Origin of the sequence: Massilia sp. UBA6681 (assembly GCF_002454935.1) — a bacterium.
Taxonomy (GTDB): Bacteria; Pseudomonadota; Gammaproteobacteria; order Burkholderiales; family Burkholderiaceae_D; genus Telluria; species Telluria varians.
Map to the genome: position 1 here is coordinate 114,104 of NZ_DKJX01000027.1, position 54,564 is coordinate 168,667.

At 65.1% G+C, this 54,564-nt stretch carries 50 protein-coding genes and 3 tRNA genes; 33 read left to right on the forward strand and 20 right to left on the reverse strand.

The window, feature by feature from the left end:
* Nucleotides 1–148 precede the first annotated feature (148 nt).
* Together gstA and B2R83_RS03560 are read left to right on the forward strand one after the other, a co-directional pair.
* Nucleotides 149–754, forward strand: coding sequence for a glutathione transferase GstA (gstA, locus tag B2R83_RS03555; RefSeq protein ID WP_292038298.1), 606 nt, complete (start codon nt 149–151; stop codon nt 752–754).
* A 58-nt stretch (nt 755–812) separates the two neighbouring features.
* Nucleotides 813–1,358, forward strand: coding sequence for a DUF1697 domain-containing protein (locus tag B2R83_RS03560; protein ID WP_292038299.1), 546 nt, complete (start codon nt 813–815; stop codon nt 1,356–1,358).
* 49 nt (nt 1,359–1,407) lie between these two features.
* Here B2R83_RS03560 and B2R83_RS03565 read toward each other — a convergent pair whose 3' ends face one another.
* Nucleotides 1,408–1,677, reverse strand: a complete 270-nt coding sequence (locus B2R83_RS03565) for a hypothetical protein (protein ID WP_292038300.1) — start codon at nt 1,675–1,677, stop codon at nt 1,408–1,410.
* A gap of 632 nt (nt 1,678–2,309) precedes the next feature.
* Here B2R83_RS03565 and B2R83_RS03570 point away from each other — a divergent pair.
* Complete coding sequence (locus tag B2R83_RS03570; RefSeq protein ID WP_292038302.1) at nt 2,310–4,280, forward strand: AAA family ATPase; 1,971 nt, start codon at nt 2,310–2,312, stop codon at nt 4,278–4,280.
* A 326-nt stretch (nt 4,281–4,606) separates the two neighbouring features.
* On the opposite strand, the gene ybaL is transcribed toward B2R83_RS03570, so the two are convergent.
* Nucleotides 4,607–6,304 (reverse strand): YbaL family putative K(+) efflux transporter, encoded by a 1,698-nt coding sequence (gene ybaL / locus B2R83_RS03575; RefSeq protein WP_292038303.1) that lies wholly within the window; start codon nt 6,302–6,304, stop codon nt 4,607–4,609.
* A 102-nt stretch (nt 6,305–6,406) separates the two neighbouring features.
* Nucleotides 6,407–7,054 (reverse strand): TetR/AcrR family transcriptional regulator, encoded by a 648-nt coding sequence (locus tag B2R83_RS03580; protein WP_292038304.1) that lies wholly within the window; start codon nt 7,052–7,054, stop codon nt 6,407–6,409.
* Between the two features lie 96 nt (nt 7,055–7,150).
* Here B2R83_RS03580 and B2R83_RS03585 point away from each other — a divergent pair, with 96 nt between their 5' ends.
* The 7 genes from B2R83_RS03585 (at nt 7,151) to B2R83_RS03615 (ending at nt 13,463) form a co-directional block, all read left to right on the forward strand.
* A complete protein-coding gene (locus B2R83_RS03585) occupies nt 7,151–8,332 on the forward strand; it encodes a lipid-transfer protein (RefSeq protein ID WP_292038305.1) in 1,182 nt (393 codons plus the stop codon).
* Between the two features lie 9 nt (nt 8,333–8,341).
* Nucleotides 8,342–9,484 carry an acyl-CoA dehydrogenase family protein gene (locus B2R83_RS03590; RefSeq protein WP_292038306.1) on the forward strand — a complete coding sequence of 381 codons (1,143 nt, stop codon included), beginning with the start codon at nt 8,342–8,344 and terminating at the stop codon, nt 9,482–9,484.
* 14 nt (nt 9,485–9,498) lie between these two features.
* Entirely contained in the window at nt 9,499–10,650 is a 1,152-nt protein-coding gene (locus B2R83_RS03595) for a CaiB/BaiF CoA transferase family protein (protein WP_292038308.1), read from the forward strand.
* A 34-nt stretch (nt 10,651–10,684) separates the two neighbouring features.
* Nucleotides 10,685–11,950, forward strand: coding sequence for a DUF445 domain-containing protein (locus B2R83_RS03600; RefSeq protein WP_292038309.1), 1,266 nt, complete (start codon nt 10,685–10,687; stop codon nt 11,948–11,950).
* Between the two features lie 24 nt (nt 11,951–11,974).
* Entirely contained in the window at nt 11,975–12,289 is a 315-nt protein-coding gene (locus B2R83_RS03605) for a putative signal transducing protein (protein WP_027866689.1), read from the forward strand.
* Between the two features lie 95 nt (nt 12,290–12,384).
* A complete protein-coding gene (locus B2R83_RS03610; protein WP_036215215.1) occupies nt 12,385–12,543 on the forward strand; it encodes a hypothetical protein in 159 nt (52 codons plus the stop codon).
* 113 nt (nt 12,544–12,656) lie between these two features.
* Nucleotides 12,657–13,463 (forward strand): hypothetical protein, encoded by an 807-nt coding sequence (locus B2R83_RS03615; RefSeq protein WP_292038310.1) that lies wholly within the window; start codon nt 12,657–12,659, stop codon nt 13,461–13,463.
* 45 nt (nt 13,464–13,508) lie between these two features.
* Here the strand turns inward: B2R83_RS03615 and B2R83_RS03620 are convergent.
* From B2R83_RS03620 to B2R83_RS03640, 5 genes are all read right to left on the reverse strand, one after another.
* Nucleotides 13,509–13,585: transfer RNA gene (locus B2R83_RS03620), tRNA-Met, on the reverse strand.
* Between the two features lie 73 nt (nt 13,586–13,658).
* Nucleotides 13,659–13,735, reverse strand: a tRNA-Met gene (locus tag B2R83_RS03625).
* 82 nt (nt 13,736–13,817) lie between these two features.
* Nucleotides 13,818–14,768 (reverse strand): tRNA (adenosine(37)-N6)-dimethylallyltransferase MiaA, encoded by a 951-nt coding sequence (gene miaA, locus B2R83_RS03630; protein ID WP_292038311.1) that lies wholly within the window; start codon nt 14,766–14,768, stop codon nt 13,818–13,820.
* A gap of 5 nt (nt 14,769–14,773) precedes the next feature.
* Nucleotides 14,774–16,678 carry a DNA mismatch repair endonuclease MutL gene (mutL, locus tag B2R83_RS03635; RefSeq protein WP_292038312.1) on the reverse strand — a complete coding sequence of 635 codons (1,905 nt, stop codon included), beginning with the start codon at nt 16,676–16,678 and terminating at the stop codon, nt 14,774–14,776.
* Between the two features lie 18 nt (nt 16,679–16,696).
* Nucleotides 16,697–17,626 (reverse strand): peptidylprolyl isomerase, encoded by a 930-nt coding sequence (locus B2R83_RS03640; protein ID WP_292038313.1) that lies wholly within the window; start codon nt 17,624–17,626, stop codon nt 16,697–16,699.
* Nucleotides 17,627–17,762: 136 nt separating this feature from the next.
* Between B2R83_RS03640 and B2R83_RS03645 the strand changes: the two genes are divergently transcribed.
* Together B2R83_RS03645 and B2R83_RS03650 are read left to right on the forward strand one after the other, a co-directional pair.
* Nucleotides 17,763–18,407: a VTT domain-containing protein gene (locus B2R83_RS03645; protein WP_027866695.1), complete on the forward strand. Its 645-nt coding sequence runs from the start codon at nt 17,763–17,765 to the stop codon at nt 18,405–18,407.
* Nucleotides 18,408–18,526: 119 nt separating this feature from the next.
* Nucleotides 18,527–19,594, forward strand: coding sequence for a carbonic anhydrase (locus B2R83_RS03650; RefSeq protein WP_292038314.1), 1,068 nt, complete (start codon nt 18,527–18,529; stop codon nt 19,592–19,594).
* A gap of 136 nt (nt 19,595–19,730) precedes the next feature.
* Here the strand turns inward: B2R83_RS03650 and B2R83_RS03655 are convergent, their stop codons facing one another.
* From B2R83_RS03655 to tsaE, 3 genes are read right to left on the reverse strand one after another with little or no spacing between them, the layout of a single operon-like run.
* Nucleotides 19,731–20,525 carry a D-hexose-6-phosphate mutarotase gene (locus B2R83_RS03655; RefSeq protein ID WP_292038347.1) on the reverse strand — a complete coding sequence of 265 codons (795 nt, stop codon included), beginning with the start codon at nt 20,523–20,525 and terminating at the stop codon, nt 19,731–19,733.
* Between the two features lie 12 nt (nt 20,526–20,537).
* Nucleotides 20,538–21,962, reverse strand: coding sequence for an N-acetylmuramoyl-L-alanine amidase (locus B2R83_RS03660; protein WP_051996935.1), 1,425 nt, complete (start codon nt 21,960–21,962; stop codon nt 20,538–20,540).
* Nucleotides 21,923–22,411, reverse strand: a complete 489-nt coding sequence (gene tsaE / locus B2R83_RS03665; RefSeq protein WP_292038317.1) for a tRNA (adenosine(37)-N6)-threonylcarbamoyltransferase complex ATPase subunit type 1 TsaE — start codon at nt 22,409–22,411, stop codon at nt 21,923–21,925. The genes B2R83_RS03660 and tsaE overlap by 40 nt, the downstream gene beginning before the upstream one ends.
* 52 nt (nt 22,412–22,463) lie before the next feature.
* Here tsaE and queG point away from each other — a divergent pair, with 52 nt between their 5' ends.
* Nucleotides 22,464–23,579, forward strand: a complete 1,116-nt coding sequence (gene queG / locus B2R83_RS03670; protein WP_292038318.1) for a tRNA epoxyqueuosine(34) reductase QueG — start codon at nt 22,464–22,466, stop codon at nt 23,577–23,579.
* Here the strand turns inward: queG and B2R83_RS03675 are convergent.
* Nucleotides 23,556–23,882, reverse strand: a complete 327-nt coding sequence (locus B2R83_RS03675) for a DUF3052 family protein (protein ID WP_229446002.1) — start codon at nt 23,880–23,882, stop codon at nt 23,556–23,558. The genes queG and B2R83_RS03675 overlap by 24 nt on opposite strands.
* A gap of 313 nt (nt 23,883–24,195) precedes the next feature.
* On the opposite strand from B2R83_RS03675, the gene B2R83_RS03680 reads away from it, so the two are divergent.
* On the forward strand, nt 24,196–25,155 hold the full coding sequence (locus B2R83_RS03680) for an IS1595 family transposase (RefSeq protein ID WP_307189158.1): 960 nt from the start codon (nt 24,196–24,198) through the stop codon (nt 25,153–25,155).
* A 9-nt stretch (nt 25,156–25,164) separates the two neighbouring features.
* Here B2R83_RS03680 and B2R83_RS03685 read toward each other — a convergent pair whose 3' ends face one another.
* On the reverse strand, nt 25,165–25,761 hold the full coding sequence (locus B2R83_RS03685; protein ID WP_036215196.1) for a response regulator transcription factor: 597 nt from the start codon (nt 25,759–25,761) through the stop codon (nt 25,165–25,167).
* 58 nt (nt 25,762–25,819) lie between these two features.
* Nucleotides 25,820–27,823, reverse strand: a complete 2,004-nt coding sequence (locus tag B2R83_RS03690; RefSeq protein ID WP_292038319.1) for a PAS domain-containing sensor histidine kinase — start codon at nt 27,821–27,823, stop codon at nt 25,820–25,822.
* Between the two features lie 112 nt (nt 27,824–27,935).
* On the opposite strand from B2R83_RS03690, the gene B2R83_RS03695 reads away from it, so the two are divergent.
* The 5 genes from B2R83_RS03695 (at nt 27,936) to B2R83_RS03715 (ending at nt 33,473) form a co-directional block, all read left to right on the forward strand.
* Nucleotides 27,936–28,940, forward strand: coding sequence for a TRAP transporter substrate-binding protein (locus B2R83_RS03695; protein ID WP_292038320.1), 1,005 nt, complete (start codon nt 27,936–27,938; stop codon nt 28,938–28,940).
* Nucleotides 28,941–29,320: 380 nt separating this feature from the next.
* On the forward strand, nt 29,321–29,845 hold the full coding sequence (locus B2R83_RS03700; RefSeq protein WP_036215190.1) for a methylated-DNA--[protein]-cysteine S-methyltransferase: 525 nt from the start codon (nt 29,321–29,323) through the stop codon (nt 29,843–29,845).
* Nucleotides 29,818–30,723: a site-specific tyrosine recombinase XerD gene (gene xerD / locus B2R83_RS03705; RefSeq protein WP_292038321.1), complete on the forward strand. Its 906-nt coding sequence runs from the start codon at nt 29,818–29,820 to the stop codon at nt 30,721–30,723. The genes B2R83_RS03700 and xerD overlap by 28 nt, the downstream gene beginning before the upstream one ends.
* 84 nt (nt 30,724–30,807) lie before the next feature.
* Nucleotides 30,808–30,978, forward strand: a complete 171-nt coding sequence (locus B2R83_RS03710; RefSeq protein WP_292038322.1) for a hypothetical protein — start codon at nt 30,808–30,810, stop codon at nt 30,976–30,978.
* Between the two features lie 284 nt (nt 30,979–31,262).
* The gene (locus B2R83_RS03715) at nt 31,263–33,473 is read left to right on the forward strand and encodes a putative bifunctional diguanylate cyclase/phosphodiesterase (RefSeq protein ID WP_292038323.1); all 2,211 of its coding nucleotides are present in this window, start codon (nt 31,263–31,265) and stop codon (nt 33,471–33,473) included.
* Here B2R83_RS03715 and B2R83_RS03720 read toward each other — a convergent pair whose 3' ends face one another.
* Nucleotides 33,474–33,878, reverse strand: coding sequence for a hypothetical protein (locus B2R83_RS03720; RefSeq protein WP_292038324.1), 405 nt, complete (start codon nt 33,876–33,878; stop codon nt 33,474–33,476). It abuts the gene before it with no gap.
* Nucleotides 33,879–33,971: 93 nt separating this feature from the next.
* Nucleotides 33,972–34,946 carry an endonuclease/exonuclease/phosphatase family protein gene (locus tag B2R83_RS03725; RefSeq protein WP_292038325.1) on the reverse strand — a complete coding sequence of 325 codons (975 nt, stop codon included), beginning with the start codon at nt 34,944–34,946 and terminating at the stop codon, nt 33,972–33,974.
* Between the two features lie 38 nt (nt 34,947–34,984).
* On the opposite strand from B2R83_RS03725, the gene B2R83_RS03730 reads away from it, so the two are divergent.
* From B2R83_RS03730 to B2R83_RS03740, 3 genes are all read left to right on the forward strand, one after another.
* On the forward strand, nt 34,985–35,476 hold the full coding sequence (locus tag B2R83_RS03730; protein ID WP_292038326.1) for an aminoacyl-tRNA deacylase: 492 nt from the start codon (nt 34,985–34,987) through the stop codon (nt 35,474–35,476).
* A gap of 74 nt (nt 35,477–35,550) precedes the next feature.
* Nucleotides 35,551–36,171 carry a glycerol-3-phosphate 1-O-acyltransferase PlsY gene (plsY, locus tag B2R83_RS03735; protein WP_292038327.1) on the forward strand — a complete coding sequence of 207 codons (621 nt, stop codon included), beginning with the start codon at nt 35,551–35,553 and terminating at the stop codon, nt 36,169–36,171.
* Nucleotides 36,172–36,305: 134 nt separating this feature from the next.
* Nucleotides 36,306–36,971: a DsbA family oxidoreductase gene (locus tag B2R83_RS03740; RefSeq protein ID WP_292038328.1), complete on the forward strand. Its 666-nt coding sequence runs from the start codon at nt 36,306–36,308 to the stop codon at nt 36,969–36,971.
* Nucleotides 36,972–36,974: 3 nt separating this feature from the next.
* Here the strand turns inward: B2R83_RS03740 and B2R83_RS03745 are convergent, their stop codons facing one another.
* The 3 genes from B2R83_RS03745 to B2R83_RS03755 form a co-directional block, all read right to left on the reverse strand.
* On the reverse strand, nt 36,975–37,817 hold the full coding sequence (locus B2R83_RS03745) for an endonuclease/exonuclease/phosphatase family protein (RefSeq protein ID WP_292038329.1): 843 nt from the start codon (nt 37,815–37,817) through the stop codon (nt 36,975–36,977).
* 121 nt (nt 37,818–37,938) lie between these two features.
* Nucleotides 37,939–38,979, reverse strand: a complete 1,041-nt coding sequence (gene tsaD, locus B2R83_RS03750; RefSeq protein WP_292038330.1) for a tRNA (adenosine(37)-N6)-threonylcarbamoyltransferase complex transferase subunit TsaD — start codon at nt 38,977–38,979, stop codon at nt 37,939–37,941.
* Nucleotides 38,980–39,055: 76 nt separating this feature from the next.
* Nucleotides 39,056–40,117, reverse strand: coding sequence for a 3-deoxy-7-phosphoheptulonate synthase (locus tag B2R83_RS03755; RefSeq protein ID WP_292038331.1), 1,062 nt, complete (start codon nt 40,115–40,117; stop codon nt 39,056–39,058).
* A 120-nt stretch (nt 40,118–40,237) separates the two neighbouring features.
* Between B2R83_RS03755 and ybiB the strand changes: the two genes are divergently transcribed.
* The 11 genes from ybiB (at nt 40,238) to B2R83_RS03810 (ending at nt 53,029) form a co-directional block, all read left to right on the forward strand.
* Complete coding sequence (gene ybiB / locus B2R83_RS03760) at nt 40,238–41,197, forward strand: DNA-binding protein YbiB (protein ID WP_292038332.1); 960 nt, start codon at nt 40,238–40,240, stop codon at nt 41,195–41,197.
* Nucleotides 41,198–41,551: 354 nt separating this feature from the next.
* Entirely contained in the window at nt 41,552–42,094 is a 543-nt protein-coding gene (locus tag B2R83_RS03765; RefSeq protein WP_036215162.1) for a DUF4402 domain-containing protein, read from the forward strand.
* Between the two features lie 34 nt (nt 42,095–42,128).
* Nucleotides 42,129–42,629, forward strand: a complete 501-nt coding sequence (locus B2R83_RS03770) for a DUF4402 domain-containing protein (RefSeq protein ID WP_292038333.1) — start codon at nt 42,129–42,131, stop codon at nt 42,627–42,629.
* Nucleotides 42,630–42,644: 15 nt separating this feature from the next.
* Nucleotides 42,645–43,511, forward strand: a complete 867-nt coding sequence (locus tag B2R83_RS03775) for a fimbrial biogenesis chaperone (RefSeq protein WP_292038335.1) — start codon at nt 42,645–42,647, stop codon at nt 43,509–43,511.
* A gap of 133 nt (nt 43,512–43,644) precedes the next feature.
* A complete protein-coding gene (locus tag B2R83_RS03780) occupies nt 43,645–46,224 on the forward strand; it encodes a hypothetical protein (RefSeq protein ID WP_292038336.1) in 2,580 nt (859 codons plus the stop codon).
* Between the two features lie 76 nt (nt 46,225–46,300).
* Nucleotides 46,301–47,509, forward strand: a complete 1,209-nt coding sequence (locus B2R83_RS03785; RefSeq protein ID WP_292038337.1) for an NAD(P)/FAD-dependent oxidoreductase — start codon at nt 46,301–46,303, stop codon at nt 47,507–47,509.
* Between the two features lie 98 nt (nt 47,510–47,607).
* Nucleotides 47,608–47,820 (forward strand): 30S ribosomal protein S21, encoded by a 213-nt coding sequence (gene rpsU / locus B2R83_RS03790; protein WP_005665410.1) that lies wholly within the window; start codon nt 47,608–47,610, stop codon nt 47,818–47,820.
* A gap of 138 nt (nt 47,821–47,958) precedes the next feature.
* Nucleotides 47,959–48,408 carry a GatB/YqeY domain-containing protein gene (locus B2R83_RS03795; RefSeq protein WP_209587495.1) on the forward strand — a complete coding sequence of 150 codons (450 nt, stop codon included), beginning with the start codon at nt 47,959–47,961 and terminating at the stop codon, nt 48,406–48,408.
* Between the two features lie 139 nt (nt 48,409–48,547).
* On the forward strand, nt 48,548–50,344 hold the full coding sequence (gene dnaG / locus B2R83_RS03800) for a DNA primase (RefSeq protein WP_292038338.1): 1,797 nt from the start codon (nt 48,548–48,550) through the stop codon (nt 50,342–50,344).
* Nucleotides 50,345–50,634: 290 nt separating this feature from the next.
* The gene (gene rpoD / locus B2R83_RS03805) at nt 50,635–52,830 is read left to right on the forward strand and encodes an RNA polymerase sigma factor RpoD (protein ID WP_409265677.1); all 2,196 of its coding nucleotides are present in this window, start codon (nt 50,635–50,637) and stop codon (nt 52,828–52,830) included.
* A 120-nt stretch (nt 52,831–52,950) separates the two neighbouring features.
* A tRNA-Ile gene (locus tag B2R83_RS03810) sits at nt 52,951–53,029 on the forward strand.
* Between the two features lie 25 nt (nt 53,030–53,054).
* Here the strand turns inward: B2R83_RS03810 and B2R83_RS03815 are convergent.
* On the reverse strand, nt 53,055–54,104 hold the full coding sequence (locus tag B2R83_RS03815; RefSeq protein WP_292038339.1) for a tyrosine-type recombinase/integrase: 1,050 nt from the start codon (nt 54,102–54,104) through the stop codon (nt 53,055–53,057).
* Nucleotides 54,105–54,564 lie beyond the last annotated feature (460 nt).

Genomic DNA, 54,564 nt, shown 5'->3' on the forward strand with positions numbered 1-54,564 from the left:
TGCTTCCAATAATTTGGATGATCTTAACACCGGGGTGGGGCGCGCCACCCGGCCTGGCACAGCTTTGTGGCATTCCCGCAGCGGCTATTGAGAATTGTTGTACGCTTGCAATTCGCGACCGTGTCGCCCCCATCATGAAAGGAAAACGATGAAGCTCTATATCAGTCCAGGCGTGTGTTCGCTGGCGCCGCACATCGCGCTGATCGCTGCCGGCCTGCCGTTTTCGGTCGAGCGCGTGAACATGAAGACCAAGGCCATCGCCAGCGGCGGCGACTACCGTGAGATCAACGACAAGGGCGCGCTGCCGGCCCTGCAGCTGGACGACGGCAGGGTGCTGACCGAAGCCGCGGTCCTTCTGCAGTACGTCGCCGACCAGGCACCTGGCGCGAACCTGGCCCCGGCCTACGGGACCTTCGAGCGCTACCAGGTCATGGAATGGCTCAACTATATCGCCACCGAAGTGCACAAGCGCTTCACGCCGCTGTTTACGCCGGGCTGTACCGAAGAGGGCCGTGCCGCGGCGTGGGCTGCGCTGGCGCGTCCGCTCGATTACCTGGCCGGCAAGCTGGCAAGCCGCGATTTCCTGATGGACAGCGGGTTCAGTATCGCCGACGCCTACCTGTTCACGGTGCTGAACTGGGCGCAGTTCGCCAAGTTCGGCCTGGACGACTGGCCGGCCCTGCAGGCCTATCAGGCCAGAATCGGGGCCATCCCGGCCGTGCAGGAAGCGCTGCGCGCCGAAGGCCTCGCCTGAGTCCGTCAAAGGTCGAGCACTGCGCCACGCCGGGATCGCCTCGGGTAGGATCGCGCCCATGAACAGCTCCTGCTACATCGCATTCTTGCGAGGAATTAACGTCGGACGCGCCAAGCGCATTGCCATGGCCGACCTGCGCACGCTGGTCGAGGGCGTGGGCTATACCGGCGTGCGCAGCCTGCTCAACAGCGGCAACCTCGTGTTCCGGGCCGAAGGCGTCACGGCGCAGGAAGCCGCCGCGGCGATCGAGGAAGCGCTGGTGCTCAGGCTCGGCGTGGCCGCGCGTGTGTTCGTGCTCGGCCGCGAGGAACTGGGCGCGCTCATCGACGGCAACCCGCTGCTCGATGTGGCGACCGACCACGCGCGCCTGATCGTCTTTCTGCTGGGTGCGGCCGTGCAGCGCGACAAGCTGGCTGCGCTCGACAGCCGCGACTGGGGCTGCGAGCGGCTCGCGCTGGGTGAGCGCGCGGCCTATGTCTGGTGTCCGGAAGGGATGTTGCTTAGCGCTGCGGCTACGTCTCTTGGGAAACTTCTTGGGGACGGCACCACATCCCGTAACTGGAACACGCTGCTGAAACTGCAGGCCCTGTGCGATGACGCCTGAGCGCCCAGTCCAGCGATGTGGACCACGGCGCTAGTTCAGGCCCCGGTGGCTACTTGAACTTCTCGCTGCTGTCGCGCCCCGCCTTGTAGCCGATCAGGATCAGCCCCAGCAACATCATCGCGAACACTTCCGGTTCGGGCAGCTCCGACATGTTCGCCGGCGGCGCCACCACGTCCTGGCGCTGGGTGACCGCCAGGTTGCGTACCGGTTGCTGTACGCGCGCCACGGCCTGGTTGCTGGTAGAGAGGTCGATCAGGGCAGCTTGCGCGGGACTGCCGAGGCAGATCGCCAGTGCTGCTGCCAATGCGTATCTATTCATAGCCGTTCCTCTTGATGTTGCTCGCTTGCTGATACTGATGTTCTTGCCCGGTCTTGCCCCCATTGCGACTTGCTTCCGGCTGAGACAGCCCCATATATAACAGGTCGCATCACGGCACTCGGGTGAAATCAGCATATCAAAAGCGGGCAAATTGCTGCGCTCAATTGAATTGCTGTTTGCACAAAGAAGTCATCAGTTTGATGAAAGATGAGTGCATGTTGCGATCAATCAAAGAAATCCTGTTGTCGCAGATTAGCCTCGCAGGCATCCTGACATTATTGCAAGCGGATGCTCGGAATGGCATGTCGTTTTAGCAAAGAAATCGCCTTTATTTAAAAGTTCGATAATTTTTACTGATAATCTGCTAATAAATTTCATTATTAATTTACTTACTATCGTTGCGATCGCGATTTTTTTCATCGCACCGTATACACCTCGGTTTTTTTTACAGGTATAGTCTCCTTATCCCATTGCCTTCGGGCATCAAAACAATACCAAACGAACACGTTTGGACACGGCATGTAATGCCTAAAGCGGCCACCACGCGCCGCACGCCGATCCCGCGAGAGACCAACGCCGGCACGGCACCCTAGAAGCACCGCTGTCCGTCAACTTTGCTTAAAGATCAAACGATGCCGAATTTCGCCCAACTTCAGGTTGCTTTCAAGAACGCATTCAAGAGCGTGTACGTCCGCATTTCGCTGGCAGTGCTGCTCGGTGTAATTGCGGCAGTGGCAATCTGGAAATCGAACGTGCCGCAGGATCCGAATCCGGTGGTGCAGTCGCAAAATATTGCCGAGATCACCGAACTGGCCGCGCACAAGGGCCGCCTGGAATACCTCCTGATCGCCAAGCCGCTGTCGGAGTCGCCGCGCTACGTCTACAAGTTCAAGGACGCCGAGGCGATCCACGTGGTCAAGGTGCCGAGCACCTCGCACCTGTCGCTCGAGCGCGAGGTGCTGCTGAAGAACGCGATCCCGTACTCGATCGCCAAGGACGACTACCTGGCCAGCCACAAGGCCGTGATGGACGACGGCGCCACCGCTCTCGACACTGCCGGCACCTTCCTGAAGAACTATGGCCTGACCATCGGCGTGCTGCTGCTGGTGCTGTACCTGCTCAAGTTCGGCGTGCCCGGCATGGGCATGAGCGCCTCGGTCATCACCCCGGACAAGCTCAAGGGCAGCATGGACGACCTGATCGGCATGGACGACATCAAGCAGGAAGTCCTGCACCTGGAAGACATGATCCGCAACCGCGACGAATACCAGTCGCACAACATCGACAAGCCCTTCAACGTGATGCTGACCGGTCCGGCCGGCACCGGCAAGACCAAGCTGGTCGGCTACCTGGCCAAGCGCCTGGACCTGCCGCTGATCTCGGCCTCGGGTTCGGCGCTGGAGTCGGGCTACGTGGGCGGCGGTTCGAAGGCGCTGAACGCGCTGTACAAGAAGGCCTGCGCCAAGGGCAAGTGCATCATCTTCCTGGATGAGGCCCAGACCCTGTTCATGCCGCGCGGCCGCAGCGAAAAGAAGTGGGAAGACGACACCGCCAACACCCTGCTGGGCCTGCTGGACGGCGTGAAGAGCGACAAGGGCCAGGGCGTGATCTGGGTGGTCGCCTCGAACTTCGACGACTCGAACACCGAGATGGACGAAGCGATGCTGCGCCGCTTCTCGGTCAAGATCAACTTCCGCCTGCCGAACAAGGGCGAGCGCAAGGAACTCCTGCGCAGCTTCCTGGCACGCAAGAAGGACGGCCTGGTCGACTGGACCGACACCAACCTGGACCAGGTGGCGGAAATCACCCAGAACCTGAGCCCGGCGCTGCTGGAAACCGTGGTCGAGCGTGCTTCGATGCTGTCGATCCAGGAAAAGGCGATCATCAACACCAACCTGCTGTTCCGTGCCTACGAGCGCGCCACCATCGGCCTGACCGACCGCGCGACCACGGCCGAGAAGACCAAGCAGCGCGAGCGCATCGCCCTGCACGAACTGGGTCACTTCTTCATGCAGATCGACCCCTACCTGCGCGCCGGCATGAGCCTGGCCGAAGTGAAGGAAAAGTCGCACCTGCTGAAGATCAGCACCGAAGCGGTGTCGAAGATCGGCGCGCTGGGCTACGTGCTGCAGTCGGGCCAGGACATGTCGCTGCGCACCCTGGAAGAGCTGGAGCGCGACGTGATCGGCCTGTACGGCGGCGTGGCGGCGGAAGAGCTGTTCTACGGCCCGCGCGGCATCTCGGTGGGCAGCCAGAACGACATCGAGAAGATCACCAAGATGCTGAACCTGATGGTCGGCCGCCTGTCGATGTACTCGCGCTCGAAGCTGGACTATTCGCAGCTGCAGAAGGACATGGGCGGCGAGCACACGCTGCGCCTGGTGGAAGAAAAGGCCGACGAGCTCTACAGCTACACCCTGAACGCGATCCGCGACTACAAGCTGGTGATCGAGTCGCTCAAGGACACCCTGATGGAAGAGTATGTGCTCTCGAAGGATGCGGTGTTCGCGCTGCTCGAAGAGCGCAGCGAGCTGATCCACTCGCAGCTGCACGGCCGCCATGCCAACCTCAAGCTGTGCGTGGAAGAGGTGGTTGCCGCTTGAGTCTTACAACGATTTTTCCTTGCTGTTCTTCGACCCGCCGTGCGCAAGCCCGGCGGGTTTTTTTATGGCTGAGATCCGGTAGCGACCTTGTTGAAACCACCAGCCTAAAGACCGTCGCCCCGGCGAAGGCCGGGGCCCAAGTTCCTTGCGTCACGTTGGCCGGTGAACGCAAGCAGTAGTGGACTGCGGAGGAAATTGGACGAAATGATGCCAGTGGCATCATTTCGGCCTGCGCCGGGAGTCATGGGCGCCAGTGGCGCGCATGACGGTGGTGGAGATAAGGAGGGGCAGAGTCCGGACTTCGATATTGCCGCCCGGCCTACACTTCAATGCGCCGCCGCCCGCTCCTTGAGCGTCTCCATCACATGCCGCGTCATGCTGGCCGCCAGCTCCTGCTCGCCGACGAACACCTTGCCGCCGGTTTCCTCGCGCAGCAGCGCCGCCTCGCCCTCGTTATGCGAGCGCACCACCACCTTGACCGAGGGGTTGAGCATGCGCGCGATCTCCACCATCCGGCGAACGTGGAAGGTGTCGGGCGTCGCAATCACCAACAGGGCCGCATGCGTGATGTGGGCCTGGATCAGCACCGCCGGCTCGGCGGCATTGCCGGCCACCGCCGGGATGCCGCGCCCGCGCAGTTGCTCGACGACCTCGCGGTTCTGCTCCGCCACCACGAAGTGCACGCCGCGCGCCACCAGGTCGTCCGCAATGCGGCGGCCGACGCGACCGAAGCCCACCAGCACCACCTGGCCGCTCAGCTTCTCGCGCTCGGTCTCCATCGGCAGCTCGGCCAGCGGGTCGGCTGGACGCTCCAGCTTGCGCGCCAGCTCCGGCTTGGATTGGAGCCACTTCTCCAGCGGCGCGGCCAGGCTGAACATCAGCGGATTGACGGCGATCGAGATGATGGCGCCGGCCAGGATCAGGTTCTGGCCCAGGCTGGGGAGCAGTTCGAGCTGCATGCCCAGCGCCGCCAGGATGAAGGAGAATTCGCCGATCTGGGCCAAAGAGGCCGATACCGTGACGGCAGTGTTGATCGGATAGCGCAGCGCCAGCACCAGCACGAAGGCGGCGATCGATTTGCCGAACAGGATGATTGCCACGGTCGCCAGCACCTCCAGCGGATACTGCACCAGCACCATCGGGTCGAACAGCATGCCGACCGAGACGAAGAACAGCACCGAGAAGGCGTCGCGCAGCGGCAGTGATTCTTCCGCCGCGCGGTGGCTCAGCTCGGACTCGCGCAGCACCATGCCCGCGAAGAAGGCGCCCAGCGCGAACGACACGCCGAACAGCGCCGACGAGGCGAAGGCGATGCCGACCGCCGCGGCGATCACGGACAGCGTGAACAGCTCGCGCGAATTGGTCTTGGCGACCCGCCACAGGAACCACGGGAAGACCTTACGGCCAATCACCAGCATGAAGGCGACGAAGGCGCCGACCTGCAGCAGGGTCTTGCCCAGCGCCGGCCACAGCTCGGCGCCGGCGTCGCCGCGGCCGCCCAGCGGACCGCTGAGTGCCGGCAGCATCACCAGCACCAGCACCATCACCAGGTCTTCGACCACCAGCCAGCCCACCGCGATGCGGCCGTTCATGGAATCGAGCACGCCGCGCGCCTCCAAGGCGCGCAGCAGCACCACGGTACTGGCCACCGACAGCGCCAGGCCGAACACCAGTCCCGCACCCAGGCCCCAGCCCCAAAAGTAGCTCAGGCCGATGCCCATCGCCGTGGCCACGCCGATCTGCAGCAGCGCGCCGGGCAGGGCGATCTTCTTCACGTCGAGCAGGTCGCCCAGCGAGAAGTGCAGGCCCACGCCGAACATCAGCAGCATCACCCCGATCTCCGCCAATTGGGAAGCCAGCGCTACGTCCGCGACGAAGCCCGGTGTGGCGGGGCCGATCAGGACGCCGGCGGCGAGGTAGCCGACCAGCGCAGGCAGTTTCAGGCGTATGGCGAGCATGCCGAACAGAAGGCCGAAGCCCAGCGCGGCTGCAATGGTGGTGATCAGACTGAGTTCATGGTGCATCCGTGCGGCCTCCGTGGCAGGTTGACAAGCCTTCCAGTATACGCGACGGAGGGTCGCTCAGCGGTATTTTTTACGGCCGAGTTTGCGCCAGTTGGCAGCAAATCACGGCACGCTTGCGAGCGATAGCAGCACTTTGTGCAGGGATGCACGCACCGCGGCGTACTGCTCCGGACACGCCACGCGGTCCAGCCGGAACAGCATCAGCCCCTGGATCTGGGCCACGACCAGCACCGCGCGTTCCATGTACTGCTCCTCGGTGATGGCCGGGTTCAGGCCCTGGATCAGGCCATACACCGCCTTGCGCTCGCGCCCCATCATCTTGCCCATCAGGCTGGACGCGAACGGATGGCGCGAAGCCAGCGCCCAGATCTCGAAGAAGATCGCATGCATGGTGGGCTTGGTGATCTCGTCGAGGAACATGTCGACCGTGGTGAGGAAGCGCTCCACCTGCGGCCGGCCGGCCATCGCCACCGCGATCCGGTCCATCTTGGCCTGGAACTCGTCCATCGTGGTCAGGAGCAGGGCTTCGAGCAGCTGCTCCTTGCTGCCGTAGTAATGCTGGAGGTTCGACAGGCTCATGCCGGCTTCCTGGGCCACGCGCCGCATCGTCAGCCCGGCATAGCCCTCGGCGGCCAGCAGGCGGCGCGCCACCAGCAGGATCTCGACCGCGCGTCCGAAGCCCTTTTCGGTCGTGGTGGAGGCCTTGTTGCGCAAGGCGTTATCGATCGAATCGTCGGAAATGGGAGGCATCGCACGATTATCGCAGAGGCATACCGTTAATGGTACGACTGACCTATAATCGATCAATAGTAGGTCGCTCGACCTAATCAAGAGTACGGAGACGGAATGCGAAAAGTTTATGTGAGCGGCGTCGGGATGATTCCCTTCGCCAAGCCGGGCGCGAGCAGCCCCTACCACGAGATGGGCGCGCAGGCGGCGCGCGCCGCGCTGGAGGATGCCGGCGTCGTGTACGACCAGGTGGAGCAGGCCTATGCGGGCTACGTCTACGGCGACTCGACCAGCGGCCAGAAGGCCCTGTACGCGGTCGGCATGAGCGGCATCCCCATCGTCAACGTCAACAACAACTGCTCGACCGGCTCGACCGCGCTGTTCCTCGGACGCCAGGCGATCGCCAGCGGCGCCGCCGAGTGCGTGCTGGTGCTCGGCTTCGAGCAGATGAGCCCCGGCGCCCTCGGCTCGGTCTTCACCGACCGCCCGACGCCCTTCGACGCCTTCGACGAGGTCACCGACCGCCTGGTCGGCAAGCCGGAAATCCCGCTGGCGCTGCGCTACTTCGGCGGCGCGGGCCTGGCGCACATGGACAAGTACGGCACGCCGCTCGAAGCCTTCGCCCGCATCCGCGCCAAGGCCAGCCGCCATGCCGTGAACAATCCGCTGGCGCTGCTGCGCAAGGAAGTCACCGCCCAGGACGTGCTGGACGCCCCCGCGATCTGGCCGGGCGTGATGACGCGCCTGATGGCCTGCCCGCCGACCTGCGGCGCCGCGGCGGCGCTCCTGGTGTCGGGCGAATTCGCGCTGCGCCACGGCCTGCGCCACGACGTCCACATCGCCGCGCAGGCCATGACCACCGACCGCCCCAACACCTTCGAGGCCGGCGACATGATGCGCCTGGTCGGCTACGATATGAGCCGCGCCGCCGCGCAGAACGTCTACGAGCAGTCCGGCCTGGGCCCGGAAGACCTCGATGTGGTCGAGCTGCACGACTGCTTCGCGCACAACGAACTGATCACCTACGAAGCCCTGGGCCTGTGCCCGGAAGGCGGCGCCGACAAGTTCATCCGCGAGGGCGACAACACCTATGGCGGGCGGGTCGTCACCAATCCTTCCGGCGGCCTGCTCTCGAAAGGCCATCCGCTGGGCGCCACCGGCCTGGCCCAGTGCTACGAGCTGACCCACCAGCTGCGCGGCAGCGCACAGGCGCGCCAGGTCGAAGGCGCGCGCGTGGCGCTGCAGCACAACCTGGGCCTGGGCGGCGCCTGCGTCGTCACCATGTACCGCAACGGCTGAGGGGGGCGCATGGAATCGACCTCCCCCTGGATGAACGAGGAGCTGTCCGCCTTTCGCGACGCCGTGCGCCGCTTCGTGGCGGGCGAGATCACGCCGCACCAGCAGAAATGGCGGGAGCAGCAGCACGTCGACCGCGAGTTGTGGCGCAAGGCCGGCGAGATGGGCCTGCTGCTGGCCGACATCCCGGAAGAATACGGCGGCGCCGGCGGCAGCTTCGCCCACATGGCGGTGGTGTTCGAAGAGCTGTCCTATGGCGGCGATACGGCCTTCGGCATCCACGTCCACGCCATCGTCGCGCACTACCTGCTGAACCAGGGCACCGAGGAGCAGAAACGGACATACCTGCCGCGCCTGGCCAGCGGCGAGATGATCGCGGCGATCGCCATGAGCGAGCCGGGCGCAGGCTCGGACCTGAAAGGCATCCGGACCACGGCCGTGCGCGGCCCCGATGGCTACCGCGTGAGCGGCTCCAAGACCTTCATCTCGAACGGCTACATGGCCGACCTGATCCTGGTGGTGGCCAAGACCGATCCAGGCGCCGGCGCCAAGGGCGTGTCCTTGCTGCTGCTGGAAACCAGGGATAACCCGGGCTTTCGCGTCGGCCGCATCCTGGAGAAGGTAGGGCAGAAGGGCCAGGACACCTGCGAGCTGTTCTTCGACGAGGCCCACGTCCCCTTGGCGAACGTGCTGGGCGGCGAAGAGGGCAGGGGCTTCGCCCAGCTCATGACCGAGCTGCCCTACGAGCGCACCATTCTCGGGGTGTGCGGCGTGGCCGCCATCGAGCGCGCCCTGCAGCTCACCGTGGAGCACACGCGCGAGCGCAAGGCCTTCGGCCAGCTTCTCATCGAGATGCAGAACACCCGCTTCGTGCTGGCCGAGATCAAGACCGAGGCGACCGTCGCGCGCATCTTCATCGACCGCTGCATCGAGGACATGCTGGCCGGGCGCATGGACACCGTGCGCGCCTCGATGGCGAAATACTGGATCTCGGACCTGCAGTGCAAGGTGGTGGACCAGTGCGTGCAGCTGTTCGGCGGCTACGGCTACATGCTGGAATACCCGATCGCCCAGATGTACGTGGACGCCAGGGTCCAGCGCATCTATGGCGGCGCCAACGAGATCATGAAGGAAATCATTGCCCGTTCTCTCTGAAGGAGCTTGAAAACATGACGGGACCATTGTCAGGAGTGCGGGTCGTCGAGATGGTGGGCATCGGCCCATGCCCGTTCGCCGCGATGATGCTGGCGGACATGGGGGCGGAGGTGATCCGCATCGACCGCAAGGCCAGTCCCGGCGCGGACACCCCCTACCCGGTGCTGGGCACGCGCCACGACGTGATGGCGCGCGGGCGCCGCTCGCTGGCGCTCGACCTCAAGAATGCGGCCGGGCGCTGCGCGGCGATGAAGCTGATCGAACGGGCCGACGTGCTGCTGGAAGGCTTCCGGCCGGGCGTGATGGAGCGCCTCGGGCTGGGCCCGGACGACTGCCTGGAGCGCAACCCGAAGCTGGTGTATGGGCGCGTCACCGGCTGGGGCCAGGCCGGGCCGCTGGCGCAGGCGGCGGGGCACGACATCAATTACGTCGCCCTGTCCGGCATGCTGTACTCGACCGGGCGGGCCGACAGCCCACCGCCGCCGCCGCTGAACCTGGTGGGCGACTTCGGGGGCGGCGGCATGATGCTGGCCTTCGGGGTCGTCTGCGCGGTGCTGGAGGCGCGCAAGTCGGGGCAGGGCCAGGTGGTGGATGCCGCCATGACCGACGGCGCGGCGCTGCTCGGCGCCATGATGTACGGCCTGCGCAGCGCAGGCAGCTGGAGCGGCCAGCGCGAAGGCAACCTGCTCGATGGGGGCGCCCCGTTCTACGACACCTATGCCTGCGCCGACGGCAAGTTCATCTCGATCGGCGCCATCGAGCCGCAGTTCTTTGCCACCCTGTTGAAACTCACCGGCCAGGTCGATCCGCTGTTCACCAGGCGCTGGAACAAGGCGCACTGGCCCGAGCTGCAGGAGCGTTTCGCGGAGCTGTTCCTCACGAAGACGCGCGACGAATGGTGCCGCCTGCTTGAGGGCACCGAGGTATGCTTCGCGCCCGTGCTCGACCTGATCGAGGCGCCGCGCCACCCGCACAACGCGGCGCGCGGCACCTTCGTGGAAATCGACGGCGTCACCCAGCCGGCGCCGGCGCCGCGCTTCAGCCGCACGGCAACTGCCACCCCCGGCGCGCCGAGCAGCCCGGGGGCGGATAGCGAGGCGATCCTGGCGGACTGGGGTTTCACTCAACAGTCAATCGAAGCGCTGAGAAAGGGCGAAGTCATATAGCATTCGTGGGGTGGACGGCATGACCCCGGAGCCTATGACGAAAGAAGCCGAACTGCGGCGATCGAAAATGCTCGCGCTCGCGTTTTTCGCGGGCGCGGCCTTGCTGTTCGTGCTGACCCTGTTCCTTCCCCAGAACTGGTGGACCGGCCTGCTGCGCGCCTTTTCCGAAGCCGCCATGGTCGGCGCCCTGGCCGACTGGTTCGCGGTGGTGGCCCTGTTCAAGCGCGTGCCGATCCCGATCGTCTCGCGCCACACCGAGATCATCCCGAAGAACAAGGAGCGCATCGCCGATAACCTGGGGCGCTTCGTACACGAGAAATTCCTCGACACCGAATCGATCGTCAGGCTGATCCAGCGCCACGACCCGGTGCAGAAGGTGGCCGACTGGCTGGTCAAGCCCGCCAATACCGAGCTGCTGGGCCAGCACCTGGTGCGGGTGGGCGTCTGGCTGCTCGACTTCATCGAGGACAGCGCGGTCCAGGGTTTCATCCGGCGCGCCGTGCACGCCATGGTGAACAGCGTCGACCTGTCGAAGTCGGCCGGCACCATCCTCGAGAGCCTGACGCGCGACGGGCGCCACCAGGAACTGCTCAACGAAGGCATCACCCAGCTGGCGCGCCTGCTCGACAACGCCGACACCCAGGCCACGATCTCGCAGGGCATCGTCGACTGGCTCAAGGAAGACTATGCCTTCATCGAAAGCATGCTGCCGTCCGAGCTGATCGGACGCAAGGGCGCTGGCCTGGCCGTCCGGCTCGCCTCCGGCATCCTCAACAAGGTAGCAGCCGATCCGTCCCACCCCTTGCGCGAGCGTTTCGACAGGTTTACCCAGGAGTTCATCGAGCGCCTGAAGGCCGACCCGTCCTTCGCCGGCAAGGCGGACGAGATCAAGGCCTACCTGCTGGGCGACGAGACGCTGAACGGCTACCTCGCCACCCTGTGGGGCGACTTGAAGGGCTGGGTCAAGCAGGACCTGCAGAGCGAGGATTCGAGCCTGCGCCGCCGCTTGGTGGCGACCGGCGCCTGGGTCGGCAAGGTGCTGGCCGAAGACTCGCAGCTGCGTGCTTCCCTGAGCGAGAACCTGGAATCGGCCGCGCGCGGCGTCGCCCCCGAGTTCGCAGGCTTCCTGACGCGCCACATCGCCGATACGGTGAAACAGTGGGACGATCGCGAGATGTCCGAGCAAATCGAACTCAACATCGGCAAGGACTTGCAGTACATTCGCATCAACGGCACCATCGTCGGTGGCCTGATCGGCGTCACCCTGTACCTGCTGTCACAGGCGCCGGCGCTGTTTTGACCGAACGGTAAAAGAGAGGGGCGCATGGAACAACTCGCACTGAACGCCTGGCTGGCCGCCAACCCGGAGGTCGTCCAGATTCCCGGCCGCGACCTGTTCATCATCGCCAGGTACCTGGTCCCGATGGAAGCGACGCTGGCCCAGGGCTGCCTGGTCGCGGCCGGCATCCCGGCCGTGCTGGCGGACGCCCACCTGATGCAGACCGATCTGCTGCTGGCGCCGGCGCTGGGCGGGGTGCGCATCCTGGTGCCCTCGGACTACCTGCAGCAGGCCGGCGCCGTCCTGGAAGGCCTGGCGCGCGGCGACTATGCGCTGGACGAGTCCTTTACTGCTGAGTAGAAGCTTCTTTTGCGTGAGATACCGAACGTTACAAAGGCGGGCAGGAGCGTAGCCTGAGGACTGTGGACCATCCCATTCTGGAAAGGAGAACCATCATGCCTCAAGGTGATAAATCGTCCTACACGGACAAGCAGAAACGCCAGGTCAAGCACATCGAGGAAGGCTACGAGAAGAAGGGCGTAGGCAAGAAGGAAGCCGAGCGGCGCGCCTGGGCCACCGAGAACAAGATCTCGGGTGGCGGCAAGAAGCACTGACCATCATGTGATGACCGGAGGCCAGCCATGCGCTGGCCTTTTCATTTTTTACGCATGGAAAGCACCAGGAAATATGCCTATGATCATTCCAATTAACATAACAAGGATGGATCATGAGACTTTCTCGCCCTGGGTACCTGGCTTTCACCATCATGCTGCTGATCGTGCTGGTCTGGCTGACTGCCTACCCCATCGCGAAACACTTGCCTCAAGGGACCTTTCAGGATCCGCTTGAAAAGGTGTACAACGGCCTGAACGTATTGTTCACCGCATTGGCCTTCGGCGGCGTGGTGGTCACCCTGCTGTTCCAGGCCGAGGAATCGCGCATTGCGCGGCGCGAAGAGGTGGAGCGCTCGATCTTCGAGCTGTTTCAGACTTTTACGAGCCTCGATTTCCAGCACGTGAAGGATAGTTCGTTCCGCTGCCTTCTGGCGGCGGTCAAGAGCCGGGACTATGCGGAGTTCCTGGCGAGTCGCCTTTTCGTGGTCGAGCAGCTTGCGCTCCCTGGTAGCAGCTTGCCCATTTTGCGCGAACTGGACGAGGACAAGCGCGACAAAGCCGATGAGGACATCGTCCATGCGGACCGGGCGGATCGCCTCATGCTCGACAACATGCTGAATTTTTTCGCGATGCTGGCCCAGCGCGAATCGTCGGCCACCGTGATCAAGCATTGCGACTTCGCCTATGACTGGTGGCGCCCCGTTCTCTGGCTGCTAGGGCAGCTGCAGCGTGAACGCTATCTCGCCTCGTCCGCGATCCAGACCTACTGCAAGAACCAGCTCGTCGTCGTCACGCTGGAGGCCCTGGACAAGGTGTATGGGCATGCGCCGCTCAAGACGCGAGAAGAGGTATGGGCCTATGTCACCGGCCATCCGAAGATGGTGGCGTTCGGCCTCGATGGTCGGTTCGCGCTACGCTGAAAAACAAAAGCCCGCGTTCTCGGGAAAGAACGCGGGCTGCCGTCGTGGTGGTGATAGGTGGACTTGAACCACCGACCCCAGCATTATGAGTGCTGTGCTCTAACCAGCTGAGCTATATCACCGAAAAGGGTCACCGCAAGGCGGTAAAACAAAATGGCCTGACCCTGCGAGCCAAGCCATCCGTTTGGAATTCTGTGGTGGTGATAGGTGGACTTGAACCACCGACCCCAGCATTATGAGTGCTGTGCTCTAACCAGCTGAGCTATATCACCGCAACGGCAGGCATTATCGATGCCGGCGCGCCGCCTGTCAAGGCTGGACGCCGATCTGCGACGCAAAAATCTCGCGTCAATGTCATTTTTCCAACTGACTCAGCTTGTGCATCAGCTCGCCCGTCGGGTCCGTACCAAGGCAGTCTATCACGATCCGCTCCGGCATCGCGCGCAGCCAGGTGATCTGGCGCTTGGCCAGCTGGCGCGTGGCGATGATGCCCAGCTCGCGCAGCTCGGCGCGGTCGATCTTGCCCTCTAAATAGTCCCAGGTCTGGCGGTAGCCGACGCAGCGGATCGACGGTAGGGCAGGCGTCAGGTCGCCGCGCGCACGCAGGCGCGCCACTTCCGCCACCAGCCCTTCGTCGTCGCGCTCGCCCAGCATGGCGTCGAAACGCTGCGCGATGCGCTGGTGCAGCACGGCGCGGTCCGAGGGCTCCAGCGCGAACGAGATCAACTCAAACGGCAGCTCGGGCTTCTCGCGCTTGCCCAGCAGTTCGGACATCGGCTTGCCGGTCAGGGCGATGATTTCCAGCGCGCGGTTGATGCGCTGGGCGTCGTTGGGCTTCAGGCGCTCGGCGGTCACCGGGTCGAGCGTGCGCAGCCTGGCATGCATGCCGGGCCAGCCGATGCTGGCCGCTTCCGCGTCGAGCTGCGCGCGCAGCGCAGGATCGGCGGTCGGCAGCTCGTCCAGGCTGTCGGTCAGGCCTTTAAAGTACATCATGGTCCCGCCCACCAGCAGGGGCAGGGCGCCACGCGCGCTGATTTCGCCCACCAGGCGGATCGCGTCTTCGCGGAACTGCATCACCGAATAGGCTTCCAGCGGGTCGATAATGTCGATCAGGTGGTGCGGCACCGCCGCCAGCTCCTCGGGACTGGGCTTGGCGGTGCCGATGTCCATGCCGCGGTAGACCAGGGCCGAGTCGACCGAGATGATCTCGACGGGACGGGTCCTGGCGATCGCCAGCGCGGCCGCGGTCTTGCCGGACGCGGTCGGGCCCATGATGGCCACGGCCATCGGTTTCTTGTTGCTCATATCGATTACTGGCCGCGCAGGAAGAGTTTGTCGAGTGCCGAGATTTCGAGCTGGACCCAGGTCGGGCGGCCGTGGTTGCACTGGTCGGAGCGCTCGGTGATTTCCATCTGGCGCAGCAGCGCGTTCATCTCCTGGACCGAGAGGATGCGGTTGGCGCGCACCGCCGTGTGGCAGGCGAGGGTGCCGAGCAATTCGTTGCGGCGCTCGATCAGCACGCGCGAGCCGCCGAATTCGCGCACGTCGCGCAGCACGTCGCGCGCCAGCGTCTGGGCGTCGGCGTTCTTCAGCAGGGTCGGCACGGTGCGCACCGCCAGCGTGGTGGGCGACAGCGCGGCGATGTCGAAGCCGAGCGTCTTCAGGGTCTCGCCGTGGTCCTGGGCGGTCGCGACCTCGATGGCGTCGGCGTAGAAGGTCACCGGGATCAGAAGCTGCTGCACCTGCAGCTCTTCGCCCTCGGCGCGCGCGTCCAGCGCGTTCTTGATCTGCTCGTACAGGATGCGTTCGTGGGCCGCGTGCATGTCGACCAGCACCAGGCCCTTGGTGTTCTGGGCCAGGATGTAGATGCCGTGCAGCTGGGCCAGGGCGAAGCCGAGCGGGAAGTCCTCGTTCGACAGCGGGCGCTCGGAGCTTGATATCGGCACGCCGACCGGCGCCTCGGCCCTGGCCGCTCCGCCGGCGGCGAACAGGGCGCCGTAGGCCTCGGTACGCTGCGCCACACCGCCCGTCGACGGCTGCGGGCGCGGATCGTCCCAGCGGCTGCCGGGCGCGAAGGGCGAGGGCGAGAAAGTCGGCGCGAGCTGCGCACCGAAGGAGGTCTGCTCGTGCGGGCGCGGCGCCCACACCGGCGTGCCGGTGGGTTTGACTTCGGCGGCGGAAATCGGCGCCGGCGCGCTGCCGTGGGCGGTGGCCGAGGTCTGGGCCAGGGTGCGCTGCACCGCGTGGAACACGAACTGGTGCACCGCGCGGCTGTCGCGGAAGCGCACTTCGATCTTCGACGGATGGACGTTGACGTCGACCAGCGCCGGATCGAGGTCGAGCGACAGCACGTAGCAGGGAAAGCGGTCGCCGTGCAGCACGTCCTGGTAGGCCGCGCGCACCGCGTGCACCAGGAGCTTGTCGCGCACGAAACGTCCGTTCACGTAGAAGAACTGGCCGTCGGCGCGCGCTTTCGACGCGGTCGGCAGGCCGACGTAGCCGTGCAGGCGCAGCGGGCCGGCGGATTCGTCCAGCGCCAGGCGCGCCTCGGCGAAGTCGTTACCGAGAATCTGGCCGCTACGCTTGGCCGCTTCGCTCACGTTCCAGTGGTCGATGGTGCGGCCGTTGTGCGTCAGGCTGAACGAGACGTCCGGACGCGACAGCGCGATGCGGCGCACGACCTCGGCGCAGTGGCCGTATTCGGTCTGCTCGGACTTCAGGAACTTGCGGCGCGCCGGGGTATTGAAGTACAGGTCCTGCACGTCGATGGTGGTGCCGAAGGCGCCCGAAGATGGGGCCACCGTGCCCTCGTGCGAGCCGACGATTTCATAGGCGTGGGCGGCGTTCGGCGTGCGCGAGGTGATGCGCACCGCGGCCACCGAGGCGATCGAGGCCAGCGCCTCGCCGCGAAAGCCCAGCGTGCCGACGTGCTCGAGGTCGTGCAGCGAGGCGATTTTTGAGGTGGCATGGCGCGCCAGCGCCAGCGGCAGCTGGTCCGGCTCGATGCCGCGCCCGTTGTCGGTGATGGCGATGCGCTTGACGCCGCCTTCTTCCAGGCGCACGGTGATCTGGGTCGCGCCCGCATCGAGGGCGTTTTCCAGCAGCTCCTTGACCACGGCAGATGGCCGCTCGACCACTTCGCCGGCGGCGATCTGGGAGATGAGCTGGTCAGGGAGTTGCTGGATCGGGCGATGGGTGGGAGCGGGCGCGTTCATCGCCAAATTATATCCCGCCTACTTCTGCTCCCGCACCGGAATCGGCGCATTGCACAGGTCGATCTTGCCGGCCGCGACCTTGGTCCATGGGCCGCCGCGGTTGCGCTGCGCCTCGACCACGGCCTGGTAGGTGGCGCTGTCGGTGCGCATCACCTCCAGCTTGCTGCGCTCGGCTTCCGGCACGTCGGCCGCCATGGCTACCCGCTTGAGCGGCATGCGCTGTTCCGGCTTCTCGTAGAAGCCGGCAGCCCCGGTGCCGCGCGGCTGGCTGGAGAGCAGCGGCATGCCGTGCACGACCCGGCCCACCACGGTGATGTTGCGGTCGAGGTGGCGCGGCGCGTGGCCGGTGACGACGTACAGCTGCGAGCCGTTGCCGGTATCGGAACCGGTGTCGCGCGCCACGCCGATCATAGCGGGGCAGTGCACCAGCCAGGTCTGGCCGCTGCTCGGGTCGCGCGCGGCCGGGAAGCCTTCCACGTGTCCGACTTGGGGCGCGTAGACGTCGCCGTCCTTCAGGCGGGTGAAGCTGCCGGCCGACTTGATCGGCGCGGTGAACTCGGCCTTGATGATCCTGGCGGCCTTGAACGGCTTCGGGTTCTCCTCGTCCGGGTCGCCCCACTGCACCACGAAGCCGTCCTGCGAGCGGATGATGAACAGGTCGTCGAAGTACTTCTCGCGCACCAGGGCGCGGATGTTGGCGGCGGTATTCGGTGCAAAGCTCGGAGCCAGTTCGATGACCACGCGGCCGGTCGGCAGGTCCATGTACAGCGTGTTTTCCGGGTCCAGCGCGCGCCAGTCGCCCGGCTTGGAGGCCTTGACCACGTCGGCCAGCGAGGGTTTCGGCGGCAGTTCCTTTTCTGGCTTGGCAGGGGCGGCGCCGGCACTGCCGGCGGCCAGCAGGGCCAGGGCGGCGAGGGCCAGGCGTGATGCCTTGAACGAAGCGGTCATGCAGTCTCCAGGTGTGTTATCGATTGCTTATCCGGCGATTGTGCGGGAATGTGGTCGGAAGGTAAAGCCGTCCGATGGTCTCGCATGCCGGGAGGGTAACTGGTGGTATGATGCGCGGCTAACCTCTAGGAAGATGATGGATCTGATGCAGTTATTCGACATGCTCCTGCATGTCGACAGGACGCTGGGCGCGCTCCTGGCCCAGTACGGAACCTATGTTTACATCGTGCTGTTCGCGATCGTGTTTTGCGAAACCGGACTGGTCCTGTTCTTCTTCCTCCCCGGCGACACCCTGCTGTTCATCGCGGGCGCCTTCTGCGCCACCGGCCAGATGAACTTCGCGCTCCTGATGACGCTCCTGATCGTGGCAGCCGTGACGGGCAATACCGTGAACTACTACGTCGGGCGGGCCATCGGCCAGCGCGTGTTTACGCACAACTACCGCTGGATCAACAAGGACGCGCTGCGCCGCACCCATGACTTTTTCGAGAAGCATGGCGGCAAGACCATCATCGTGGCGCGCTTCGTGCCGGTGGTGCGCAGCTTCGCGCCCCTGGTGGCCGGCGTGTCCGAGATGACACTGGCCCGCTTCCAGCTGTTCAACGTGACCGGGGCGGTACTGTGGGTGGGCAGTCTGGTCACTGCCGGCTACCTGTTCGGCAATGTCCCGGTGGTCAAGGAACACCTGACCGAAATCGTGCTGGTCGGCATCTCGGCGGCGATGGTGCCGCTGGCGATCGGCGGCCTGTATAAATTCGGCCGCAACATGCTGAGCCGATAAGGTCGACGCCTTGCCATCCTGACAGCGCCCCGATTTTTCGGGGCGTTCTTGTTCCAGCGCACTCAAGTTTGCGGTGCTTATTGCCGATAAGCATGAGGACAGACACTCCCTGGATTCTCATGCGCCACCTCATCGCCCTGTTGGCTTGCAGCCTTGTCATGGCTTCCGCAAGCGCGAGCGACCCCGCTCCCAAGCCCACCGATGGCAAGACGGCCACCGTCAAGGCCATCCTCGAAGGCAAGCCCGTGCCAAGCTCGGTCAAGCCGGACATGAAGGCCCTGGCCGCCGCCGCGGACGCCCGCAGCGCCGCGGCAGCCCGCCCGGCGCCGGCTGCCGCCGACGAAGAACAGTCGGAAGTCGACCTCTCGGTGCGCATCGCCGAGCGCCTGGCCCAGCTGCGCGAGCAGCAGGCGGCCCGCGCCGCCGCGGCCGCCAGGGCGAGAAAAGCGGCCGAGGCCAAGCGCCGCAAGGAGGCCGAAGCCGCGATCGCCGCCGCCAACAAGCCGAAGAACGGCACCCACTGGAGCTACGAAGGCGAGTACGGTCCGGCCAACTGGTCGAACATCAACTCGAACTGGGCCCAGTGCAATACCGGCAAGCGCCAGTCGCCGATCGACCTGCGCGACGGCATCAAGGTCGACCTCGAGCAGATCGCTTTCGACTACCGTCCGAGCTCGTTCAGCGAGATCGACAACGGCCACACCATCCAGGTGACGGTCGGCGGCGGCAACTTCCTCACGGTGGGCAACATGGCCTACGAGCTGCAGCAGTTCCACTTCCACCGCCCGTCGGAAGAGCGCATCAACGGCAAGGGCACCGAGATGGTGATCCACCTGGTGCACCGCAGCTATGAAGGCAAGCTGCTGGTGCTGGCCGTGCTGCTCGAGCGCGGCAAGGCCAATTCCCTGATCCAGACGGTGTGGAACCACCTGCCGCTGGAAAAGCACCAGACCGTGTCGCCCTCGATCCTGATCGACCCGAGCGAGGCGCTGCCGGAAAAGCGCGAGTACTTCACCTATATGGGCTCGCTCACCGAACCGCCGTGCACCGAGGACGTGCTGTGGATCGTGATGAAGCAGACCATGCAGGCGTCGCCGGCGCAGATGGCGCTGTTCTCGCGCCTGTATCCGCTCAATGCGCGGCCGATCCAGCAGAGTAATGGCAGGATGATCAAGGAGTCGAACTAAAAAAAGAAGCCGGGCACTGCCCGGCTTACATGAGGGTCAGGTCTGACATTTGGACACGAACTCGAGCATTGCGTGATTGTATTGCTCAGTCCGTGTCCGAAAGTCAGACCTGACCCCAGACCTGTGCTTCTTCGTTTCAGCTGACGCGGTAGGTCCCGGTCCAGGACTGCCCCGCATCCAGCGTCACCGGATCGAGCACGGCCGGCTCGATGCACACGAAGCGCTTGTACTCGCCATTCTCCATGTCCGGCAGCGCCGCCGCGTCCACCGCGCCCGGGTTCCACACCACCGCATCGGTAAAGCCGCTCTGTTCCAGCACCAGCGTTCCCGCGCTGGTGGCCAGCTGGGCGCGTCCCGCCACGTGCGGATAGACCTCGTCGAGCTTGTCGATGATCGAGATCTCGTCCGAGGAGATGTCCTCGATGCGCACCTCGCACACGTCCGGCACCAGGTGGTAGGTATGCAGCGCCGCCGCGAAGGGGAAGGGTGCGGCGCCCAGGTTGCGCACGGTGAGCGTCATGTCCAGTTGGTTGGCGCGCAGCGCCACGCGCAGGCACAGGGCGAAGGTGTGCGGCCAGGCGTCGGCCAGTGTGGTCGGCAGGTCGCCCGAAGCCAGGTCGAAGCTGGCCCAGGCCGCGCCGTCTTCCAGGCCGCTGTCTTCCAGGCGCCAGTTGCTCACGCGGGCAAAGCCGTGGCGCATGCCCTTGCCGCGTTCGGCGAATTGCGGAAAGATCACCGGCACGCCGCCGCGAATCGCCTTGCTGCCGTCGAGCACCGATTTCTCGCTCATGAACATGCGTTCCCGGCCGTCCGCGCCCTTCCAGGAAACCAGGTGGGCGCCGTACAGGGTGATGGTGGCTTCGGCGCCGTCCGGCGCCTGGATCCGGATCGCGGGCAACTGCCCGTAGGTGGTGTGGGTGGCGAGGGTCATGGTCAAAAAGGGTCAGGTCTGGCGGCTCTTGGCCATTGGCGGGTTGTCGGCGAAATAGCGCTTGATGCCATTGGTGATGGCCTCGGCCAGCTGGTTCTGGTAGCCTTCGTCGCGCAGCTTGGCTTCTTCCTGCGGGTTCGAGATGAATGCAGTTTCCACCAGAATCGACGGGATGTCAGGCGCTTTCAGCACTGCGAAGCCGGCCTGCTCGACCGAGGCCTTGTGCAGGCGGTTGATGCCGCCGATTTCGCTCAGGACGGCCTTGCCGAGCTTGAGGCTGTCGTTGATCTGGGCCGTGGTCGACAGGTCGAACAGCACGCTCGCGATCTGCTTGTCCTGCACCGCGAAGTTGGCGCCGCCGACCAGGTCGGCCTTGTTCTGGTCGTTCGCCAGCCAGCGCGCCGCGCTCGAGCTGGCGCCCTTTTCGGACAGCACGAACACCGAGGAGCCGCGCGCGGTCGGCGAGATCCAGGCGTCCGCGTGGATCGACACGAACAGGTCGGCCTGCACCTTGCGCGCCTTCTGCACGCGCTGGCCGAGCGGCACGAAGTAGTCGCCGTCGCGGGTGAGCATCACGCGGGTATTCGGCAGCTGCTCGAGCTTGGCCTTGAGGCGCTTGGCCACGGCCAGCACGATGTCCTTCTCGCGGCTGCCGTTGGCGCCGATCGCGCCGGGGTCCTCGCCGCCGTGGCCCGGGTCGAGCGCGATGGTGACCATGCGCACCACCTTCGGCGGCGCGGCCTTGGCGCCGGCTTTCGACGGCGTCGGCTGTACCGGCTGCGGCGGCGGCGTGCCGTCCAGGGCCGACATCTCGGATTCCAGCTTGGCGATGGCTTCCGGAGCGGCGCCGGTCTGGGCCGGCGGCGTGGCCGGCAGGGGCGAGGCCGGATTGGCGCTGCCGGCAGCTGCCGAGGTCGGCGCCTCGCTGAACCAGTCGCCCTTTTCGATCAGCGCGGCGATCGGATCGACCGGCTTGGTCGGATAGAGGTCGAAGATCAGGCGGTGCTGGTAGCCGGCCACCGGTGCCAGCGTAAACACTTCCGGCTTGATCTCTTCCTTCAGGTCGAACACCAGGCGCACCACGTTCGGACGGTTCTGGCCGACCCTTACCTGCTTGATGTAGGGGTCGTTCGATTCGATCTTGGCGACCAGGCTCTTCAGGGTGCTGTTCAGGCCCAGCCCGTCGATGTCCACCACCATGCGCGGCGGGTCGGACAGGAGGAAGTGCTCGGTCTTGAGGTTGCTGTCGTTTTCCAGCGTCACGCGCGTGTAGTCGGGCGCGGGCCAGACACGGACGGCCAGGATCTGCGCGGCGCTGGCCGGCAGCGGGGCGATCACGGAAAGCAGCAGCGTGCCGCCGGCCTTGAGCAGGGTGCGGCGGCGCGGCGAACCAGGAATCAGGGAGTCGGCGGAGGGTAGGCGAGGCGGTCGAGACATAGCAGGCCTGGTTGAGTCAACGGCTGCAATTCTACCTCACGGCCGAGACCGCTGACGTCAAGCAAGATTCGAACGTCGGGTGAGGGCAACACCGGCTCGCCTTTTTCGGGCCATTCGACGATGCAGATATTCCTTCCATCGAAGTCTTCGCGGAAGCCCGCGTCCAGGAATTCCTCGGGACTCGACATCCGGTACAGGTCGTAGTGGATAATGTTGAGATCCTGGCCCTCGACCTGCACGCGGTAGGGCTCGGACAGCGTATAGGTCGGGCTCTTGACCGTGCCCTTGTGCCCGGCCGCCTGGATCATGGCGCGGGTGAGCGCCGTCTTGCCCGCGCCGAGGTCGCCGTGCAGGTAGATCACCAGGCCGGGCTGGAGCGCGCGCGCCAGCGCCGCACCCAATGCGGCGGTGGCGGATTCGTCGGGCAAGTAGGCTTTGAAAGGCTGCATCGAATAAAATAGCGTGTTAAGCGACCGCTGTCGCCATGTTGTTCATCCCGCCATGCTGACATCCCCACCCGACCTGTACGAGCTCGCACGCACCATCAAGGCATGGGGCGCGGAACTCGGTTTTGCCGACGTGCGCATCGCGGACGTCGACCTGGCGCATGCGGAAGCCGGCTTGCAGGCCTGGCTCGACGCCGGCTGCCATGGCGAGATGGATTATATGGCAAGCCACGGCATGAAGCGTGCGCGGCCAAGCGAGCTGGTGCCGGGCACGGTGCGCGCCATCGTCGCGCGCATGGATTACCTGCCGATGTCGCGCGGAGAAGACTGGCGTCGTGAGGAACAGGCACGCCAGCTGGAACCCGGCGCCGCCGTGGTCTCGGTGTATGCGCGCGGCCGCGACTACCACAAGGTGCTGCGCAACCGCCTGCAGGCCCTGGCCGAGAAGGTCAAGGCGGCCGTCGGCGAGCTGGGCTACCGCGTATTCACGGACTCGGCGCCGGTGATGGAACTGCCGCTGGCGGAAAAAGCCGGCCTGGGCTGGCGCGGCAAGCACACGCTGCTGCTGTCGCGCGCGGCCGGCTCCACCTTCTTCATCGGCGAAATCCTGGTCGACCTGCCGCTGCCCGTGGATCCGCCCACCGGCGCCCACTGCGGCGGCTGCCAGGCCTGCATCGAGGTCTGCCCGACCCAAGCCATCCTCGGCCCCGGCCGGCTGGACGCGCGGCGCTGCATTTCCTACCTGACCATCGAGCTCAAGGGCGCCATCCCGGAAGACTTGCGTCCCCTGATCGGCAACCGCATCTACGGCTGCGACGACTGCCAGCTGGCCTGCCCGTGGAACAAGTTCGCGCAGCACGCGTCGCTACCCGACTTCGACGAAAGAAATGGCCTGGGCAACGCCGGCATGGTCGAACTGTTCGGGTGGGAAGAGGAGGAATTCAACCGCCGGATGGAAGGCAGTCCGATCCGGCGTATCGGCCACGAGCGCTGGCTGCGCAACCTGGCGGTGGGGCTGGGCAATGCCGCGGCGAGCGCGGCCGGCAAGGGCGATGCGGCGATCGTGGCGGCCTTGCGGGCACGCGCCGGCCACCCTTCGAGCCTGGTGCGCGAGCATGTAAGCTGGGCGCTCGCACGGCACGGCGCCTTACTCGATGCGCTTGAGGCGTAGGCCGGACCAGTCGCCGTCGATCGAGATCATCGCCACCGCGGTGATGCCGTTTTCCTTGGCATAGGCATTGATCGAATCGCGATTGATGTCGGTGGCCTTGGAGGCGGTCTGCTTCAGGTAGGCGATCCACAAGGAACCCTTTTCGCCCAGGCGTTCCTTGGCGATCGGCAGGTACTGCTCGAGCTCCTTGCGGTTGAGCGCAAACATCAGAATCACGTCGAAGGGACCGTCGCCTTCCTTGACGAGCTGCTGCGGCATCTGCGCCGCCACGCCGGGATTGGCTTGTCCGTTAAGGATCAGCATCGATTTCGCCGTCCTCAGGAACATCTTGTCTGCAACTGTTTTTTCGTTCATGAGAATTCCTAAATGCAATAGCTCCGCGATCGCCACAGAATGCAGCGGCCGTGTCGCGTTCCGGTTCATTTTACAAGGCTTCCTTCAAACCGCAGGGACGCTTGCCGCGCGAAAAAGAAGGAGAACGAAGAGCAATTGAGGGCGCTTCGGGAAGTTCCAAGGTGGCAGTTTATTTGGCGCTGTCACCGCTACCTGTTGGAGATCTTGAACTGTTGAGCTGAACCGATGTCAAACCACTGTCCGATCGACAGTGGAGGTGGCAATGCAGGCGGCAAGCTTCAAACCCTGGCTGGCACGTGTCGCGCAGCTGACCAGGCGCCAGCGCGAACAATTGCTCGCGCTTTTGCGCCCGGCAGTTGGGCTGGATCGTGTCTGTGCGACGATCGAGGAGGCCAGGAGCCCATCGTCATGTCCGTTCTGTGAAGGTCGGCGGCTGCATCGCCACGGGCACGACCGCGGGGTACAGTGCTATCGCTGCTGCGCCTGCGGCAAGACCTTCAGTGCCCTGACGGGTACGCCGCTGGCACGGCTGCGCCACCGCAGGAAATGGCTCGACTACCTGGACGGCATGCTCGACGGCCAGTCGGTGCGCAAGACGGCAGACCGGCTCGGCGTGCACCGCAACACCAGCTTCCGCTGGCGCCACCGCTTCCTGCACCTGGCCAAGGAAGACCGTCCTGCAGCCCTGGCCGGCATCGCCGAGGCCGATGAACTGTTCCTGCTTGAATCCCAGAAGGGGTCGCGCACGCTCGACCGGCCGCCGCGCAAGCGCGCAGGCGTTGCCAGCCGGCGCGGCATCAATAGCGAACACGTCTGCGTGCTGGTTGCCCGTGACCGCACCGGCGCCACCTTCGATTTCGTTACCGGTCGGGGCGCCGTCACCACGGCCCAGCTGCACCGCTACCTGCTTCCGGTGCTCGACAGGGATGTGCTGCTGGTCACTGATTCCCATCCGGCCTACAAGGCGTTCGCTCGCGCGGCCGCCATCTCACACGAAGCGGTGAACCTGCGGGCCGGCGACCGGGTGCGTGGAGCCGTCCATGTGCAAAACGTCAACGCCTACCACCGGCGCTTCCGCCAATGGCTTGCCCGCTTCAATGGCGTGGCCTCACGCTATCTGCCCAATTATCTCGGCTGGCAGTGGGCGGTCGACGGACGTCGTATCGGAACGGCGGAGGCGATGCTGCGAATAGCGCTAGGTAGATCCAACATCGAACGGTGACAGCGCCGTTTATTTCAGCAAGCCGGCCAGCTCGACCGCCGTCTTTACCTGCATCTTGTCGAAGATATGGGCGCGGTGCACCTCCACCGTGCGCATGCTGATCCCGAGCTTGTCGGCCACCACCTTGTTCATCATGCCGGCCAGGATCAGGTCCAGCACTTCGCGCTCGCGCGCCGACAGGGTCGCCAGGCGCGCCTGCACCGCGGCGGCATCGAGCGCCTTGCGCGAGGCAACCAGCGCTTCCTCGACGCGGTCCATCAGCACGTTGTCGTTGAAGGGTTTTTCGAAGAAATCGAAGGCGCCGCGCTTGAGCGAGTCGACCGCCATCGGCACGTCGCCGTGGCCGGTCAGGAAGATCACCGGCAGGCGCGCGCTCAGGCCATTTTTTACCAACTGGTCAAAAACGGCGATGCCGTTCATGCCGGGCATGCGCACATCCAGCAGCACGCAGTCGCCCTGCGCGCCATCGGCGCCGGGGACGGACGCGCCGACGGCGGCGAGGAATGCTTCGCCGCTGGCGTAGCCGCGCGCTTCCAGGCCGCGCGATTGCGCCAGCCAGGCGAGCGCGTCGCGGATGACGTCTTCATCGTCGACGATGTGCAGCATGTGGTGGGTCTCCGTCCTCGGTATTCTCGATCATCTGCGGCAAGGCCGCACCCGGATTTTAGCCCAGCGCCCCGCTCGCCGCTTGCGCCGGCAGCGAGAACGTGAAGATGGTGCCGCCGCCCGGGTTCGGCGCATGGGTCAGCGTGCCGCCGTGGAACTCGATCGCGGTGCGGCAGATCGACAAGCCCATGCCCATGCCGTCAAGCTTGGTCGAGTAGAAGGGCGAGAACAGCCCGGCTGCCACTTCCGGCGCGATGCCGTGGCCGCGGTCGATCACCGACACCGACACCATGCCGTCGGCGTGAGCCGCGCCGATGCGCAGCACGCGCTGGTCGAGCCGGGTGTCGACCATCGCCTCGATCGCGTTGCGGGTGAGGTTGAGCAGCACCTGTTCCAGCATCACGCGGTCGGCTTCCACCTTCGGCAGTTGCGGCGGCAGCTCGACGCGCAGGATGACGCCGGCCTGGCGCGCCTGCAGCTCGATCAGGGCGCGCACACCCTCGACCACGCTGGGGATGGTGACCGGCTCGCGGCGCGGCTCGCGCTTTTTCACGAACTCGTGCACGCTGCGGATGATCTGGCCGGCGCGCTGCGCCTGCTGGCGCGCCTGCTCCAGCGCGTGCCGCAGCATGCCGGCATTCACCGGTTCGCCCGCCTTGCCGGTGCGCTCCAGCACGTTGAGGGCGCCGGCCGTGTAGCTGGAGATCGCCGCCAGCGGCTGGTTCAGCTCGTGCGCCAGCATCGAGGACATCTCGCCCATGGTGGCCAGGCGCGCGCTGTTTTCGAGCTTCTCCTGCTGCTGGCGGTTGAGTTCTTCGGCGCGCTTGCGGTCGGTGATGTCCTGGATCGAACTCATCCAGCCGGTCTGGCGGCCGTCGGCATCCACCAGCGGCGCCTCGTAGACCAGCACCGGCACGCGCACGCCGTCCGGGCGCTGGAACACGGTTTCGAACTGGGGCGTGATGTTGCCCGACAGGACGCCGGCGAAGCGCTCCTCATACTCGGCCATGACTTCCGGCGCCCAGTAGGGCATGGGCGGCTTCTTGCCGACCAGGTCTTCGGCCGGCAGGCCGACGATCTCGCAGAAGGCCCGGTTCACGTAGGTCACACGCCCTTCCAGGTCGCGCGCGCGCAGACCGGTGATCAGGGAGTTTTCCATCGCGGTGCGAAAGGCCATCTGCTGGCGCAAGGCCCGCTCCGCCGCCAGCGTGCGCGAGATGTGGCGCCACAGCGAGCCCAGGCTCAGCACAAGGCCCAGGGCCAGCACGATGACCGATCCCACCAGCAGGTTCGGCAGCAGCTGGGGCGCGCGCTTGACGCTGTCGGTGGACAGCACCACCAGCGCGCCCGGCAGGTCGAGCTCGCGCCGGTGCGTATACACCCCCCGTCCCGGGCCGCCGGCGGCGCGCCGCGCCACCGGGTCGTCCTCGCGGTCGAGCAGGGTCAGGGCGTTGTCCTGCGCGAACCACCAGGGCACCGTTTCGTCGAGCAGGGTCTGCAGGCTGTAGGTGGCGACCAGGCTGCCGGCCGGCTTGCCGCCGGCGTACAGCGGCAGGTAGAAGTCGAGCACGCCCGGCGTGGCGTCGCTGGCGCCGTAGGGTTCGCTGTAGCGGCCTCGCCTGGTCGCGCCGGCCACCTCGGCCGCCAGCCGGGTCGGCGCGGGCAGGGCGGCGGGCGGTTCCAGGCCGTGGCTGGCCATGACCTTGCCATCGGCGTCATACCAGACGATGCGCACCAGTTCGGGGCCGTTCTCGAACATCTGGCGAAAGCGCGCCTGCAGCGCCTGCGGGATGAGCTGTTGCTGCGGCGGCCGCGACACCAGGTCGGCGCCCAGCCCCGCCAGCGCCTCCTCGCTGCGCGCCAGCTCGAAGCGCAGTGTCTGCTCGACCCAGAGCGTGTCGGCGATCAGCTGTTCCTGGCGTTCGGTCTGCTCCATCTGGCGCGCCTGCCAGGGCAGCCAGATCAACACCGCCAGGAACAGCAGCACCAGCAGGACCGGCACCAGCCAGCGCCAGGAGCGCGCACGCTGCGCGTCCGGCTGCTGGGTGAAGGGAAATTTCATTAATGCTCCGTACTTCGTTACACTGTCGGGCTATTGTGGAAGTCCACGATGGCGCGCCGCAAGCCTGCCGCGCAGACTGGTCCCACCCATCATATTCCCGTTCCCGACCAGGATGAACCGTACCGCCGCCCTGCAGATCCGATTCCTCGCCGCCGCACTGCTCGCCGTCACGGGCAATGCCGCCTGGGCGCAGGCGCCGATCATCATCAAGTTCAGCCACGTGGTCGCGCCGGACACGCCGAAAGGGCGCGCCGCCGAGCGCTTCAAGGTCCTGGCCGAGCAGATGACCGGCGGCCGGGTGAAGGTGCAAGTCTACCCGAACAGCCAGCTCTACAAGGACCGCGAGGAGCTCGAAGCCCTGCAGCTGGGCGCGGTGCAGATGCTGGCGCCCTCGCTGGCCAAGTTCTCGCCGCTGGGCGTGAAGGAATTCGAAGCCTTCGACCTGCCGTATATCTTCCCGTCCAAGCAGGCGCTGTATGCGGTGACCGAGGGGCGCATCGGGCGCGGCCTGCTGCGTAAACTCGAGTCGAAGGGCATCACCGGCCTGGCCTACTGGGACAATGGTTTCAAGGTGATGTCGGCCAACAAGCCGCTGCTGGCGCCGTCCGATTTCCGCGGCCTGCGCATGCGCATCCAGTCTTCCAAGGTGCTGGATGTCCAGATGCGCGTGCTGGGCGCCCAGCCGCTGGCGCTGGCGTTTTCGGAAACCACGCCGGCCCTGCGCGACGGCGTGGTGGAAGGCACCGAGAACACGCCTTCGAACATGTACACCCAGCGCATGCACGAGTCGCAGAAGCACCTGACGGTGTCGAACCACGGCTACCTGGGCTACGCCGTCATCGTCAACAAGAAGTTCTGGGACGGCCTGCCGGGCGGGATCCGCAAGACGCTGGAAAAGGCGATGACGGAAGCCACCGCCTACGAGAAGACCATTGCCCAGCGTACCAACGACGCGGCCCTGGAATCGATCCGGCGCGCCGGCACCACCACCATCCATACGCTCAGCCCGCAGCAGCAGGCCGAATGGCGGCGCGCCATGCAGCCGGTGTACACGCAGATGGAAGCGCGCATCGGCAAGGAGGTGGTGCAGGCGATCCAGCGCGAGGTCGCCAGATAAGGCTGGACCAGAGCGTCTTATGACAGCTGCATGACAGGCCTTGCGAACGCTCATGCGTTTTCTTCATATCTAAAAATAATTTTTGGTAATGTGGCCAAAAAGATACGTTTGCACGAAAAGCTTGCGTTATGATGGGGCCTCTTCGCACCCACATGGTGCGTACGCGAACAGAACACACACGGTTTTGGGGAGCATAGAGAAAATCACGGTAATCCATACCGGAGAACAATCGAGGAGACACACGTTTTACAGAAGCCGTTAGCACTGCTAAACGGCCGGGGACGTGACCCGAATTGGAGCGCACCTCAGGGTGCGCTTTTTTTTCGCCGGAAGTCTGGCTGGGGGTGGCCGGGCGCCATCCCAGCGGTTAAGATGCTGGAATGAAGACCGACCAGGCAAGCACCTTGTTCAACGCCATCGTCCCGGCGCCATTCGGCGCCATCGGGATCCGCACCACTGACGGACGTGTCCGCGAACTGGTCTATCTACAGCCTTCGTTTCAGGAAAAAGCCGCCGATAATCAGGTGGCCGATGCCGCCGCCGTCCAGGTGGCGCACTACCTGCAAGACCCCGACTTCCGCTTCGACCTGCCGCTGTTCGAGGCCGGCACCGAGTTCCAGCGCCGCGTCTGGTCCGAAATCTCCGCAATCCCGCGTGGCAGCGTCAAGACCTATGGCCAGCTGGCCAAGATGATCGGCTCGGCCCCGCGCGCGGTCGGCCAGGCCTGTGGCGCCAACCCGTTCCCGTTGATAAACCCGTGCCACCGCGTCACCGCATCCGGCGGCCTGGGCGGCTTTTCGAACCAGGACGACGAGAACGGCTTCCACCTGTCCGTCAAGCGCTGGCTGCTGCGCCACGAAGGCGCCACCGCATCCCCATGGCAGCAGCAATCGATCTGGGACTGATCGACGAGTTCTGCGACACCCTCTGGCTGGAACAGGGGCTGGCCAAAAATTCGCTCGACGCCTACCGCCGCGACCTCAAGCTGTTTGCCGGCTGGCTGCAAGCCAAGCGGCCGCAGCGCGCCAGCCTGCTTGCCGTGCAGCCCGAGGACATCGCCGCCTATTTCGCCGAACGCCACGCCGACACGCGCCCCAGTTCGGCGAACCGGCGCTTGTCGGTATTGAAACGCTTCTACGGGCTGGCGCTGCGCCGCAACCAGATCCCGATCGATCCCTGCCTGAAGATGGCCTCGGCCAAGCAGCCGACCCGCTTCGTCCACACCTTGAGCGAAAGCCAGGTCGAGGCGCTGCTCGCGGCGCCGGACGTGTCCACGCCGCTGGGCCTGCGCGAACGCACCATGCTCGAGCTGATGTATGCGAGCGGACTGCGGGTGTCGGAACTGGTGGACCTGAAACTGGTCGAAGTCAGCTTGAATGACGGCGTGCTGCGCATCACCGGCAAGGGCAGCAAGACCCGCCTGGTGCCTTTCGGCCAGGAGGCGCGCAGCTGGCTGGAGCGCTACCTGCGGGATGCGCGCGGCATCATCCTGAACGGGCAGGTCGACGACGCCTTGTTCGTCACCGGCCGCGGCGGGGCGATGACGCGCCAGATGTTCTGGATCCTGATCAAGAAGCATGCGCAAAAGGCCGGCATCGGGGGACCGCTGTCGCCGCACACCCTGCGCCACGCCTTCGCCACCCATTTGTTGAACCATGGCGCCGACTTGCGTGTGGTGCAGCTGCTGCTGGGCCACGCCGACATTTCGACCACACAGATCTATACGCATGTTGCGCGCGAGCGCCTCAAGCACCTGCATGCCCAGCACCACCCGCGGGGTTAATTCAAGCTGCCGCGCAAGCGGTGGGCCATAATGGGCCTGCAGCACCGATCATCACCCTTCACATCCACTGCTAACGAGGTGAACATGGCACGGACGAATTTCCAGTACGAAAAGCGACAGCGCGAGCTCGAAAAGAAGCGCAAGGCGGAAGAGAAGGCCAAGCGCAAGCAGGACGCCAAGCGCGAGGCGGAGGAAGGCAGCGCCGGCCAGCCGCAGGCGGAGCAGGGCGAAGCGGCCCCGCAGGACGCCGCCTGAAGGCAGGTCCGCGGGGCCGGCATGGAATGCTTCGCGCTCGGGCTCCGTCCTGGCGAAGAGGGTGGAGCTCCTTGCGCATGATGCCAATATAGCCAGGCGCGTCCAGCGCATCCAGCCGGATGCGACGGGCGGTTGAAACGCGGGTCTGGAATGCCGCCGGGGCGCGATGAAATGCAGGCGAAGCCTGCTTTTGCGTGTTCGCAAACGCCACCTTGGCAGGGCGGGGAAGAATGACGGGATTGTCATGGCACTCATGACTGTTTCCCTTAGAAAAGGATTCTTCCGTGAGCGAACAAGCGCGAGACCCGACGGGCTGGCCCAGTGGGCCGCGCGGGCTGGACTTGCCTGCCGATCCTGTCCGCCACGTCCAGGACCATCTCCAGGCGCCTGCTGCGCCGCATCCGGCGCCGGCCGGCGCGCTGCCTGAAGCCGTCGAGCTCGACGGCCCCGGCCGCCAGGCGCTCGACTGGCTCTACCGTTTCGTGACGGCGATCGAACTGGCGCCGGCGGTGGCCGTGCACTCGCGCGATGGCGCCGGCATCGTGCGTTTCTGGAACCATGCCTGCGCCCAGCTGTTCGGCATCCCGGCCAGCCATGCGCTGGGCAAGCCCTTCCGCGAGCTGGTGTCCCACCTCGACCAGCAGCGCGAATTCGACAACACCATCGCCGCCATCTGGCGCGACGGCGAGGCGCCGGCGCCGCGCGACTGGCGGGTCGAGACCGCCGCCGGCCGGCGCCTGTGGCTGCATTCAAACCACTTCCCGGTCAAGCGCGACGGCCACACGCAGCAGGTGTTCTGCATGGAAGTGGACATCACCGCGCGCAAGCAGGTCGAAGACAACCTGAGCCAGGCGGCGCGGGTGTTCGAGAATGCGCACGAAGCCATCATCGTCATGGATGCCGAATACCGGGTGCAGGCGGTCAACCAGGCCTTCAGCGCCATCACCGGCTTCGACGCCGCCGACATCATCGGCTCCACGCTCGCCAGCCTGCCCTGGGGCGAGGACAAGGACAAGGAGGACGGCGGCGGCGGGGGCGGCTTCTACGACACCATCTGGTCCCAGCTCGACGGCAACGACCGCTGGCAGGGCGAGCTGCCCGCCGTGCGCAAGAACGGCGAGCACTACACCGCCTGGGTAGCGCTCACCACCATCCGCGACCCGCATGGCGCCGCCAGCAGCTACATGGCGACGCTCTCCGACATCAGCGAACGCAAGCGCGCCGAGGCGCAGGTGCGCCACCAGGCCGAGCACGATACCCTCACCGGCCTGCCGAACCGCGCCCTGTTCCTCGATCGCATGCACCAGGCGCTGGCCACCTGGCGCCGCCAGCGCGACAGCTTCGCCGTCCTGTTCCTCGACCTCGACCGCTTCAAGGCCATCAACGACAACAACGGCCACCAGACCGGCGACGCGGTGCTGCGCGGCTGCGTGCGCCGGGTCGACACCATCAGCCGGCTCGGCGGCGACGAATTCGTCGTGCTGCTGGCCGACATCGGCGGGGTCGACCAGGCCGCGCACGTCGCCAATGCCGTGATGGGGGCGGTCTCGCGCCCCTTCGAGGTGGCGGGGCAGCAGCTGACGCTGTCGGCCTCGATCGGCATCGCCATCTGTCCCACCGACGGCGGCGACGTCGACACCCTGATGCACCATGCCGACGTGGCGATGTACCACGCCAAGCAGAACGGCCGCAGCAGCTTCCGCTTCTTCAGCCCCGAGATGAATGCGCGCGTGTTCGAGCGCGGCGAACTGGAAAAGCGCCTGCGCCAGGCGCTCGAACGCGGCGAATTCGTGCTCGAGTACCAGCCCGAGCTCGACGTCGGCTCCGGCAAGGTGATCGGCATGGAAGCGCTGATCCGCTGGCGCCATCCCGAGCGCGGGCTGCTGCTGCCGCACGAGTTCCTGCCGGTGGCCGAGGAATGCGGTCTGATCGTGCCGATCGGCGAATGGGTGCTGCGCGAGGCGTGCACCCAGGCGCGCACCTGGCGCGACGCCGGCCACGCGGTGACGGTGGCGGTGAACCTGTCCGACATCCAGTTCCTGCACGGCCGCCTGCTCGAGACGGTGGACGCCGCGCTGGCGCAGTCCGGCCTGGCGCCGGCCTGGCTCGACCTGGAGATCACCGAGGGCGCCATCATGCGCGGCGACCATGTGCTCGACGACACCGTGAAGTCCCTGCGCGAACGCGGGGTGCAGCTGACCATCGACCGCTTCGGCACCGGGCTGTCCAGCCTGTCGTCGCTGCGCCGCTTCCCGCTGTCGAAGCTGAAGATCGACCGCAGCTTCGTGAGCGACATCGAGCACAATCCGCTCGACGCCGCCCTGATCCCGGCGATCATCGCGGTGGCGCGCAGCCTGCGCCTGCGCGTGGTGGCCGAAGGCGTCGAGACCGAGGAGCAATTGCGCTTCCTGCGCCAGCACGGCTGCGACGAATACCAGGGTTTTTATGCGGCGGGGGCGAGCGCCCGGCCGGATTTCAATCCGGCGGTGCGCTGATTACATCCGTACCGGCACCGGCCACGGCGCCATTCGGTCCGCGATCTCGCGCACGGCCCGGCGCACCAGCAAGGCCCGCAACAGCAGCGGCGCCAGCGGCGCCAGGATCATGAAGGCGGAGGGCACCGTCCTGAACCCGAGCACGGTCGGCTCGAAGACGTACACCAGCGCGAGCGCCACGATCCAGGCCACCACCGCGACGACGAACCACGGAGACGATCCGACCGCCAGCGTTGCCTTGCGCACGATTTCCGTTTGCAGTCCCTGCGGCAGGCGCCGCATGCTGCGGCACTGGTAGAGCGGCGCCACCGGCATGCCGGACGGGTCCGGGAAGCCGAACCTGCTGGCGCGGGCCTGTTCGAGCAGTTCATCGGCAATGCGTTCGGCCTGGGCTTTCGACAACACCTGCTTTCTCCTCCAAGAGTGGTTCCTGGAAAAGAGTCTAGCGACTCCGCGGCGCTAGACATGCGCGAAATGTCACGGCCGCGGCCAGGCCGCTCAGTGTTCCCCGCCGCCGGCCTGCCCGGCCTGCGGATACAGGCGGATGCGCGCCAGCACCTGCCCATGGTCCGAGGCTTCCGGCAGCCCCAGGTCCAGGTGGTCGTTCAGGTACACCACGTCGACCACCTCGCCGATCGCATTCGGCAGCACCGGATTGAATTCCTGCGACACCAGGATATGATCGATGGTCGAGTGCCGGCTTTCGTGCACGATCGAGAAGCCGACGCTGCGCAGATTGTCCTGGTGCATGTGCAGGCGCGCGGCGTCGAACATGCGCTCCGCCAGTGGCGCGCCTTCGCCGAGCACGATCTCGGTGGTCACCGAATCGGCGACGTCGTTGAAGTCGCCCAGCACGATGCGCGGGCGCCCCTTGTCCCGCGCCATGTCAGTGAGCAGCACGCGCAGGGCAGTGGCCTCGGTGCCGCGCCGGATCAGCGAGCGCAGGCAGGCGAGGGCGTACAGATTCGGGTCTTCGCCGGTGTCGCTGCTGCGGTAGTCGGGGCGGCGCGACTTCAGGTGCACGACGATCACGTCGATGACGATGCCGGGCGCCAGTTCGACCTCGGCATGCAGCGGCGCGCGCGTGAAACGGTCCGGGTCGCGGCTGCCCGGCGGCATCGACACGTTGTCCGGGAACATGCTGATTGCGCGCGGATGGCTCAGGACCGGCAGGCGCGAGACCAGGGCCACGCTCGGGGTCAGGCGCGGCGCCTCCGGATCGGGATCGAAACCCAGGTGGACCGCTTCGCGAAAGCGCCGGGTGCGCGCCAACACCTCGCGTAGCGTAGCCTGCGAGAAAATTTCCTGGAAGCCGATCACGTCGGCATTGAGCAGGTCGATCTGGTGCGCGGTCCAGTCCAGCTTGGCCTCGTATTCCTCCGGCGTGCAGGGAGCGAGATTGTCGTAGCAGCGCATGCCCGGCGGGGCCAGGTTGAAGGTGTTGAAGGTGGCAAAGCGAATTTCTTGCTGCATAATAGAAACCCCTTATGTTCGTCTTAAGCGTACCACGCATGGCCAAGAAAGAGCACGTATCTGAGACACCCGCGACGCAGTTCCTGCGCAAGCACGGCGTGGTTTTTACCGAACATCCCTACGAATACGAGGAGCACGGCGGCACGGCCGTGTCTTCGCGCGAACTGGGTGTGCCTGAGCACAATGTCGTCAAAACCCTGGTGATGCAGGACGAAGCGGCGCGGCCGCTGATCGTGCTGATGCACGGCGACCGCAAGGTGTCGACGAAGAATTTGGCGCGTGCGATTCCCTGCAAGTCGGTCGAGCCTTGCAAGCCGGAGGTGGCGCAGCGCCATTCCGGCTTCCTGGTCGGCGGCACCTCGCCCTTCGGCGTGCGCAAGGCGATGCCGGTGTACGTCGAGGAATCGATCCTGGCGCTGGACAAGATCTACATCAACGGCGGCCGCCGCGGTTACCTGGTCGGCATCGCCCCCGGCGTGCTGACCGCGACGCTGGGCGCGAAGCCGGTGCAGTGCGCGCTGGCGGAATGATTGCCAAAGGGCATGCTCACTGTGTATAGTCCGAGCGCCTGAACCCTGTACCGACAAATAAGTAAGAAAGTGACATGAACACCCTGATCGCCACCATTGCCGCCTACCTGATCGGCTCGATTTCCTTCGCAGTCGTGATGAGCCGCGCCTTCGGCCTGTCCGACCCGCGCACCTACGGTTCCAAGAACCCGGGCGCCACCAACGTGCTACGCAGCGGCAGCAAGAAGGCCGCGATCGCGACCCTGGTCGGCGACGCCGCCAAGGGCTGGCTGGCGGTCTGGCTGGCGGTCAAGTTCGGCCCGCAGTACGGCCTCGACGACGGCGGCATCGCCCTGGTCGCGATCGCCGTGTTCCTGGGCCACCTGTGGCCGGTGTTCTTCAAGTTCGTGGGCGGCAAGGGCGTGGCGACCGCGCTCGGCGTGCTGCTCGGGATTAATGTGTGGCTGGGACTGGCGACGCTGGCGACCTGGCTGATCGTGGCCTATGCCTTCCGCTATTCCTCGCTGGCGGCGCTGATCGCGTCGATCTTCGCGCCCTTCTACTACGGCCTGCTGTTCGGGGCGGACGAGATCCTGTTCGCGGTGGCGGCGATGAGCGCGCTGCTCTTGTGGCGCCACAGCAGCAATATCGGAAACCTGATGGCGGGCAAGGAATCGAAGATCGGCAGCAAGGCCAAGGGCGTGGCCAAGAAATAAGGCGGGCGTTTGCCGGCAACGTGGGGGAGCACTGCTCCCCCATTTTTCATGGCGCACCGAAAAAGCCGCATCGCGTTACCATATCGCCATCAGGCACCTGCGGTGCCGCAACGAACCTGAAAGGTGGCACCCTCATGAGCAAACAACTCCGCATCGATTTCGTCTCGGACGTCTCCTGCCCCTGGTGCGCGATCGGCCTGAGCTCGCTCGAGCTGGCGCTCGCCCGCGTCAAGGGAGAGGTCGAGGCCGACATGCATTTCCAGCCCTTCGAGCTGAACCCGAACATGGGTCCGGACGGCCAGGACATCGTCGAGCACATCACCGAGAAATACGGCGCCACCGCCGAGCAGCAGGCCAACAGCCGCGAGATGATCCGCCAGCGCGGCGCCGACGTCGGCTTCAGCTTCGACATGGAGCGGCGCGGCCGCATCTACAACACCTTCGATGCGCACCGCCTGCTGTCCTGGGCCGAGGAAGAGGGCCGCCAGCGCGACCTCAAGATGGGCTTGTTCGAGGCCTATTTCACCCATTGCCAGGACCCGAGCTGCCACGACGTGCTGCTGGACGTCGTCGAGCGTGTCGGCCTGGACCGCGAGCGGGCCAAGCGCATCCTGGAATCCGACGAGTATGCCGACGAGGTGCGCGAGCGCGAGCAGTTCTTCCAGCGCGCCGGCATCCACTCGGTGCCGGCCATCATCGTCAACCAGCGCCACCTGATCTCGGGCGGCCAGCCGCCGGAAGTGTTTGAGCAGGCGCTGCGCGAGATCGCGGCGCAGAGTGACGCTGCTGCCCAGCAGTAAGAATTACTTCAGGTCGAGCACGACCGGCTGGTGGTCGGACGCCGCGGTCTCGGACTGCACCTCGACCGTCGCCACGCGCGGCGCCAGGTCGTCGGTGACGAAGAAGTAGTCGTAGCAGTCCGGCTTGTCCGGCCACGGGTAGCCGTGCAGGCCGGTGGTCGGGGCGCGCGCCACGCCGCCGTGGGCGACGCGCCAGGCGTCGACAAAGGCCGGAGCGTCGTCGATCGGCGCCAGCATGGCCTGGTAGTCGCTCGAATCCGGGGTGAAATTGAAGTCGCCGCACAGGATCGCCGAGGCAGGACGGAAGCCCAGCTGGAAGGGCGCGTCCAGGCTCGGGGCCGGCTGGAAGATGCGGGCGCGGGCGCTGGCCTCGGCATGCAGTTCGCGGATGCGCTGCACCTGCGCCCTGCGCTGCAGCGCCGAATAATACTCGAGGTGGGTGGTCATCAGGCGCAGCTTGCCGCTGGGCGCATCGATCACGGTTTCCATCAGGCCGCGCGGCATGCCGGCCGGGTTTTCCGGGTCGGCCGGCCAGGGCAGCAGGTGGCGGTGCACCTGAGAGATGCGGTAGCGCGAGAGGATCAGGTTACCGAACAGGCGGGGCGAGTTGTTCTTGTAGAGTTCGCTTGGGGCGTGCTCCATGGAATGGTAGCCGCCGAAGGCGCCGCCCAGCTGCTTGAACTGGTTGGCGGTGGCGCTGCCTTCCAGTTCCGAGTGATTGGCCGCTACTTCTTGCAGACACACGACATCCGGATTCAGCCGTCGCAAGACGTCGATGATCGCATGAATGCGGATCCGACCGTCCTTGCCACAACCCCAACGAATGTTCCAACTTACAACGCGCATCGCAGTACCTCCGTAAAACTTAACCGTCGGATATTGCCATCGTTTGGCAAGGGGCGGTCACACCGTAGGATCGATGTCAGGCATGCAAGTTCAATGTTGAAAGCAAGTGTAAAAGGCCTTGTCAGGCGGCTTCCAATTCATCGAGCGGCCAGCGCGGACGCACGTTGAAAGCATAGTCGCGCTGGGCCAGATCCGGCTTGCGTTCGAGGCGCATGGCGCCGGCGAAGGCGATCATGGCGCCGTTATCGGTGCAGAATTCCAGCTCAGGATAATAGACCTTGAACTTGCGCTTGGCGGCCGCGGCATCGAGCGATTCGCGCAGCTGGCGGTTGGCGCCGACGCCGCCGGCGATCACCAGGCGCTTCAGGCCCGTGTGTTTCAACGCATTCACGCACTTGGCGGTCAAGACCTCGACGATGGCGTCGACGAAGCCGCGCGCGATGTTGGCCTTGTCCTGCTCGCAGATATTCGCCACCACTTTCTCTTCATGGTTTTTCACCACCGTGAGCACGGCGGTCTTCAGGCCCGAGAAGCTGAAATTGAAATCCTTCGAATGCAGCATCGGGCGCGGCAGCGTGTAGGCAAGCGGATCGCCGAACTCGGCCAGGCGCGAGATCGCCGGGCCGCCCGGATAGCCCAGGCCCAGCAGCTTGGCCGACTTGTCGAAGGCTTCGCCGGCGGCGTCGTCCAGGGTCTCGCCCAGCAGGGTGTAGCGGCCGACGCCGTCCACGCGCATCAGCTGGGTGTGGCCGCCCGAGACGAGCAGGGCGATGAAGGGGAATTCCGGGCGCTCGCTGGCCAGCAGGGGCGAGAGCAGGTGGCCTTCCAGGTGGTGCACGCCCAGCACCGGCTTGTCGAGGGCGAGGGCCAGCGAGCAGGCCACCGAGGAACCGACCAGCAGCGCGCCGGCCAGGCCCGGGCCCTGGGTGTAGGCGATGGCATCGATGTTCGATGCGGGCATGTCCGCGCGTTTCAGGACCTCTTCCAGCAGCGGCAGGGCGCGGCGGATGTGGTCGCGCGAAGCGAGTTCCGGCACCACGCCGCCATACTCTTCGTGCATGGCGACCTGCGAGTGCAGGGCATGGGACAGCAGGCCGCGCTCGGTGTCGTACAGAGCCAGGCCGGTTTCATCGCAGGAGGATTCGACGCCGAGAACAATCATGGGGGGAAACAGCAGGGAGGAAAAGCGAGATTTTACAGCAGCGTGGGCGCGAGTGCCGCCCACGCATCAGCACCGGTTACGGACGCTGCAGGAGTTCCTTGTGCGCACTACGCAGCATCGCCTCGGTCTCTTCCCAGCCGATGCAGCCGTCGGTCACCGAGCAGCCATACTTCAGCTGCGACAGGTCTTCCGGAATCGCCTGGCTGCCGCTGACGATGTTCGATTCGATCATCACACCCACCAGCGAGCGGTTGCCGTGCCTGATCTGCTGGATCACGTCCGACATCACCAGCGGCTGCAGTTCCGGCTTCTTGTAGCTGTTGGCATGCGAGCAATCCACCACCAGGTTGGCCGGCAGCTTGGCCTTCTGCAGGGCCTGCTCGGCGATCGCCACCGACACCGAATCGTAGTTCGGACGACCGCCGCCGCCGCGCAGCACCACGTGGCCGTAGGCGTTGCCGCTGGTGCGCACGATCGACACCGTGCCCTGGCCGTTGATGCCCAGGAAGGCGTGCGGGTTGGCCGAGGACAGCACGGCATTGATCGCGATCGAGACATCGCCGTCGGTGCCGTTCTTGAAGCCGACCGGGGTCGACAGACCGGAGGACATCTCGCGGTGGGTCTGCGATTCGGTGGTCCGCGCGCCGATGGCGGTCCAGGCGATCAAATCGCCCAGGTACTGCGGCGAGATCGGGTCCAGCGCTTCGGTGGCGGTGGGCAGGCCCAGTTCGCACACGTCGAGCAGGAAGCGGCGCGCGCGTTCCATGCCCACGTCGACGCGGAAGGAGTCGTCCATGAACGGGTCGTTGATATAGCCCTTCCAGCCGGTGGTGGTGCGCGGCTTTTCGAAATACACGCGCATCACCAGCACCATCGTGTCGGCCACTTCGGCCTGCAGCGCCTTGAGGCGGCGCGCATAATCCAGGCCGGCTTCCGGATCGTGGATCGAGCAGGGCCCGACGACCACGAACAGGCGCTTGTCCTTGCGGTCGAGGATGCTGCGCAGGGTTTCGCGGCCTGCCATCACGGTGGCAAAGGCCTTGTCGGACAGCGGCAGTGTGGCGTGGAGTTCGGTCGGCGTCGGCATCTGCCCGAACGAACTGACGTTGGTATTTTCAATGGCAGGCGTGTTGATCATGGTGCGATGATTTCTAAAGGGAATATCCAGTGTAGACCGAAAATGCTGCACTTGCACACCGCTGCCCAAAAACTCGGGCCGGCGCGCACGGGCTGCGCACAGGCGTTGTATGCTTGCGCCATGGACAAGAACATCGAAAGCTTTGCTGCAGCCCCCTTTATCAAGGAAATCGGCCGTGGCGTGAAAGGTGCGCGCAGCATGTCGCGCGAGGACGCCCGCGCGCTGTACGCGGCCATGCTGGAAGGGCGGGTCTCCGACCTCGAACTGGGTGCGATCCTGCTGGCGATGCGCATCAAGGGCGAGTCGGTGGAAGAACTGGCCGGCTTCATGGATGCGGCCGAAAGCGCCTTCGCGCCCTTGCCGAGCCCGCCGGGAGACTATGCCCCGGTCCTGATCCCGAGCTACAACGGCGCGCGCAAGCTGGCCAACCTGACCCCGCTGCTGGCCCTGCTGCTGGCGCGCGAGGGCGTGCCGGTCCTGGTGCACGGCGTACGCAAGGATCCGGGCCGCATCACCACGAGCGAGATCCTGCTTGAACTCGGCCTGGCAGAAGCGGGCACGAGCGCCGACATCCTCGACGCCTTCGCCAGCCGCCGTCCCGCCTTCATCCCGATCGAGAACCTGGCGCCGAGCCTGGCCCACATGCTGTCGCTGCGCCGCATCCTCGGCGTGCGCAACTCGACCCATACGCTGGTGAAAGTCCTGCAGCCTTTCGAGGGGCCGGCGCTGCGTCTCGTGTCCTACACCCATCCGGAGTACCTGGAGACGCTGGGCGCGTACTTCACGACGGCCGCCACGCCCGAACGCGGCGACGCCTTCCTGATGCGCGGCACCGAAGGGGAGACCGTCGCCAACCCGCACCGCGCACCGCGGATCGACTGGTTCCACGATGGGAAGCAGAGCCTGCTGGTCGAGCGCGACGCGCCCGCCGACCAGCTGGCCGAGGTCCCCGAGGCACGCGACGCGGCCACCACCGCGGCCTGGATCGCGGCCGCCCTGCGCGGCGAGGTCCCGATTCCGCCGCCGATCGCGGCTCAGGCCGCACATTGCGTCGAGGTCGCGCGCGGCTTGCGCCGCTGACACGGCAGCCCCGCGTTTTCTGCTTCACAGCAAAAGGTCATCCCTTTGGGATGGCCTTTTTTTTTTCAGGCTTGCAAACGTTGGATTGCAACAAGGTCCTGCCTGAGGACAGAGAATTATTCCAGGCGCATGAAGTTTTGTATTTACTGATTAAATTGACAACAATGCTTGGGTTTTTGATTGGCTGAATCCATGATTTTTCTCGATGAGTCACTACTATTTTCTTGCAACATAGCAAAACGATACCGAACGGCAACGTTTATAGTTTCCTCTGTGACACTTTGTAGTCCGGTTCGTAAAACAAGCAGCCCTAGCTAGCAATCAAGCTCCATCACTATCTGAAGGAAGACCAGAATGAGCAAGTACGCCCGCTTTACCAAGACCCACCTGTCGCTGGCTGCCCTGGCGCTGGCAGTCGCCGCCGCCACCGGCAGCGCCGTTGCCGCCGACACCACCGCGAATACCTCCGCCACCGTGATCGTCCCGATCGCGATCAGCAAAGTGACCGACCTGTCGTTCGGCAGCTTCGGGCGAGGTACCGGTGGTACGGTCACCCTCGCCACGAACGGCACGCGCACACTCGGTGGCGTAGTGGCAGGGGGCAGCGACGCGGCCACCGTCGCCGAGTTCGACGTGACCGGTGATGAAGGCAAGAACTTCACGGTCAGTGTCACGGTGACGACTCCCTTGACCCGGAGCGGCGGCACCGAGACGATGTCGTTCACGCCGATCAGCACCCTGACGCCGACGAATGAAACCTCGGCAACGGCCAGCGGCGGCACCCTGGGCGCCACCGGCGCGAAGATCTACGTGGGCGGCGTCCTGACCGTTGGCGCAACCCAGGTAGGCGGGGTCTACTCGGGCCAGATCACCGCCACCGTCGATTACGGCGTCTGAGCGCAGCGGTAGCGGCGCAGTCTTCGCCTGAATCATGTCGGCACGCCGTTGCCATGCATTCCGGGCCGCCGGCACGATCGTGCTGGCGGCGCTGGCCCTGCTCGGCCAGCATCAAGCCCATGCCCAGCAAGTCATGCTCACCCCAGGGAGCAACCTGGACTTCGGAAGTTTCATCGTCACCGGCGCCGGCACGATCACCCTCTTGCCGAACGGCGATCGTACAAGTTCGGGCGGCGTCATCCTCCTCAACTCCTCGCCAGCCCATGCTGCCAGCGTCAACGTGCGCCGGGATAATAGCGGCAGAGATAGAGGCGTCATCATTACCCTGCCTCCCAATGGCGGCGCCCGCTTGAGTAGTGGCGCCAGCAGCATGGTGCTCAATGCTATCAACAGCAACCCGCCGAGCCTGGCTTCAGTGCCAACCAGCAACGGCACGAACCTGTCGATCGGCGCGATCCTGGTCGTGGCGCCCAGGCAGCCGGCAGGCAGGTACACCGGCACGTTCAACGTGAACGTCACGCTCATTCAGAATTAGGCACAGGAATCCACCATGTTTTACCCCAAGTTCGCCTCCGCTTCCTTCGGCCGCCTGCGCCGGGCACTCTCCCTTGTGCTCGCATGTCTGCTGCTGGTGCCGTGTTCGCCTGCGTTTGCCGACCTCATGCTTCATCCGACGCGCATCGTCTTCGACAAGAACACGCGTGCGGCCCAGGTGCAGCTGATCAACAACGGCAGCAAACCGGCACGCTACCGGATCTCGCTGGTGAACCGACGCATGCTTGAATCCGGCCAGATCGAGCCGGCCGCGACCGCCATGGAAGGCGAGCGCTTCGCCGACGGCATGCTGCATTATTCGCCGCGCCAGGTGACGCTGCAGCCAGGCACCGCGCAGACGGTGCGCATCATGTTGCGCAAGCCCGCCGAATTGGCCGAAGGCGAATACCGTTCGCACCTGCTGTTCGACAAGCTGCCGGATGTCGAAGGCAGCGCCAGCATCGAGAACCGTAGCGTCGAGAACGGCCAGGTCGGCGTGGTGATCCAGACCCTGGTTGGCGCCGCGATGCCGGTGATCGTCCGCCACGGGAACCTCAGCGCGAACGTCAGCCTGGACGGGCTCGCCATCCAGAAGGATGCAAGCAGCTCCCCGAAGCTGGCGCTGCGCTTGCAGCGCGAAGGAAGCAGCTCGGTGTACGGCGACCTGAACGTGACTTTCACGCCGCGCGGCGGCAAGCCCCAGCATCTGGCGCAGATCGGCGGTATTGCCGTGCTTACGCCGAATCGCGTGCGCCGGGTCACGCTGCCGCTGCAGGTGCCGGCCGGCGTGGCGCTCTCTGGCGGCGCGATCGAGGTCAGCTACCGCGACCGCCCGGAAGCGGGCGGCAAGCTGCTGGCGGAGTCCAGCCTGGCCCTGCCGTGATGGCCCCAGGGCGTCCCCAGAAGATGTTTATTGAACAGTAATCATATTGCCGGGTCAACCGCCGGTTGGCCGGCAATATGCGCATTCGAGCACCATGCAGGGTTTCCGAACGGGCTTTCTTGTCGCAGGATTGATGTTGCTGCCGGCCTTGCAGCCGGCGGCGGCGGCATCGCCGTCGCAGCAATCCGAGGACAACCTCGTCCTGCTCGAAGTCCGACTCGGCAACCAGCTCCTGTCCGACGCCGTCACCGGGTATGAAATCGGGCGCGATGTCTTCCTGCCGCTCGGCGAGATGGCGCGCCTGCTGACGCTCGCCATCCGCGTGACGCCCGGAGAGGGCCGCGCCAGCGGCTATATCATTTCGGAAAGCCGCGGATTCAGCCTTGACGTGCCCGGCGGCGTCGCCGACATCGCGGGCCGGCACGAGAAGCTCGAGCGTTCGCAGTTCAAGCTGCAGTCCGACGAGATCTATGTGGCGAGCAAGGTACTGGCCCGCTGGCTGCCGGTAGACCTCGACCTCGACATGTCCAGCCTCGCCCTCAAGGTGCGCCCGCGCGAGCAGTTGCCGCTCCAGGCAAGGCTGGAGCGGCGCAAGCATGGCAGCCGGCCGGGCGCTCCCGGAGGCTATGTCGATCCGGGCTACCCGCGCCTGTCCGCGCCTTACCGGCTGGCCGGCGTGCCTTTCATCGACCAGACGATCGGGCTCACTGCCGGCAACGGCGGCGGGCGGCGCCAGGCGGACGCAAGCTACACCGCCTACCTGACCACCGACCTGCTGGGCATGGAGGCGACCCTGTATGCCAGCAGCAATCGCTACGATCCTTCGTCCGGCCTGCGCCTCACGCTGGGGCGCAACGACCCGGACGCCGGCCTGCTCGGCCCGCTCCATGCGCGTACCGCGCTGTTCGGCAGCGTGCCGCTGCCGGGCGTGAACAATATTTCCTCGAGCAGCCCGACCGGCAATGGCATGGTGCTCAGCAACCGTCCTCTCAACCAGCCCACCAGTTTCGACCGCCACAGCTTGCAGGGTGCGCTGCCGCCGGGCTGGGACGTCGAGCTGTACTACAACGACGCCCTGGTCGGGGTCCGCCAGTCGGGCCCGGACGGCAAGTACAGCTTCGAGGACCAGCCGCTGGCCTACGGTCCCAACGAGTTCAGGCTGGTGTTCCACGGCCCGCTGGGCCAGCTGCGCGTCGAGCGCCAGAGCTTCCTGCTGGAGCAGTCGGCCGTGCCGCGCGGCGCCTTGTACTACGACCTCGGCGCACACCGCGACGGGTTCGGGCGCCGGCGCGCCGTGGCGCAGTTCGAGTGGGGCATGAGCGAGCACCTCAACGCCACCGCCGGCTGGCAACGCGTGCCGACCTTCGACGGCGTCGGGCGCAGCTATGCCAACCTCGGCCTGCGCGGCTACTGGAACAGCTTCATCGCAACAGCGGATGCGGCCAGGGCGGACGACGGCGGCACGCTGGCGCAGCTGGGCCTGAAGACGCGCCTGGGCCGGGTCGCGGTGTCGGCCAGTCACGCGCGCCTGGATGGATTCAGCAGCGATTTCTTCCATCGGGGCGCGGACCCGGTACGTTCGCGCGACGAAGTACGCGCCGATGGCGTCCTGGGCGCCGGCGGAGCGCAATTCTTTCCGCTGGCGCTGCAGGTGCGGCATGACCGCTTGTCCTCGGGCACCCGCAACATCGAGGTGCAGGGGCGGATCTCGGCCTACCGTGACGGCTTCGCACTGACCAATGGGCTGCGCTGGCAGAGGCTGGGCGTCAACGAGCTGGCCGACGGCCAGTTCCAGGTGAGCCGGCGCGTGGCCGGCATCGGCCTGACCGGGCAGTTGCAGTACACGCTGTCGCCCGACACTGCGCTGGGCGCGGCGGCGGTCTCCGCCGACTACTACCTGCACAGCGGCTACCTGCTGAACCTCGGCCTCGCGCGCACATTCAAGGACCGCGAACTGCGGGCCACCGGCGCACTGAACAAGAGCCTGGGCAGCTACGGGCTCGGCATCAACGGCTATTATTCCAACCGCGGCGAGTATGGACTCGGCATGCAGTTCTTCATGGCCATGGGGCTGGAACCGAGGAGCGGTCGCATGGTGACCGACGCCCAGCCGATGGCGAACATGGGCGCGGCCTCGATCCGCGTGTTCCTCGACAAGGACCTGAACGGCGTCATGGACGGCGCCGACGAAGCCATCGCCGGCGCCGGTTTCATCGTCAATGGCGCCTACTACGCGGTACGCACCGATGCCAGCGGCATTGCCTACCTGCCGCGCTTGCTGGCCTACCAGCATACCGACATCGGCCTCGATCCGAATACGCTCGACGATCCGCAATGGCAACCGCGCACGCCCGGCGTGCGCATCCTGCCGCGTCCCGGCAATGTGAGCCAGGTCGAGTTCGCCGTGAACATGACGGGGGAAGTGGACGGCACCACCTACCTGTATGCCGACGGCAAGCGGCGCGCCGTCGGCGACCTGAAGCTGGAACTGGTCGACGCGTCGCGCAAGGTGGTGGCGACCATGACCAGCGCCGCCGACGGCTACTTCATCATCGGCGGGATTTTCCCGGGCGAGTACTTCCTGCGGGTGTCGCCGGAACAGCTCAAGCGCCTGGGCCTGACGGATACGGGCATGCACATCATCACGATCGCCAGCGACGGCACGGTGCTCAACGGGCGCGACCTGGACGTGCGGGCGGCGGACGGGAGCTAGCTTTCCGCCGCACCCCTGAACCGTATACAATGGCCGGTTTGGCGATTGACGGGCAACCGGCGGGACACGGCAGGACATGGCAAAACACTATGATGTAGCGGTAATCGGCGCAGGCGCCGCCGGCATGATGTGCGCGGCGGTGGCTGCCCAGCGCGGCAGGCGCGTGGTGCTGCTCGACCATGCCACCCGGCTGGCCGAAAAGATCCGCATCTCCGGCGGCGGCCGCTGCAATTTCACTAACATCGGCGCGGGTCCCGCCAACTTCCTGTCGCAGAACCCGCATTTCTGCCGCAGCGCGCTGTCGCGCTACACCGCGCAGGATTTTCTTGCCCTGGTCAAGAAACACCGCATCGCCTGGCACGAGAAGCACAAGGGCCAGCTGTTCTGCGACGACTCGTCAGAGAGAATCATCGGGATGCTGCGCGCCGAGTGCGATGCGGGCGACGTCAGCTGGCGCATGCCCTGCAAGGTCGGCAGCATCGAAAAGTCCGGCACAGGCTTTCACATCACGGCGGAAGGCGGCGACATCGCATGCGACAGCCTGGTGATCGCCACCGGCGGCCTGTCGATCCCGAAGATCGGCGCCACCGACCTGGGCTACCGCATCGCGAAGCAGTTCGACCTGCAGATCGTCGAACCGCGCCCGGGCCTGGTGCCGCTGACCTTCGATGGTCCCAGCTGGGAGGCCTTCGTTCCGCTGGCCGGCATCGCGCTGGAAGTGGAGGTGAGCACCGGCGGCAGCGGCAAGGGCAAGGCGCAGCGCGGCCACTTCCGCGAAGACCTGCTGTTCACCCACCGAGGCCTGTCGGGCCCGGCGATCCTGCAGATCTCGAGCTACTGGCAGCCCGGCACCCCGATCGTGCTCGACCTGCTGCCCGAGATGGACGTGGCCGAGGAGCTGATCGCGATGAAGACCACAGTCAGGAAGCAGCTCGGCAACGTGCTGGCGCAATGGCTGCCGGCGCGCCTGGCCGACGGCCTGCTGGTGGCCAACGGTTTCGCGCCGGACGCGCGCCTGGCCGACATGGCCGACGCCAAGCTGCGCAAGCTGGGCGACGCCATCAACCGCTGGGCCATCGTCCCGACCGGTTCGGAGGGCTACAAGAAGGCCGAGGTGACGCTGGGCGGCGTGGACACGCGCGAGCTGTCGCAGCAGACCATGATGGCGAACAAGGTGCCGGGCCTGTACTTCATCGGCGAAACGGTCGACGTGACCGGCTGGCTGGGCGGCTACAACTTCCAGTGGGCATGGGCTTCGGGCCATGCCGCGGGCAGCAGCGTTTGAGGTGTGTGGCAATTCTGGGACATTTGCTAAAAGCTTCCACTGATCGGCAAATGATGCTACACTTTCGTTCTTCCTAAATCCAACGGTTTCATTTTTACATGACCACTATCCGCCTTAAAGAAAACGAGCCGTTCGAAGTCGCTATGCGTCGCTTCAAGCGCACTATCGAAAAAACTGGTCTGCTGACCGAACTGCGCGCCCGCGAGTTCTACGAGAAGCCAACTGCAGAGCGCAAGCGCAAGCTGGCCGCCGCAGTCAAGCGTCACTACAAGCGCATCCGCAGCCAGCAGCTGCCGAAGAAGCTGTACTAATCAGACGGCATTGACGGCTTGCCCCGGTGACTTCAGTCCCGGCGAGTCGCTGAGCGTCCGCAAGCCCGCTCCGGTTTTTGCCGCGGCGGGTTTTGTCGTTTATATCCACCTAATTTACCTCTACCGGACGGAGAATCCATGAGCCTGAAAGCACAACTCACCGAGGACATGAAAGCCGCGATGCGCGCCAAGGAAAGCGCCCGCCTGGCCACCATCCGCCTGATCCTTGCCGAGATCAAGCGCAAGGAAGTCGACGAACAGATCGAGCTGGACGACACCCAGACCCTGGCCATCGTCGAGAAGATGATCAAGCAGCGCAAGGATTCGATCACCCAGTTCGAAGCCGGCGGCCGCGCCGACCTGGCCGATATCGAGAAAGCCGAGCTGGCGATCCTGTCGACCTACATGCCGGCCGGCTTGTCGGATGAGGAAATCGCCGCCGAAGTGGCGGCTGCCGTGGCCTCGACCGGCGCCGCCGGTCCGCAGGACATGGGCAAGGTGATGGGCGTGCTCAAGCCGAAGCTGGCTGGCCGTGCCGACATGACCGTGGTATCGGGCCTGGTGAAGAAGGCGCTGAGCGGCGGCTGAGCCGTCGTCGCGGCAGGGGGGAGGCCGCGATGCGCCTTTCCCACAGCCGACCCCATCCAAACGGATGCCTTGTCATAAATCAATTTGCAGTCACCGCTGCGGTATAGTCTGAGTTGAGACAAACACTGAGTACCTTCTAGTGATTCCGCAATCCTTCATTACCGATTTGCTCAACCGTGTCGACATCGTCGACATCGTCGGCCGCTACGTCCAGTTGAAAAAGGGCGGGGCCAACTACATGGGCCTGTGCCCGTTTCACAACGAAAAGTCCCCCAGCTTCACCGTCAGCCCGACCAAGCAGTTCTATCACTGCTTCGGCTGCGGCGCCCACGGCACCGCGATCGGCTTCCTGATCGAATACTCCGGCATGGGCTTCGTCGATGCCGTCAAGGACCTGGCCCAGAACGTGGGCATGGTGGTCCCGGACCAGGACGACAAGATCCCGCCGCAGCAGCGCGCCGCCCAGCAGGCCCAGTCGCTGGCGATGACCGAAGCGCTCACCCAGGCCTGCGCCTACTACCGCGCTCAGCTGCGCGAAGCGCCCAACGCCATCGCCTACCTGAAGAACCGCGGCCTTACCGGCGAGGTGGCGGCCCGTTTCGGCATGGGCTACGCCCCCGGCGGCTGGGACAACCTGCGCTCGGTCTTCTCCGACTACGACGCCCTGGCATTGGTCGAATCCGGCCTGGTGATCGACAAGGTCGATGAGGACGGCAACAACAAGAAACGCTACGACCGCTTCCGCGAGCGGATCATGTTCCCGATCCGCAATACCAAAGGGCAGGTGATCGGCTTCGGCGGCCGCGTGCTCGACGGCGGCGAACCGAAATACCTGAACTCGCCCGAAACGCCGCTGTTCCAGAAAGGTCTGGAGCTGTACGGCCTGTTCGAAGCGAGGCAGGCGATCCGCGACGCCGGCTACGTGCTGGTGACGGAAGGCTACATGGACGTGGTCGCCCTGGCCCAATTGGGCTTCCCGCAGGCCGTGGCGACGCTCGGCACCGCCTGCACCAGCACCCACGTGCAAAAGCTGCTGCGCCAGACCGACACCGTGATCTTCAGCTTCGACGGCGACAAGGCCGGCCGCCGCGCCGCGCGCCGCGCGCTGGAAGCCTGCCTGCCGCAGGTGACGGACGACAAGATCATCAAGTTCCTGTTCCTGCCGCAGGAGCACGACCCGGACAGCTTCGTGCGCGAGCGCGGCGCCGAGGCGTTTGAACAGGAAATCCTCGAGGCCATGCCGCTGTCGCAATTCCTGCTGCGCGAAGTGACGGCCGAGCACGATCTCGACACGCCCGAGGGCAGGGCCCATGCCCAGCACGAGGCCAAACCGATGCTGCAGGCGATGGCGCCGACCGCGCTGCGCCTGCAGATCGTGCGCGGGCTGGCGAACCTGACCGAATCGTCATCGGCCGAGATCGAATCGCTGTTCGAATTGTCTAAGCCCGTATCGGTCGTGCGCCGTGCGCCGCCGCGCCAGGGCCGTCCGAAACCGGTCGGGCTCGAGCTGCAGATGCTGCGCATCCTGGTGTCGCATCCGCACCTGGCGCAGCTGCTGAACGACGAGGCGCTGGCTTCGTTCGACTATTTCGGCCAGGAATCCGCCGACGCGCTGCGCCACTTGGTGCACCTGGCCCAAGGACTCGGCGACCATGGCACTTTCGCCGCCTTGTCACAAGGGTTAAAAGAAGTGACGGCAGAATACGACAGTTTGATCTCGGAAATCGCCGCGGAGCCGGAGTCGGACGTTGAGGCAGATCGCATCTGGCTGCTCAGTGCTGTGCGCCAAATCAAGAAGGACGTGTTGAATCAAGAGCTTAACCAGTTGTTTTCTTCGGGCCTGCCCCCAGATCAGGTAAGTGCTCGCTATCACGAAATCAAAGCTGCGCTGGGCATCCTGGAAAGCGAAGATGCGGCAGCAATGACCACCCGGTAAGGCCGTGGGACGGCCACAAGTGTGAACATTTGTGCAACTTGGAAAAATAGGGGTGCGTGCTATAATAAAACGCTAACTATTGCAACTGTTGAAACCATTTTTCGTTTCAATCGGGGCGTGGAGTTTCAGTTAGCGAGGCAACGGTTCGTTGCCTGCAGGGTGATGTAAGGTAACAAAAAACTTTATCTTTAACCATCGTAAAGTTAGTCGTTGTGACTTCGAAAGCGCCTGTGCCAACCAAGAAACCCGAAACCAAAGTGGCTGCAAAAACCACGAGAGCGTCCGCCAAGGTGGACAAAGGCCAAGACCAGGCCGAGGTTCGTACGGCGAGCCCGGCACCGGTTAACGCGACGACCGATGCGGCCGCACTGGCCGCCATCGACACGTCCGGTTACGTCCTGCCAACCGTCAAGGTCCCGGGACGCCGTGGCCGCAAGCCCAAGGAATTCACGCCCGAGAACGACGAGATCGCCGCACTGAACGCGGTCGAGCGCGCCGAACTGAAAGCCGCGGACAAGGCCAAGGCCAAGGACCGCAAGGCCAAGGAAAAAGCGCTGCTGAAGGACGCGTTCTCCTCGGATACCGAAGCGAGCGAAGAAGAGCTCGAGATCCGCCGCAACAAGCTCAAGGCCCTGATCAAGTCGGGCAAGGAGCGCGGCTTCCTCACGTACTCCGAGATCAACGACCACCTGCCGGACAACATCGTCGATCCGGAAGCGATCGAAGGCATCATCGGCACCTTCAACGACATGGGCATCGCCGTCTACGAGCATGCCCCTGACGCGGAAACCCTGCTGCTGTCCGATAACGTCCCGAACGTCACCAGCGACGACGAAGCCGAAGCGGCCGCCGAAGCGGCGCTGTCGACCGTCGACTCCGACTTCGGCCGCACCACCGACCCGGTGCGCATGTACATGCGCGAGATGGGCTCGGTCGAACTGCTGACCCGCGAAGGCGAGATCGAGATCGCCAAGCGCATCGAAGATGGCCTGAAGGACATGATCCAGGCCATCTCGGCCTGCCCGGTGACCATCGCCGAGATCATCGAGGCCGCCAACAAGATCGAGAAGGACGAGATCAAGATCGACGAGATCGTCGACGGCATGGTCGATCCGGACGAAGAAGAGAACACCTCGCCGACCGCGGTCGCTCCGACCTCGACCGACGACGAGGACGAGGACGAGGACGAAGCGGAAGAAGCCGAGGAAGAGGAAGAAGAGAGCAGCAGCGCCTCCGGCGCGGCCGGCTACTCGGCCGAGCAGCTCGAAGCCCTGAAGCAGTCCGCCCTCGAAAAGTTCGGCAACATCGCCGACCAGTTCGACAAGATGCGCAAGGCCTTCGAGAAGGACGGCTACAACAGCAAGGCCTATGTCAAGGCGCAGGACGCGATTTCCAACGAGCTGCTGGGCATCCGCTTCACGGCCAAGGTGGTCGAGAAGCTGTGCGACACCCTGCGCGGCCAGGTGGACGAAGTGCGCCACATCGAAAAGCAGATCCTGGACGTGGCCGTGAACCGCTGCGGCATGCCGCGCGCCCACTTCATCAAGGTCTTCCCGGGCAACGAGACCAACCTGGACTGGGTGGACGGCGAAGTGAATGCCGGCCACGCCTACAGCGCCATCCTGGGCCGTAACATCCCGACCATCAAGGAATTGCAGCAGCGCCTGATCGACCTGCAAGCTAGGGTCGTGCTGCCGCTGCCGGACCTGCGCAACATCAACCGCCAGATGGCTGCCGGCGAAATGAAGGCCCGTAAAGCCAAGCGCGAGATGACCGAGGCCAATTTGCGCCTGGTGATCTCGATCGCCAAGAAGTACACCAACCGCGGCCTGCAATTCCTCGACCTGATCCAGGAAGGCAACATCGGCCTGATGAAGGCGGTGGACAAGTTCGAATACCGCCGCGGCTATAAATTCTCGACCTATGCGACGTGGTGGATCCGCCAGGCAATCACCCGCTCGATCGCGGACCAGGCGCGCACCATCCGTATTCCGGTGCACATGATCGAGACCATCAACAAGATGAACCGGATCTCGCGCCAGATCCTGCAGGAGACCGGCGCCGAACCGGATCCGGCCACCCTCGCCATCAAGATGGAGATGCCGGAAGACAAAATCCGGAAAATCATGAAGATCGCGAAGGAGCCGATTTCGATGGAGACGCCGATCGGCGACGACGACGATTCGCACCTGGGCGACTTCATCGAGGACAACAACACGCTGGCGCCTTCGGACGCCGCGCTGCACGCCTCGATGCGCGGCGTGGTGAAGGACGTGCTCGATTCGCTGACCCCGCGCGAAGCCAAGGTGCTGCGCATGCGCTTCGGCATCGAAATGTCGACCGACCACACGCTGGAAGAGGTGGGTAAGCAGTTCGACGTCACCCGCGAGCGTATCCGCCAGATCGAAGCGAAGGCGCTGCGCAAGCTGCGTCACCCGTCGCGTTCGGACAAGCTGAAGAGCTTCCTCGAGGGTAGCGGCGGTTGAGTGTTGTAGTCTGAGCTTGACGGACCTACACTAAAGCAATATCCTCTCGCCACTCTGCTTCACGGTACCGCGCCGCTGAAGCGGGTGGCGAGATCACTTCTAGCCACTGTCCCGATTTCTGGGCCTCTAGCTCATGCCTGGTTAGAGCAGCGGACTCATAATCCGTTGGTGCCCGGTTCGACTCCGGGGAGGCCTACCAATATTTTTACTGCTGAATCAAAGGGTTACGGTCTTCCGTAGTCCCTTTTTTGTTCGTTCTGCAAACGGCGCTGTGACGTAATTGTGTCGTGCAGCAGGGTATCGATCACCGCCGCATTGCGTGCCATCTGCGCCGGTGCCAAATGCGCGTACCGCCGTACCATCTCCGCCGACTTCCATCCACCCATTTCCTGCAGGTCATACAAGGGTGTTCCGTGCTGGACCAGCCAACTGGCCCAGGTGTGGCGCAGGTCGTGCCAGCGGAAGTTCTCGATCTTGGCCCGTGCCAGGGCGCTGCGCCAGCCGCGGGTGTTGACCCACTTGATGGGCTTCCCTCGGTAGGTGAAGACACGCTCCGGATGCTTGCCGCGCTGGCGCTGCAGGATCTCGACGGCAAGGTCGTTCAGCGACACGTGCAGGTCGTCGCCATTCTTCGCATCCTCTCCGGCGATCCATGCCGTGCGGCGCTCCAAGTCGACCTGCGACCAGCACAGGCCGGTCATATTGCCTTGGCGGAGCCCCGTGGCCAGCGCGAACAGGACCATGTCGCGCTGGTGCTCGTGCAGCTCATCGAGAAGTGTCCGTGTCTGCTCCGGCGTGATCCAGCGCACCCGACGCTTCGGCTCCCTGTAGAGCGTTACCTTCGGCGCCTTATCGATCCATTCCCACTCATCGCAGGCCCGGCGCAGGATTGCGCGGATGAGGGCCAAGTGGCGGTTGGCGGTCGCAGCGCTGGCTTGGGACCGCTTGCGCGCCCCGATTCCTGCAACCACGTCACGCGTCACTTCTGTTAGCAATTTCCCTCCTAGATACTGCTCCAGCCAGCGCAGCTTGAGCACGTCGTCATGGTGCGTGCGCTTGTGGGACGTCTCCTCGAGCCATTTCGCTGCCGCCTCATCCCATGTGTACTGCCGCCGCTCTCCCAACCGATCAACCCGCCAACTCTCTGCCTTGAGCCGGTCGTGAAGCTCCTGCGCTTCCAGCTTATTGCTCGTGTCGGCAGAGCGCCTGATGCGTTCCCCCGACACCGTAGTGAAATCGATCCACCACATGTTGTCGCGTTTGTAAAGTGACATGGTCAATACTCCTGTTCGATGTCACTTGCGGCGCTTGCCAATTCCTACAGTAGCTTAGATTTTTTCACCTGCAAAGCGACTTCGGTTGACCTAGGCAAGTTCTTCCATGATGACAGCAAGCCAAGACTTTGCGCCACTGAGATTGCGTGAAGTCAAGTTTTGGTTCTACGTAAGATCTACGATCGAGCTTTACGCGACTGCTTCAGGGAAATTCAAGCACGCCATCAGTGCGTTTTATTGCCCAGTCCCTAATTATCTTCGCGGAGTTACTGACGTGATTCTCAATAAAGTACCGTTCAGTGTTTCCAGCCTGACTGAAGCGAATCGTCCAATCCGGCTGTGAACCGCCCCGGCTTTTGTGGAGGCCGGTTAGTGTGAGTCAGGCCGGGACGGCTTGACTGCTCAGTTGCTTGTAATAGTTTGCCTCAGCTTCGGCCAGCGGTATATAGCCGAGCGGTTC

Coding starts and splice junctions, on each gene's coding strand:
- gstA (WP_292038298.1), top strand. CDS start 149: ATGAAGCTCTATATCAGTCCAGGCGTGTGTTCGCTGGCGCCGCACATC.
- B2R83_RS03560 (WP_292038299.1), top strand. CDS start 813: ATGAACAGCTCCTGCTACATCGCATTCTTGCGAGGAATTAACGTCGGA.
- B2R83_RS03565 (WP_292038300.1), bottom strand. CDS start 1,677: ATGAATAGATACGCATTGGCAGCAGCACTGGCGATCTGCCTCGGCAGT.
- B2R83_RS03570 (WP_292038302.1), top strand. CDS start 2,310: ATGCCGAATTTCGCCCAACTTCAGGTTGCTTTCAAGAACGCATTCAAG.
- ybaL (WP_292038303.1), bottom strand. CDS start 6,304: ATGCACCATGAACTCAGTCTGATCACCACCATTGCAGCCGCGCTGGGC.
- B2R83_RS03580 (WP_292038304.1), bottom strand. CDS start 7,054: ATGCCTCCCATTTCCGACGATTCGATCGATAACGCCTTGCGCAACAAG.
- B2R83_RS03585 (WP_292038305.1), top strand. CDS start 7,151: ATGCGAAAAGTTTATGTGAGCGGCGTCGGGATGATTCCCTTCGCCAAG.
- B2R83_RS03590 (WP_292038306.1), top strand. CDS start 8,342: ATGGAATCGACCTCCCCCTGGATGAACGAGGAGCTGTCCGCCTTTCGC.
- B2R83_RS03595 (WP_292038308.1), top strand. CDS start 9,499: ATGACGGGACCATTGTCAGGAGTGCGGGTCGTCGAGATGGTGGGCATC.
- B2R83_RS03600 (WP_292038309.1), top strand. CDS start 10,685: ATGACGAAAGAAGCCGAACTGCGGCGATCGAAAATGCTCGCGCTCGCG.
- B2R83_RS03605 (WP_027866689.1), top strand. CDS start 11,975: ATGGAACAACTCGCACTGAACGCCTGGCTGGCCGCCAACCCGGAGGTC.
- B2R83_RS03610 (WP_036215215.1), top strand. CDS start 12,385: ATGCCTCAAGGTGATAAATCGTCCTACACGGACAAGCAGAAACGCCAG.
- B2R83_RS03615 (WP_292038310.1), top strand. CDS start 12,657: ATGAGACTTTCTCGCCCTGGGTACCTGGCTTTCACCATCATGCTGCTG.
- miaA (WP_292038311.1), bottom strand. CDS start 14,768: ATGAGCAACAAGAAACCGATGGCCGTGGCCATCATGGGCCCGACCGCG.
- mutL (WP_292038312.1), bottom strand. CDS start 16,678: ATGAACGCGCCCGCTCCCACCCATCGCCCGATCCAGCAACTCCCTGAC.
- B2R83_RS03640 (WP_292038313.1), bottom strand. CDS start 17,626: ATGACCGCTTCGTTCAAGGCATCACGCCTGGCCCTCGCCGCCCTGGCC.
- B2R83_RS03645 (WP_027866695.1), top strand. CDS start 17,763: ATGGATCTGATGCAGTTATTCGACATGCTCCTGCATGTCGACAGGACG.
- B2R83_RS03650 (WP_292038314.1), top strand. CDS start 18,527: ATGCGCCACCTCATCGCCCTGTTGGCTTGCAGCCTTGTCATGGCTTCC.
- B2R83_RS03655 (WP_292038347.1), bottom strand. CDS start 20,525: ATGACCCTCGCCACCCACACCACCTACGGGCAGTTGCCCGCGATCCGG.
- B2R83_RS03660 (WP_051996935.1), bottom strand. CDS start 21,962: ATGTCTCGACCGCCTCGCCTACCCTCCGCCGACTCCCTGATTCCTGGT.
- tsaE (WP_292038317.1), bottom strand. CDS start 22,411: ATGCAGCCTTTCAAAGCCTACTTGCCCGACGAATCCGCCACCGCCGCA.
- queG (WP_292038318.1), top strand. CDS start 22,464: ATGCTGACATCCCCACCCGACCTGTACGAGCTCGCACGCACCATCAAG.
- B2R83_RS03675 (WP_229446002.1), bottom strand. CDS start 23,882: ATGCTGATCCTTAACGGACAAGCCAATCCCGGCGTGGCGGCGCAGATG.
- B2R83_RS03680 (WP_307189158.1), top strand. CDS start 24,196: ATGCAGGCGGCAAGCTTCAAACCCTGGCTGGCACGTGTCGCGCAGCTG.
- B2R83_RS03685 (WP_036215196.1), bottom strand. CDS start 25,761: ATGCTGCACATCGTCGACGATGAAGACGTCATCCGCGACGCGCTCGCC.
- B2R83_RS03690 (WP_292038319.1), bottom strand. CDS start 27,823: ATGAAATTTCCCTTCACCCAGCAGCCGGACGCGCAGCGTGCGCGCTCC.
- B2R83_RS03695 (WP_292038320.1), top strand. CDS start 27,936: ATGAACCGTACCGCCGCCCTGCAGATCCGATTCCTCGCCGCCGCACTG.
- B2R83_RS03700 (WP_036215190.1), top strand. CDS start 29,321: ATGAAGACCGACCAGGCAAGCACCTTGTTCAACGCCATCGTCCCGGCG.
- xerD (WP_292038321.1), top strand. CDS start 29,818: ATGGCAGCAGCAATCGATCTGGGACTGATCGACGAGTTCTGCGACACC.
- B2R83_RS03710 (WP_292038322.1), top strand. CDS start 30,808: ATGGCACGGACGAATTTCCAGTACGAAAAGCGACAGCGCGAGCTCGAA.
- B2R83_RS03725 (WP_292038325.1), bottom strand. CDS start 34,946: ATGCAGCAAGAAATTCGCTTTGCCACCTTCAACACCTTCAACCTGGCC.
- B2R83_RS03730 (WP_292038326.1), top strand. CDS start 34,985: ATGGCCAAGAAAGAGCACGTATCTGAGACACCCGCGACGCAGTTCCTG.
- plsY (WP_292038327.1), top strand. CDS start 35,551: ATGAACACCCTGATCGCCACCATTGCCGCCTACCTGATCGGCTCGATT.
- B2R83_RS03740 (WP_292038328.1), top strand. CDS start 36,306: ATGAGCAAACAACTCCGCATCGATTTCGTCTCGGACGTCTCCTGCCCC.
- B2R83_RS03745 (WP_292038329.1), bottom strand. CDS start 37,817: ATGCGCGTTGTAAGTTGGAACATTCGTTGGGGTTGTGGCAAGGACGGT.
- tsaD (WP_292038330.1), bottom strand. CDS start 38,979: ATGATTGTTCTCGGCGTCGAATCCTCCTGCGATGAAACCGGCCTGGCT.
- B2R83_RS03755 (WP_292038331.1), bottom strand. CDS start 40,117: ATGATCAACACGCCTGCCATTGAAAATACCAACGTCAGTTCGTTCGGG.
- ybiB (WP_292038332.1), top strand. CDS start 40,238: ATGGACAAGAACATCGAAAGCTTTGCTGCAGCCCCCTTTATCAAGGAA.
- B2R83_RS03765 (WP_036215162.1), top strand. CDS start 41,552: ATGAGCAAGTACGCCCGCTTTACCAAGACCCACCTGTCGCTGGCTGCC.
- B2R83_RS03770 (WP_292038333.1), top strand. CDS start 42,129: ATGTCGGCACGCCGTTGCCATGCATTCCGGGCCGCCGGCACGATCGTG.
- B2R83_RS03775 (WP_292038335.1), top strand. CDS start 42,645: ATGTTTTACCCCAAGTTCGCCTCCGCTTCCTTCGGCCGCCTGCGCCGG.
- B2R83_RS03780 (WP_292038336.1), top strand. CDS start 43,645: ATGTTGCTGCCGGCCTTGCAGCCGGCGGCGGCGGCATCGCCGTCGCAG.
- B2R83_RS03785 (WP_292038337.1), top strand. CDS start 46,301: ATGGCAAAACACTATGATGTAGCGGTAATCGGCGCAGGCGCCGCCGGC.
- rpsU (WP_005665410.1), top strand. CDS start 47,608: ATGACCACTATCCGCCTTAAAGAAAACGAGCCGTTCGAAGTCGCTATG.
- B2R83_RS03795 (WP_209587495.1), top strand. CDS start 47,959: ATGAGCCTGAAAGCACAACTCACCGAGGACATGAAAGCCGCGATGCGC.
- B2R83_RS03815 (WP_292038339.1), bottom strand. CDS start 54,104: ATGTCACTTTACAAACGCGACAACATGTGGTGGATCGATTTCACTACG.